This is a genomic window from Sinorhizobium sp. CB7 (assembly GCF_041357635.1).
Lineage (GTDB): Bacteria > Pseudomonadota > Alphaproteobacteria > Rhizobiales > Rhizobiaceae > Rhizobium.
Window position 1 is genome coordinate 1 of sequence record NZ_JAULLL010000032.1, and the last position, 42,421, is coordinate 42,421.

Annotated in this window: 39 protein-coding genes and 1 pseudogene; 31 read left to right on the forward strand and 9 right to left on the reverse strand. The window is 59.5% G+C overall.

What is annotated here, in order from left to right:
• Positions 1-457: 457 nt before the first annotated feature.
• From AAE029_RS34385 to AAE029_RS34400, 4 genes are all read right to left on the reverse strand, one after another.
• Positions 458-1,531 (reverse strand): HlyD family secretion protein, encoded by a 1,074-nt coding sequence (locus AAE029_RS34385; protein WP_371077423.1) that lies wholly within the window; start codon positions 1,529-1,531, stop codon positions 458-460.
• Positions 1,532-1,567: 36 nt separating this feature from the next.
• On the reverse strand, positions 1,568-3,274 hold the full coding sequence (locus tag AAE029_RS34390) for an MFS transporter (protein WP_371077424.1): 1,707 nt from the start codon (positions 3,272-3,274) through the stop codon (positions 1,568-1,570).
• Complete coding sequence (locus tag AAE029_RS34395) at positions 3,261-3,710, reverse strand: MarR family winged helix-turn-helix transcriptional regulator (protein WP_371077425.1); 450 nt, start codon at positions 3,708-3,710, stop codon at positions 3,261-3,263. Before AAE029_RS34395 ends, AAE029_RS34390 begins: the two co-directional genes overlap by 14 nt.
• Before the next feature lie 242 nt (positions 3,711-3,952).
• Positions 3,953-4,504 (reverse strand): MFS transporter, encoded by a 552-nt coding sequence (locus tag AAE029_RS34400; protein WP_371077426.1) that lies wholly within the window; start codon positions 4,502-4,504, stop codon positions 3,953-3,955.
• Positions 4,505-4,681: 177 nt separating this feature from the next.
• Here AAE029_RS34400 and AAE029_RS34405 point away from each other — a divergent pair, with 177 nt between their 5' ends.
• A complete protein-coding gene (locus AAE029_RS34405) occupies positions 4,682-5,134 on the forward strand; it encodes a MarR family winged helix-turn-helix transcriptional regulator (protein WP_371077427.1) in 453 nt (150 codons plus the stop codon).
• A 1,138-nt stretch (positions 5,135-6,272) separates the two neighbouring features.
• Here AAE029_RS34405 and AAE029_RS34410 read toward each other — a convergent pair.
• The gene (locus tag AAE029_RS34410; protein ID WP_371077428.1) at positions 6,273-7,832 is read right to left on the reverse strand and encodes a DUF4070 domain-containing protein; all 1,560 of its coding nucleotides are present in this window, start codon (positions 7,830-7,832) and stop codon (positions 6,273-6,275) included.
• Between the two features lie 217 nt (positions 7,833-8,049).
• On the opposite strand from AAE029_RS34410, the pseudogene AAE029_RS34415 reads away from it, so the two are divergent.
• The 6 genes and pseudogenes from AAE029_RS34415 to AAE029_RS34440 all read left to right on the forward strand — a co-directional run.
• A pseudogene (locus AAE029_RS34415) lies at positions 8,050-8,317 on the forward strand (gfo/Idh/MocA family oxidoreductase); the annotation flags it as partial.
• Between the two features lie 126 nt (positions 8,318-8,443).
• Entirely contained in the window at positions 8,444-9,076 is a 633-nt protein-coding gene (locus AAE029_RS34420; RefSeq protein WP_371077429.1) for a DUF2239 family protein, read from the forward strand.
• A 9-nt stretch (positions 9,077-9,085) separates the two neighbouring features.
• Positions 9,086-10,000 (forward strand): alpha/beta fold hydrolase, encoded by a 915-nt coding sequence (locus tag AAE029_RS34425; RefSeq protein ID WP_371077430.1) that lies wholly within the window; start codon positions 9,086-9,088, stop codon positions 9,998-10,000.
• 166 nt (positions 10,001-10,166) lie between these two features.
• Complete coding sequence (locus AAE029_RS34430; RefSeq protein WP_371077431.1) at positions 10,167-10,823, forward strand: response regulator; 657 nt, start codon at positions 10,167-10,169, stop codon at positions 10,821-10,823.
• A complete protein-coding gene (locus AAE029_RS34435; protein ID WP_371077432.1) occupies positions 10,820-12,196 on the forward strand; it encodes a sensor histidine kinase in 1,377 nt (458 codons plus the stop codon). Before AAE029_RS34430 ends, AAE029_RS34435 begins: the two co-directional genes overlap by 4 nt.
• Positions 12,197-12,413: 217 nt before the next feature.
• Positions 12,414-13,109 carry a GntR family transcriptional regulator gene (locus AAE029_RS34440; protein ID WP_371077461.1) on the forward strand — a complete coding sequence of 232 codons (696 nt, stop codon included), beginning with the start codon at positions 12,414-12,416 and terminating at the stop codon, positions 13,107-13,109.
• 73 nt (positions 13,110-13,182) lie between these two features.
• Here AAE029_RS34440 and AAE029_RS34445 read toward each other — a convergent pair whose 3' ends face one another.
• Positions 13,183-13,629 (reverse strand): hypothetical protein, encoded by a 447-nt coding sequence (locus AAE029_RS34445; RefSeq protein WP_371077433.1) that lies wholly within the window; start codon positions 13,627-13,629, stop codon positions 13,183-13,185.
• A gap of 193 nt (positions 13,630-13,822) precedes the next feature.
• Between AAE029_RS34445 and AAE029_RS34450 the strand changes: the two genes are divergently transcribed.
• From AAE029_RS34450 to AAE029_RS34545, 20 genes are all read left to right on the forward strand, one after another.
• Positions 13,823-14,425, forward strand: coding sequence for an amino acid synthesis family protein (locus tag AAE029_RS34450; protein ID WP_371077434.1), 603 nt, complete (start codon positions 13,823-13,825; stop codon positions 14,423-14,425).
• Positions 14,426-14,443: 18 nt separating this feature from the next.
• On the forward strand, positions 14,444-15,277 hold the full coding sequence (locus AAE029_RS34455) for an alpha/beta fold hydrolase (protein ID WP_371077435.1): 834 nt from the start codon (positions 14,444-14,446) through the stop codon (positions 15,275-15,277).
• Positions 15,274-16,209, forward strand: coding sequence for a flavin reductase family protein (locus AAE029_RS34460; protein WP_371077436.1), 936 nt, complete (start codon positions 15,274-15,276; stop codon positions 16,207-16,209). The genes AAE029_RS34455 and AAE029_RS34460 overlap by 4 nt, the downstream gene beginning before the upstream one ends.
• A complete protein-coding gene (locus AAE029_RS34465; RefSeq protein WP_371077437.1) occupies positions 16,206-17,246 on the forward strand; it encodes an LLM class flavin-dependent oxidoreductase in 1,041 nt (346 codons plus the stop codon). The genes AAE029_RS34460 and AAE029_RS34465 overlap by 4 nt, the downstream gene beginning before the upstream one ends.
• A gap of 5 nt (positions 17,247-17,251) precedes the next feature.
• Positions 17,252-18,715 carry an aldehyde dehydrogenase gene (locus AAE029_RS34470; protein ID WP_371077438.1) on the forward strand — a complete coding sequence of 488 codons (1,464 nt, stop codon included), beginning with the start codon at positions 17,252-17,254 and terminating at the stop codon, positions 18,713-18,715.
• Positions 18,716-18,720: 5 nt separating this feature from the next.
• Positions 18,721-19,047: an NIPSNAP family protein gene (locus tag AAE029_RS34475; RefSeq protein WP_371077439.1), complete on the forward strand. Its 327-nt coding sequence runs from the start codon at positions 18,721-18,723 to the stop codon at positions 19,045-19,047.
• Between the two features lie 42 nt (positions 19,048-19,089).
• A complete protein-coding gene (locus AAE029_RS34480) occupies positions 19,090-20,100 on the forward strand; it encodes a polyamine ABC transporter substrate-binding protein (RefSeq protein WP_371077440.1) in 1,011 nt (336 codons plus the stop codon).
• Between the two features lie 114 nt (positions 20,101-20,214).
• The gene (locus tag AAE029_RS34485) at positions 20,215-21,084 is read left to right on the forward strand and encodes an ABC transporter permease (RefSeq protein WP_371077441.1); all 870 of its coding nucleotides are present in this window, start codon (positions 20,215-20,217) and stop codon (positions 21,082-21,084) included.
• Position 21,085: 1 nt separating this feature from the next.
• Positions 21,086-21,886 (forward strand): ABC transporter permease, encoded by an 801-nt coding sequence (locus tag AAE029_RS34490; RefSeq protein WP_371077442.1) that lies wholly within the window; start codon positions 21,086-21,088, stop codon positions 21,884-21,886.
• The gene (locus AAE029_RS34495) at positions 21,883-22,962 is read left to right on the forward strand and encodes an ABC transporter ATP-binding protein (RefSeq protein WP_371077443.1); all 1,080 of its coding nucleotides are present in this window, start codon (positions 21,883-21,885) and stop codon (positions 22,960-22,962) included. Before AAE029_RS34490 ends, AAE029_RS34495 begins: the two co-directional genes overlap by 4 nt.
• Positions 22,963-23,014: 52 nt before the next feature.
• Complete coding sequence (locus AAE029_RS34500; protein ID WP_371077444.1) at positions 23,015-24,487, forward strand: NAD-dependent succinate-semialdehyde dehydrogenase; 1,473 nt, start codon at positions 23,015-23,017, stop codon at positions 24,485-24,487.
• Between the two features lie 280 nt (positions 24,488-24,767).
• Positions 24,768-25,451, forward strand: a complete 684-nt coding sequence (locus tag AAE029_RS34505) for an MtnX-like HAD-IB family phosphatase (protein ID WP_371077445.1) — start codon at positions 24,768-24,770, stop codon at positions 25,449-25,451.
• A gap of 19 nt (positions 25,452-25,470) precedes the next feature.
• Positions 25,471-26,892, forward strand: coding sequence for an aspartate aminotransferase family protein (locus AAE029_RS34510; protein ID WP_371077446.1), 1,422 nt, complete (start codon positions 25,471-25,473; stop codon positions 26,890-26,892).
• 4 nt (positions 26,893-26,896) lie between these two features.
• Entirely contained in the window at positions 26,897-27,850 is a 954-nt protein-coding gene (locus tag AAE029_RS34515; protein ID WP_371077447.1) for an arginase, read from the forward strand.
• Positions 27,847-28,200 (forward strand): EamA family transporter, encoded by a 354-nt coding sequence (locus AAE029_RS34520; RefSeq protein ID WP_371077448.1) that lies wholly within the window; start codon positions 27,847-27,849, stop codon positions 28,198-28,200. Before AAE029_RS34515 ends, AAE029_RS34520 begins: the two co-directional genes overlap by 4 nt.
• Positions 28,197-29,075, forward strand: coding sequence for a fatty acid desaturase (locus AAE029_RS34525; protein WP_371077449.1), 879 nt, complete (start codon positions 28,197-28,199; stop codon positions 29,073-29,075). Before AAE029_RS34520 ends, AAE029_RS34525 begins: the two co-directional genes overlap by 4 nt.
• Positions 29,065-29,880 (forward strand): alpha/beta hydrolase, encoded by an 816-nt coding sequence (locus AAE029_RS34530; RefSeq protein ID WP_371077450.1) that lies wholly within the window; start codon positions 29,065-29,067, stop codon positions 29,878-29,880. The genes AAE029_RS34525 and AAE029_RS34530 overlap by 11 nt, the downstream gene beginning before the upstream one ends.
• Positions 29,861-31,009 (forward strand): peptidogalycan biosysnthesis protein, encoded by a 1,149-nt coding sequence (locus tag AAE029_RS34535; protein ID WP_371077451.1) that lies wholly within the window; start codon positions 29,861-29,863, stop codon positions 31,007-31,009. Before AAE029_RS34530 ends, AAE029_RS34535 begins: the two co-directional genes overlap by 20 nt.
• Positions 31,006-31,365 (forward strand): EamA family transporter, encoded by a 360-nt coding sequence (locus tag AAE029_RS34540; RefSeq protein WP_371077452.1) that lies wholly within the window; start codon positions 31,006-31,008, stop codon positions 31,363-31,365. The genes AAE029_RS34535 and AAE029_RS34540 overlap by 4 nt, the downstream gene beginning before the upstream one ends.
• Positions 31,366-31,451: 86 nt before the next feature.
• The gene (locus AAE029_RS34545) at positions 31,452-32,774 is read left to right on the forward strand and encodes a class I SAM-dependent methyltransferase (protein ID WP_371077453.1); all 1,323 of its coding nucleotides are present in this window, start codon (positions 31,452-31,454) and stop codon (positions 32,772-32,774) included.
• A 44-nt stretch (positions 32,775-32,818) separates the two neighbouring features.
• Here AAE029_RS34545 and AAE029_RS34550 read toward each other — a convergent pair whose 3' ends face one another.
• Positions 32,819-33,652 (reverse strand): MipA/OmpV family protein, encoded by an 834-nt coding sequence (locus tag AAE029_RS34550; RefSeq protein ID WP_371077454.1) that lies wholly within the window; start codon positions 33,650-33,652, stop codon positions 32,819-32,821.
• Between the two features lie 428 nt (positions 33,653-34,080).
• Here AAE029_RS34550 and AAE029_RS34555 point away from each other — a divergent pair, with 428 nt between their 5' ends.
• Entirely contained in the window at positions 34,081-35,088 is a 1,008-nt protein-coding gene (locus tag AAE029_RS34555) for a Gfo/Idh/MocA family protein (RefSeq protein ID WP_371077455.1), read from the forward strand.
• Between the two features lie 18 nt (positions 35,089-35,106).
• Positions 35,107-36,096, forward strand: coding sequence for a LacI family DNA-binding transcriptional regulator (locus AAE029_RS34560; RefSeq protein ID WP_371077456.1), 990 nt, complete (start codon positions 35,107-35,109; stop codon positions 36,094-36,096).
• 32 nt (positions 36,097-36,128) lie between these two features.
• Here AAE029_RS34560 and AAE029_RS34565 read toward each other — a convergent pair whose 3' ends face one another.
• Together AAE029_RS34565 and AAE029_RS34570 are read right to left on the reverse strand one after the other, a co-directional pair.
• Positions 36,129-39,239 (reverse strand): multidrug efflux RND transporter permease subunit, encoded by a 3,111-nt coding sequence (locus AAE029_RS34565; protein WP_371077457.1) that lies wholly within the window; start codon positions 39,237-39,239, stop codon positions 36,129-36,131.
• 6 nt (positions 39,240-39,245) lie between these two features.
• Positions 39,246-40,430: an efflux RND transporter periplasmic adaptor subunit gene (locus AAE029_RS34570; RefSeq protein ID WP_371077458.1), complete on the reverse strand. Its 1,185-nt coding sequence runs from the start codon at positions 40,428-40,430 to the stop codon at positions 39,246-39,248.
• 960 nt (positions 40,431-41,390) lie between these two features.
• Here AAE029_RS34570 and AAE029_RS34575 point away from each other — a divergent pair.
• Entirely contained in the window at positions 41,391-41,747 is a 357-nt protein-coding gene (locus AAE029_RS34575; protein ID WP_371077459.1) for an ArsR/SmtB family transcription factor, read from the forward strand.
• On the forward strand, positions 41,731-42,234 hold the full coding sequence (locus AAE029_RS34580) for an SRPBCC family protein (protein WP_371077460.1): 504 nt from the start codon (positions 41,731-41,733) through the stop codon (positions 42,232-42,234). Before AAE029_RS34575 ends, AAE029_RS34580 begins: the two co-directional genes overlap by 17 nt.
• The last annotated feature ends 187 nt before the right edge of the window (positions 42,235-42,421 follow it).

Consider the following 42,421-nt stretch of genomic DNA (forward strand, 5'->3'; position numbering starts at 1 on the left):
TCGTCAGGCTCATAACCTGAAGGCCGCAGGTTCAAATCCTGCCCCCGCAACCAAACTCACAAACAATATGGCCCGCCACCAGGCGGGCTTTTTGCGTCTCTGGAAACAGCTATCGCTGGCGCGAAGACTTCATCTTCGCTGGCGATGGTAGCTCATCGTCCTGCGGACCATAACCTGAAGGCCGCAGGTTCAAATCCTGCCCCCGCAACCAGTTCCTGCATAATTCGCTCACAGCAGCGATATAAGCCCACACAAGCCCCGCCGAAAAGCAGCGGGGCTTTTTGTTTCATCGGACAGGGGTGCCCGCCTTCGCCAGCAGCAAGATTGGTGGGTTTCGCGTGCGGGAGCGGCCGGCCTAAATTAGTCCGCCGCCTGGATGAGGTCTCCCAATCAGTGGTCAATTCTCCCACTGCTGGTTAGAGATTGGTCGCAAAGCAGTGATCCAGCAGTCTCGCGATCAGTCGAGCTCGGCCGCCTGGGCCGTTGCGACGCCGACTTGCGCGAGGTCGACCCGGGCGACGACCGACATGCCGGGGACGAGCCTATCGGCGAGCGGCTGCTGCGGCTCGATAGCGATCCGCACCGGAATGCGCTGGGCGATCTTGGTGAAGTTGCCGGTCGCGTTGTCGGCCTTGACGACGGAGAATTCGGAGCCTGTGGCCGGGGCAAAACGCTCGATCCGGCCGACAAACTTCCGATGTCCGAGGGCATCCACCGTGAACGTCACCTCCTGCCCCGGCTGCATGCGTTCGAGCTGTGCTTCCTTGAAATTGGCGACGACCCAGACGCGGTTCGGAACGATCGATCCGATCTGGGTGCCGACGGAGACATACTGGCCGAGCCGGCCGCTGACCTCGCCGAGTGTGCCGTCCTGCGGCGCTACGATGCGGGTGTTGCCAAGGTCGATCTCGGCAAGCTTGACGGAGGCCTTTGCGCTCTCGACGCTGGCCTCGAGCGAGCGGCGCCCGACAACAATCGTATTCAGGTCCTGCTCCGCCACGCGTTCGGCGGCTTCGGCCTGATGGACAGCCGCCTGGGCCTGGTTGAAGGCGGCGCGATTCTTCTCCGCCTCGCTTTGAGTAGCGATGTTCTTTCCAAGCAGGTTCTCGGTCCGCTCGAAGGTGGTGCGGGCCACCTCCAGGGCTGCCATGGCACTCTCGACTGCCGCCTTCGCCGAGGCTATCTTGGCCTCTGCCGATTTACGGCTCTGTTCAGAATTGGAGAGTGACGCCTCGGCGGTTGCGAGCGCCGCCTTCGCCTGCTCCAGCTTTTGAGCGTAGATACGATCGTCGATCCTGGCGATGAGCTCGCCCTTTCTGACCTCCTGATAGTCCTGGACTGGCACCTCCACGAGGTAACCGGCAAGCTGTGGGCTCAGCAATGTCACCTGGCCGCGCACATAGGCATCGTTCGTGGTCTCGACCGAGCCGTGAAAGGGCGGGAGGTTCCAGACATAGAGGACGACAAGCACGCCGGCGATACCGACGGCGAGCGCGATGTAGGTGGCAATGGAGCGAAATATCCTGGTCATGGTCTTTCGTATTTGTTCATGCGCGTCCCCGGACTATCACGCGGCCGCGGCGGGTATCTGGTTCTTGTTTGGAAACAAACGGTCTAGATTGCGCCATGCAACATGGATGACGAGGCATGCGAGCGCGGCCAGCGCGAGGTAGCTGGTCAGCAGGAAAGAGTCGTTATAGGCGAGCGCATAGGCTTGCTGCTGCACCTGCTTCGAAAAGAGAGCGGTTCCCTGCACCGTCTGTTGATTGGTGTCGGCCAGCACCTTCCCATAGGCGCTGCCGAGCTGCTTCAGCCTAGCTGCGACAAGCGGATCGGTGGACGCCAGACGCTCGACGAGCCGAAGCGAGTGGGACTGCTCCCGCCACTGGATGAATGTGCCATGCAGCGCGCTGCCGAGATAGCCGCCGACCTTCTGCGTGGCGAGGAAAACGACGAGAAAAGAGAGGATATAGTTCGGCCCGCGTTTCAGCGCGGCGCCCATGCCGACAGCAAGCGCCGGCGGCAGGAAGAGACCGCTCGCCATGCCCATCAGCATCTGGCTCAGGTACATTTGCTCCGGCCGGGTCAGGATGGTGGAGCGGCTGTCCATCTGGCCGGCTATCGCGATAAGCGCCAATGCGAGCGCATGGATCCAAGGCTCGCGGCCCGGCTTCATGATCACCGCACAGAGCGTGCCTCCGAGAATCGCGCCGAGCAGCATCATGCCGTAGAGGCCGGCCATCTGCTCGTTCAGCATGCCGATGTTGCGCAGGAAGTTGACGGCCCCACTCGACTGTTCCGCCAATGCGATGCGGAATACCAGTAGTGCTGCGGTGAAATGCAGGATTTCGCGCGATGTCAGCCAGCGGATATCGACCAGATGGTTCTTGCGGTTCAGCTCGATCATCGTGAAGATCGCCAGCGCGACGATGCCGGCTACGATCATCCATCCGAGCCAGTCGACCTCGGTCCACCAGTAGAGCCGCCCGACGGTCAGCACCATGGCGAAGCAGCCGAGCCCGATCGCCAGGAAAATGTAGCTGATGACATCCAGCAGACTGAGGACCTTGGCGCGGGGTGGCGAGTTGAGCGGCAGAAGGTAGACGAGGCCGAGTGAGATCATCGCAACGCCCAGCTCGGCGATGTAGAGCGCGTGATAGTCGCCGAGGTCGAGCAGGCGGGGCGAAATCAGGCCGGTGACCGGTGTTGCAAGGGACGATGCCGTCAATGCGATGCAAAGTCCCACATTCATCTTCCTTGCGGGCGCCAGCGGCTCGAGAATGTAGAGGAAGCCGAGGGAGCTCATCGGCGCGGCCGCGACGCCGGCAAAGAAACGCAGGACGAGTGCGCTGCTATAGTCATCCACCCAGAAATGCGCGAGGCAGACCAGGACGTAAACGACGATCGCGACTTCGGCGAAGTTGCGCAGCCCGAACTGGGCACGCATCTTGAAGAGAATGAGCGTTAGGCTCGCATTGGGAAACAGAAACGCCGCAGTGAGCCACGTGGCTTCAACTTGCGTCAGTCCCATCGGGCCTGCGATCTGCTGCAGATTCGTCGATATGAAACTGGTGCCGAGACCTTGGGTCAACGTGATAAGTATGCCCGCCAGCACGTAAGCAGCGGCAAGAGGGAAGGGCTTCGGCATGAATGCAGGCGGAGCCACAGGCTTGGGCGGCCCAGGGATAGCCCCGGCCGCTCGGCTTTCGTCGGACTGTTCCTCGCCGTCAAGCGGCTCTTCCGGTAGCCGGGCAGTGGCCTCACGCGACGACATCAAGGTCCTCCAGTTTCGCGAGATTGGCGGAGAGGCGCTTGAAAAGCGCCAGTGCGACGTGGACCTCCTTCTGCGGGATTTTCTGGAAGACCTGCGCGCGCATCCGATCGGCGATCGATCGAACGAGTGCCGCCTGTTCCTCGCCACGGGGTGTGAGGACCAGGAGCTTGACGCGCCGATCCTGCGGATCCGAACGCCGTTCGACGAGGTGGTTCTCCTCCATCCGATCGAGTAGGCGTCCCATCGTCGCCTGTTCAACGTTCAATTCGTTCGCAAGCTCGGTCTGGGTGATGTTCTGCTTCTGGGCCAGGCGGAGGAGGGCGCGGGCACGGGGATAGGTCAGCCCATGTGCCGTGACCTGTTGATCGAAGACGGTGCGCAGCCGCCGGCTGAGGCGGGTGACCGCGTCCATGAGGTCCGATGTGAGAGGGTCCATATCAATCGTGAGCTTATTATTAGTATGCTAACGTTCTGTATAATACTTAGCATGCTAACCAGTTCGTTTCAAGGGGACTCATCTGTGCGGTTCTTGCCGATTTGCTTGCACGTTCATCGTCAGTGATTATTTCCCCGCGACATCCCTCTCCAATTTTTGACTTAGAGATAGGAATGCATCGGATAGCTAAATCGGCATCCTGTTGCTTTTCGGCGAATGTGCATGTTTTTTCGTCACAAGCGTCAACTGACATTCTCCTCCACGACATGGCCAATTGGCTGGCTCATGCGCTCGTTGAGCAAAATAAAAGGTCTATCCTTTCGATCAGGCCCCTCGATCTGGAGAACTCGCCAGATGGCTGCGGCGGCAAACAGGCCTGCCACCGTCGCCATATAGATGAAGATACCCTCTATGCCCGTCGCTCCCATGACCGAGGTGCCGATGATGGGACCCAGGAAGGAGGCGATGCCGTTGATTAGGATAAGCTGACCGCTGACAGCAACGGCCATGTCGGGTTCGATACGATCGTTGGCGTGAGCGACGCAGACGGGATAGATCGTGGTCATAAAGCCCCCCAGAACGAAAGTTAGCAGAAGCATCCAAGCCCGCGCGAGAGGGAGAAGAGCGAGACAAAACGCGACGACGCAGAGGCCGATGGCAACGCCTGCCGCCACGATACGGCGGTCCAGGCGGTCCGACAGTCTTCCCACTGGCACTTGGAACGCCAGCCCGTCCGAAGACGGCGGTCGCGATGTAAGACGATACCGCGCCGCCTTGCCGGCACGTTTGCGCACGGGCGGATGATGCCTTGTCAAGTGACTGTAAGCCTGCCTATATCCGTTACGCCTAAGGCGTGCGGTGTTCCGCGGTCCTGCTGCGGTGTCCTGCAGACTCAATGGACAATCGCCCGAAAAAGACGTCCCATGCGGGAACAAGCCGGTTGCCCAAAATCAGTGCGGAGAGGTTCAACGATGCCCGGCGACTTTGATAACGACCTTCTGGTCCTGCTCGCCGACGTCGCGCGCCATATACGCACTTACGCGGACTGCGAGGCGCAAAGTCTCGGCCTTACGCGGGCGCAATTGATCATACTCGCGCGACTGGAGGCACAGCCCGACATTTCGCAAAACGAGCTCGCGGCTGCCGCCGAGGTGACGGCTACGACGATCGCGCGCCTGATTGACCGTCTCGAGGAACTCGGCCTGGTCGAGCGGTCGCACGATCCAGCGGACCGGCGCATCTGGAGACTGCGCGTGACGCCGGCTGGCACATCGTTGATGCATGAGATCGGTGATTTGCGCGCGAGGCTGAACAGTGCCCTGACCGCAGGGATTTCCCCCACGGTATTGAAGGCAACGGTTAGCGGTCTGCGCCAGATGAAGGAAAATGTAAGCAAGTGCCTCACACGGGAAACATCGGCGTAACTAGCAGCAAGCGAATGTTCGATGCTATCGCAATCAAGCCCGTTGGAAGTTTGGATGATTTGCGGCTTTATCGCCCTCTATCGTAGCGTATTCCAAACGTTTCGGGTCGAACCTGGTTTTCTGGTCGGTTGTTCGCTGGTTTCTCGCCGAGAACAATAAGGTAAGGTGAGACCCGACGCCGCCGCGCTGCCAAGGCATCCCAGCGTTAGTTTGCAATTGCCTATGCGGCAAAGTTCTCGCGGATCAAGCCGATTCATTGGCCGATCCGATACTTCTGAACGATGAGGAATCGAGGGCACTGTGTAAATGCGCTTCATCGGCGGGCGCAATACGCTACCCATTTGCCAACCACCGAGGTGCGCTGACGACGGGCCGGATTGCTCGAAAACGTGCAACCAGCTTTCGGCGCAATCGTCCTCCTCTGAACCTCCACGCGGGTCGATCAAAGCCGCTACTATTCGGGCGAAGTGGTTTGGACAACCGGCTTTGCCCATACCCTACGGCTTCATGTCAAGCAGCCTCACGACATGCTGCCAAGGATCCACCGGACAATGAAGCCGCTAAAAGATCAATGAGTTGAGGCCACGGCTGGAGTGGCAGAGACGGGCGATCGAAAGTGAAAAAGCGTCTCGGAGTTAATTAATAAGCATACTACCATTTTGCTTGGTTAACATCGTCCTGCTTGATATCTCGATAGGGCGATTGTCGCACAACCGGAGAGCATCGCCGGCCTCACCCCAAGATCTGGCAATTTAGGTGAGGGGGTCTGCGGTCTGATCCACATTTCGAAAGGACAAATTTATGCGTATTTTGATCATTGCGGTTTCGCTGGCCGCAGTAGCCGCACCAGCCAGCGCCCTCTCACGTTATCAATCTCCCAGGATGACCTGCGCTCATATCCAGGAGCGCATCCAAACTGAAGGCGCCATTATCCTCCGCTATCCCTCGCCATCTGACCCGTCGCAAACCCGTTATGACCGTTACGTCCGCAACTCTCAGTTCTGTGGCCCTGACGAAGAGCTGTCATCGACGTTTATTCCTGCCTCTGACACGAAGTCGTGCAAGGTCCAAGTGTGCGAGCCCCCCCGATACTGATGCCCTGGCGCGAGGAGGCGCGGGGCTTTTGCCATTCGTGCCGTCAGAACGAGTTGACGATCTTCCCGCCCTGCCGCATCTGCTGCACCATGATGTGCGCATGGTAATGCATGGCGCATTTGATGGCGTAGATCTGCAGGATGATCGGTGAGCGGCGGCGCCAGAGCGAGTTCCATAGGCGCTTGCGATAGACGTTTCGCAGATCGGTCTCCTTCACGCGCCCCATCAGCCTTGTAAAGATGCCGAAGGCCTCGATCGTCCAGGCGAGATTCAGGGCCAGCAGGCGCAGCGGATGGCGGCGCAGATATCGGAGCCGTGTCCGCTCCGGCTGTATGCCGGCATCGAGGTAGAGCGCGTCCAGCCGGTCGAAATAGGCGTCCGGCTGGTGAAGATCGCTGAGCACGGAGAGATAGCCGTCACGCAGGGTTTCGCGGCTGAAATTTAGCGGGATGACGTTGGTGCCGTAAGCTGGTGGATCGTCGCGGTCGAGCCGCCCCTCATTCTCCAGCCGTGCATAGAGCGGCGTCTTGGGAATGGCGGCGAGCATGCCGATCATGGCACTGACGATGCGCGCATCCTTGATGAAGACGCGCTGAGCGTCGAAGATCGTCTCATCGTCGCTGTCAAAGCCGAGGATCATGCCGCACCACACCTCCATGCCGGTCTGCTGGATGGCATGGATCTTCTCCAGCATCGTCCCGCCCTTGCGCAGGTTCTGCAGCTTCTTGGTTTCGCGCAGAGCCGCCTCGTTCGGCGTCTCGACGCCGATGAAAACGATGCGGACATTCGCGTCGACCATCATCTGCATCAATTCGGCATCGTCGGCGAGATCGATCGACGCCTCCGTCAGGAAGGTCATCGGATAGTGCTGCCGCTCCTGCCAGGCGATCACATCGCGCAGCACCTGCTTGATCGCCTTCTTGTTACCGATGAGGTTGTCGTCGACGATGAAGGCCGTGTCCATGCCAACAGCGAGCAGAGCCTCCATTTCTGCGGTGATCTGCGCGCTGGTCTTGATGCGCGGCTTTCGCCCGAAGACGACGATGATGTCGCAGAATTCGCAGGTGAACGGACAGCCGCGCGAGAATTGGATACTGCCGACGGCGTAATCATCCATCTTCAGGAGATCGAAACGCGGCACCGGCACCGTGCTCATGTCAGTCTTGTCTTTCTGCTCGTAGCGGCTGCCATGCCGGCCCTGCCTCCATTCGAGCAGGAATTGCGGCCAGGTCTCCTCTGCCTCGCCGATGAAGGTGACGTCGGCCAGCCCTTCGAAATAGCCCTCGTTGACGGTCACCCACGGCCCCCCGACAACGATGAAGCAATTGCGCTGACGAAGCTCGGCGATGATCTCCTTCATCCGGAAGCGCTGCACGATCATGCCGGTGATCCCGACAATGTCGGCCTGTGCGCAGAGATCGTAGTCGATCGGCTCGACGTTTTCGTCGATCAGTGTGACCTTGTGCTCGGCTGGGGTCAGCGCCGCCAGCAGCGGCAGGCAGGCGACCGGCAGGTTCGCCTTCACGTCGAACAGCGGCAAGGCGTGTTCCATGCCCCAGTAGGAGGTTTCGAACCGCGGATTGATGATGATGATATGGGCCATTATGATCGCAACTCCTGGACTTCGACAGATGGACTTCGAAGATTGAGGCCGATGCGGCGTCGAAAAATCCTTGGCGTCAGGAGTGGCTCGGTATCGGGTCCCGCGACGTCACGCGGAACGGAAGCCACATCATCCGCAGCACCGCCCCGGCGCAATGTTAGCAGCTGTAAATGAGCCGAGGATGAAATTTGGTTCTGTCGCAAACTTTGCGTCAAGAGCCGAGCCGGCGCGCGTTCTCGAAAGGGGAATGGACGACTACCTTTATCCGGAAGCCAGGATCGACGATCGCATCGGCGGCGGGCACCCGGAGGGTCTCTTCGAGGCATTGGCAAACCTCTATCGCCGCTTCGGATTTGTCATCAACGGACGGCGAGGCCTGTCCCTGGCCGCTATCGGAGATCTCGTCTTCCCCGGAGTCGATGCCGGACTGGAAGGCGTGTGCTGGGTCGGCGGACGCCGGCGGCGTATGGGTCGACTACAGCTAAGCCAGCCTTCGGGCCGCCGTTTCTCGCCGGAGAGGCGGCTAGGCGACATGAATATTATACGGGTGATATTGACGGCATAATTTCACCCGGGTATTAAGTCCCCTCAAACCGTATGGGGCCGATATCATGTCCGACTATCTCTCTAAGCCTTGCACCGCCTTTGAAGGCCACCGGCTCCTGTTGTCCGGTCCTTTGGTCGAAGTGGCGCTCGCCGTCAAAACGGCGAGCGAACAGGGCTCGACAAGCACGTTTCTTGTCTTCGACGATGCGACGGGCCGGGTGATCGACCTGGATCTGCGCGGCTCGAAGGCTGACATCGTCGAGAGGCTATCGCAGCCTCCTCAGAGATTTGCCGGACGTTACGCACCTCGTCAGAGCTCTCCGCTGCCTGTGGAAGAAGAGGCGTCACAGCCGAGAGGAAGAGGGCGGCCGAAATTGGGTGTGGTTGCCCGTGAAGTGACTTTGCTTCCGAGGCAATGGGAGTGGCTTGCTGCCCAGCCGGGCGGTGCATCCGCCGTTCTGAGAAGGTTGGTGGATGAAGCCAGACGAAACGGAGGGCCGTTGCAGAAGCGGCGGGCGGCGCAAGAGGCGGCCTATCGCTTCATGCTCACAATGGCGGGAGATCTGGCTGGCTATGAAGAGGCGACGCGTGCCTTGTTCGCCGATGATCGTCCCAGGCTGGAGCAGCAGATTTCGGGGTGGCCCGAGGACATCCGGGCTCATGTCATTCGACTTGCCTTCGATCGGACCGAGACCTGAAGTAGACCCATGTTCATTACGCTGGAAGCGAACGGTATTACTCTGAGCTGCGAAAGCTTTGGTGATGGCGACGCCGAGACGATCCTTCTGATCGCCGGGCTCGGGACGCAAATGATCCGCTGGCCGGTTCCATTTTGCGAAAATCTGGCGGCGAGGGGGTATCGTGTGATCCGCTTCGATAATCGCGATGCGGGTTGTTCGACGCATTTCACGGACCATCCCGTACCGGATTTCCGCGCATTGGCTGCCGCGCTCGCAGCCGGAAAGCGGCCGGACGTGCCGTACACGCTCCACGATATGGCAGCTGATGCTGTCGGTTTGCTCGATGCCCTTTCGATTGAGAAGGCGCATTTCGTCGGAAGGTCAATGGGCGGCATGATCGCGCAATTGGCCGCGAGCGAGTATCCGGGACGCGTTCTGTCGCTGACATCGATCATGTCCAGCACGGGCAACCCGGATCTCCCCTCTGCCGCGCCGGATGTGATGGCCATGCTGACCAGACGCGGCCCAGATCCTTTCGAGGATGAAGCTGGATTTCTCGAACACAGCCTTGCTTTTGCGCGACGGATCGCAAGTCCTGGCTATCCGTTTGACGAGGAAGTTCATCGCGCTCTGATTTTGGAAGAAACCAAGCGTGCCTATGATCCAACCGGCTTCGGGCGGCAGATCGCTGCGATTGCGGCCACGGGCGATCTTCGGTCCCGGCTGACTGGAATCGCAGTTCCAACGCTGGTCGTGCACGGGGCAGACGATCCGCTGATTCCCCCTGCCTGTGGTAAGGATACGGCCTCTTCGATCCCGGGTGCAGACTTCATGCTCATTGATGGAATGGGCCATGATCTGCCATCTGCGTTGTATCACACGGTGGTCGGCGGAATTATAAGGACAGCGCATCGAGCCTCCGCAATGAGTATCCTGCAGTAGGTTCCGAGGCAGGCGCGATCTCGATCCGACTGCTTTTCTCGGCTGTTGCTCGACGGGGGTTCCATGACCGTGGTGCGACCATTCGTTGCGGGCGGCTTGCCACAAGGCCGCTCCAATTACACTTCACTTCGGTTGCGCAATACCCGTTGGCGAAACGAGATCGGCCATGCGCATACTGCTTGTCGAAGACGATAATATCCTCGGATCCTCCCTCAAGAGAGCTTTGGAGAAGCATGCCTATGGCGTCGATTGGATGCGCGACGGCGAGTCCGGCCTTGCTGCCGCTCAATATTCGCAATTCGCAGGCATCATTCTCGATATCAACCTGCCTCAGCTCAATGGCATGGAGGTATTGAGAGGCATCCGGCAGAGGGGCAATTCCGTGCCCATCCTCTTGCTGACTGCGCTCGATGCCGTACGGCGGAAGGTCGAGGGGCTTGATGAGGGCGCCGACGACTACATGGTCAAGCCCTTCGATCTCGACGAATTGCTTGCCCGTTTGCGGGCGCTGATCCGCCGCCGGGATGGGCGGACCGAGAGCCTCATTCGATGCGGCGACATCGAAATCGATCCGTCGGCCATGGTCGTGCGCAAGGGGAGTGCGCAGGTTCATACCACGGCTAAGGAGTTCCATATGCTCAAGCTGTTGATGGAGCGCAGTGGCCGATATGTGACCAAGAACGATATCGAATATGCGCTTTACGACGCCAATAGCACCGTCGAGAGCAATGCGATCGAGGTGACGATCTATAATCTGCGCAAGAAATTCGGTTCGGAGTTCATCAAGTCGATCCGCGGCGTTGGTTACATGATCGAGCGATGAATAATTCCACGCTCACCCGCAAGCTCTTTTTCAGGATCGCACCGGTGGTGGTGGTGACGATCGTGGTGATCGCCGCCTTCGCGTTCCACAGCGCAACGCGCGAGATCAACAACATCTATGATGCCTCGCTTATCGACGACGCGAATGTTTTATGGCGATTGCTGGGCCATACGCTGGAGAAGTCACCCGATCGCGCCCCAAAGCAGATCGATGACATCGACTTCGCCATGGATAATCAACTGATCTTCAATCAAGACGCCGACGACTATGCGGATGCCCACATGTTCCGTGCCTGGATGGACGGCAAGATCGCCGTTTATAGCAGCACGGCATTTCCGGCAACGGTGCCGCAGCAGAAGGTGGGGCTGACCACCATCTCCTATCTTGGTGAGGACTGGCGTGTCTATTCGCTCCCGATTCCGAACACGACAATCGTCATGGAGGTCGGAGAGAAGATCGCTCTTCGGGAAACGCTGGTTTCCAACATCCTGCTCAACCTTTTCTTTCCGCTGCTCGTGCTTGTGCCGGTCATCGGTTTTCTGATCTGGATCGGGATCGGCAGCGGCTTGAGAACGATCCACGGGCTAGTAAGCCAGATCCGCACCCGGTCGCCCGACGATCTCTCCGCCATTCCGGTCAAAGACTTGCCACGGGATCTTTTGCCGCTCGGGCGCTCGATCAATCAGCTTCTCGATAAACTCAGTCGCTCGCTGACCCTTGAGCGGCGTTTTTCCGATCTGGCGGCGCATCAGTTGCGCACCCCGCAAGCCAGCGTGAAGCTCTTGCTGCAGATGCTCTGCAACAGCGACAACGAGCAGGAACGGCGAACGATAATTGCCGACCTCGTGGCTAGCAACGACCGCGCCACGCATCTTATAGAGCAACTGCTGCGTCTCGCCAGGGTCAGTCACCAACCCCTCAACCCGGCGCCCGTGTCGCTCTACCACATGGCGGCATCGGTGCTGGCTGAGTTCGGCAACATTATCAACAGTCGCAAGCTGGATGTTTCGCTGGAAGGCGATGAAACGGCGCAAGTCAAGACGGATGAATCGCTGCTGCATATGATGATCAGCAACGTGTTGGACAATGCCATCAAATACACGCCTGCTGACGGCAGGATCGAGGTCGCCATTAAGCCTGAAACCGGATTCTGGCGGATATCGATCAGCGATAGCGGACCTGGCATTCCAATTGACGAGCGAGAGGCGGTTTTCCAGCGGTTTTACCGGCTCGATACGCTGCACACTGAAGGTGCGGGGCTTGGCCTTGCGATTGTCGCCGATACCGCGGACCGGCTTGCAGTGAAGGTCAAGCTTTCGACGCCGCGTTGGGGCAATGGCCTTCGGGTCGACCTGCGATTGCCCAAAGCCTGAAGCAATTCCGGCAAAGGTGCCAAGCGGTTTTGCGTTCGGAGGTGAAGCCGAATTGGGAAACTCCCCTATCTAACCTTACCCACCGGAGCGAACGGTCTGCGGCCTACAGGTCTCCACAGTTGCGTTGGAGGCGGTGTGCAGCTATTATGGTACACCATAATATACATACCAGAGTCCAAGGTCGACATCCGTTGGCGGATCAAAATGAGGTGAGATGATGAGCGCTGTCTTGCGGGAGACCGCCATACGAGTGGAGCGTCCAGCCAAGACGTTGAGGGAGTTGGCGCTCGAAAAAGTCCGGGATGCAATTGTAGACGGCTATTTCAAGCCGGGGGAACGTCTCGTCGAGCGTGATCTCTGCACGCAATTGGGCGTGAGCCGCACGATCGTGCGTGAAGTGCTGCGGCATCTCGAATCCGAGGGGCTGGTCGCGAACTTGCCGAACAAGGGACCGATCGTTGCGCTTCTGGATCTGAATGAGGCAAAGCAGATTTATGAAATCCGTGGCTCCCTGGAAGGAATGGCTGCACGGCTTTGCGCGGAGCGGGGCGATCCGGCCATTGCCGAGGCACTTGAAGTGTCGTTGAGGGGCATTCGCGAAAGTTATGCCGCGAAGGACATGCCGGGTGTTCTCAACCAGACCTCCGCTTTTTACCAGACATTGTTCACCAAGGTCGATCGACACGTCGCCTGGGGTGTCGTGAACCTGCTGACCGTCCGGATTAACCATCTGCGTTCCATGACGATCAAGACCAAGAATCGTGACGTCGAAGGACCCGCGCAGATGGAAAAGATCGTGGAAGCGATAAGAAAGGGCGATGGCGAAGCGGCTTATAGGGCTGCCCTTGACCATGTCGCTCGTGCCGCTGCCATCGCCGAGTCGGTGCTCGCCGCTCAGCGGACGGAGGAATGACGAATTTGCGGTAACGAGGCATTAGAATTACTGCCTCCGCGCGCGACAACGTCGTCAACCTCAGGCTCCTGACTCATTCAGCCGTCTGAGAGGCCCGATGCTGCTTGCGACGAACTCGACCTAGCTCGTCAAGTTCCATGATACGCCTGCTCGTCACGCCGATATATTCATCTGTCGAGCGGCGTCCCTTTTGGTCTTGGACCATGACAGTAAGTCGCCCACCATGCGAATCCGGCGTGTAGCGCGCTTTTAGCTCGCGGAATGCATCAGCTCTAATTCCATGTCGTTGACACAGTTCGTCCAGAGCTCTTGCATAAAGAGAGATCGCTTTGGCTAATGAGTCCGAGGGCTGAGCGCCGGACGAAGTTCCAGCGATGAAATCGACCAGAATGTAACCCTCGGAATTTTTGGCAGCCTCACCAAACACATCCATCCCGTAAATGCCGATCATCAAACCAACCCCGCTCGCGAGCGAGGCCGCGATGTTGTGGCCGATGGATTTCAATTCGCCAAACTTCATTCTAGCAGCTTAGCCGTAACGGGCTCGTTGGCAAGGTAGCTCCCTACCTCCGGGCTGATCCCACGCAGTCAATTCTTTTTATCGAATATAATCCGACACTTGTCCGTGCTTCGGCATCAGCCTCGCAGGTTTGCTTGACATGCCAATATTATGGTATACCATAAGACGTAATAGCACATAGGAAGGATGTCCGATGCCCATTCAGATCCGCAAGACGCTGCTTCAGATCGAAACGACCCTGATCGAGGGAGGCAAAGCCGCCCCGCGGCCGTTGAGGCTGTTTTCGGCGCTGGCGGTGGTGAAAAATCCGTGGGCGGGGCGGGGCTTCGTGGACGATCTCAAGCCGGAGATTTACGCGGCAGCGCCCGTGCTTGGCGAGCTTCTGACCAAGATGATCATCGATGCCGTTGGCTCGGGCGAGGCTGTTGAAGGTTATGGCAAGGCTGCGGTCGTCGGGCTTGACGGCGAGATCGAGCATGCATCGGCGCTCATCCACACGCTGCGCTTCGGCAATCATTATCGCCAGGCAGTCGGCGCCAAATCATACCTTGCCTTCTGCAACACGCGCGGCCCGGCCAACGCCCCCGTCATGATCCCGCTGATGGACAAGAACGACGAAGGGCGCCGTTCGCATTACCTGACAATCCAGACCGCGATCCCTGACGCGCCGGCAGCCGATGAGATCGTCGTGGCGCTTGGCGCGTCGATTGGCGGACGCCCCCATCACCGTATCGGCGACCGTTATCAGGACCTGAAGGACCTCGGCCAGGACGTCGCCAATCCGGCCGGCGTCTAAGCGGCGGCGGAGACTTAGATGCAGGCGACCGTATCAAGCACGTCCAAGGAAGGCATTGCTCAGTTCCCGCGCAGGACAACTGCGCACGGAGCAGCCTACTTCGAAGCCGGTGAGGGCGAGACCTTGATCCTCATTCACGGCGTCGGCATGCGCCTCGAGGCTTGGGCGCCGCAGATCGAGCACTTCGCAAAAACCAACCGGGTTGTCGCGGTGGATATGCCCGGTCATGGCGGGAGCGAAAAAATTGCGGCAGGTAGCACGGTGCAGGATTTCGTTGCGTGGTTCGGCCGCTTTCTGGACGACATGGGCGTCGCATCTGCGAATGTCGCCGGGCATTCGATGGGCGCACTCATTTCCGGTGGCGCGGCAGCAAGCTTTGCCGAACGAGTCAGGCGTGTCGCTTATCTCAACGGCGTCTATCGCCGCGATGCCGCGGCCAAGGCAGCAGTATTGGCGCGCGCGGCCGCCATCCGGACAAGCGGCATAGATACGACCGGACCGTTGCAGCGATGGTTCGGCGACGATCCGCAGAGCCAGCGGGCACGGGAACTGACCCGCGCATGGCTGCAAGCGGTCGATCCGGAAGGCTACGCAATCGCCTATACGGCCTTCGCGGGCGGCGATGAAGTCTACGCCGATTGCTGGCCCAGCGTCACTTGTCCCGCTCTTTTTCTCACGGGGTCGGGGGACCCAAACTCGACGCCGGAAATGGCCGAGCAGATGGCATCCCTGGCGCCGAACGGATGGGCTCGTATCGTCGATGGTCACAGGCACATGGTCAATCTGACCGCGCCGGAGACCGTCAATGCGCTGATGGCCGAATGGCTGACCTGCAGGGAGGAACCGATATGACCATGGGAGTTTTCGATCCGAGAGCCTTGCGCGACGCTTTTGGCGCATTTGCGACCGGGGTGACCGTGGTAACGGCGAACGATGCGGTAGGCAAGCCGATCGGCTTCACGGCCAATTCTTTCACCTCGGTCTCGTTGGACCCGCCGTTGCTGCTCGTCTGTCTTGCCAAAACCTCGCGCAATTATGCGACGATGACTGGAGCCGAGCGCTTTGCTGTCAACGTATTGTCCGAAACGCAAAAGGACGTCTCCAACACATTCGCCCGGCCCGTGGAGGATCGTTTCGCTGCCGTCGATTGGAGGAAAGGGCCGGGTGGCTGCCCAGTATTTTCGCAGGTGGCGGCCTGGTTCGAGTGCGCGATGCAGGACCTCATCGAGGCTGGCGACCATGTCATTATGGTCGGGCGCGTAACCGCCTTCGAAAACAGCGGCCTGAATGGCCTGGGTTATGCCCGCGGCGGTTATTTCACGCCCAGGCTGGCGGGCAAGGCCGTGTCTGCTGCCGTCGAGGGCGAAATTCGGCTCGGCGCAGTTCTCGAACAGCAGGGCTCGGTGTTCCTGCTGGGCGATGAAACGCTGTCGCTCCCTGGCTGCACCGTGGAAGGCGGCGATCCCGCCAGGACGCTCACGGCGCATCTCGAGCAATTGACCGGGCTCAACGTCACCATCGGCTTTCTCTATTCGGTCTACGAAGACAAGAGCGATGGCCGGCAACACATCGTCTATCACGCGCTCGCCAGCGATGGCGCCCCGCGAGAAGGCCGGTTCCTGAGACCGGCGGACGTTGCCGGGGCCAAGTTCAGCAGTACAGCGACCGCCGATATCATCAATCGTTTTGTGCTCGAAAGTTCCATCGGCAATTTCGGCATGTATTTCGGCGATGAGACCGGCGGCACGGTCCATCCGATCGCGAAAAAGGACGCAAACACATGAAGTTCTCACTCTTCGTTCACATGGAGCGTCTGGATGCCTCGCAGGACCACAAGACGCTTTACGAGGAATTCGTCACGCTCTGCGAAATTGCCGACAAAGGCGGCATGCATGCAATCTGGACCGGCGAACACCATGGAATGGAATTCACCATTGCGCCGAACCCCTTTGTGACGATTGCCGATCTTGCCCGCCGCACCAAGACCGCGCGGCTTGGAACCGGCACGGTGATCGCCCCGTTTTGGCATCCGATCAAGCTCGCGGGCGAAGCCGCCATGACGGATCTCATCTGCGATGGCCGCCTCGATATCGGGATTGCCCGCGGCGCCTATTCCTTCGAATACGAACGGCTGTTGCCGGGCCTTGACGCCTGGGGTGCCGGACAGCGCATGCGCGAGCTCATTCCGGCAGTGAAGGGGATCTGGGCGGGCGACTACGCCCATGATGGCGAGTTCTTCAAATTTCCGGCCACGACCTCGGCGCCGAAGCCGCTCCAGGACCCCCATCCTCCGATATGGGTTGCCGCCCGTGATCCCAACTCGCACGAATTTGCAGTTGCGAACGGCTGCAACGTGCAGGTGACGCCGCTCTGGCAGGACGACGAAGAGGTCCGAACCTTGATGAAGCGGTTCAACGATGCCTGCGCCAAAAATCCGCAGGTCGAGCGACCCAAGATCATGCTGCTGCGCCACACCTATGTCGGCTCGGACGAGGCGGACATCGCGCAGGCAGCCCATGAGATGAGCGTCTACTACAATTACTTCTTCGCCTGGTTCAAGAATGAAAAGCCGATCAGGCAAGGCCTCATCGAGCGGATTCCGGAAGAGGAAATTGCCGCCAACGCGATGCTCTCAGGCGAGGCAATGCGGCGTAACAACGTCGTCGGTGCCGCGGACGAGGTTATCGCTCGCCTCAAGAGCTATGAGGCGATGGGGTATGATGAATATTCCTTCTGGATCGATACGGGCATGACCTTCGAGCGCAAGAAGGCTTCGCTCGAGCGCTTCATTGCCGAGGTCATGCCGGCATTTGCGGAGTAGGGCACATGCAGCGCTTTCAATGCTACATCAACGGTGAATTTATAGATGGCGAAGCCCGGTTCGAAAGCATCGATCCTGCCACCGGGCTTGCCTGGGCGGAGATGCCGGAGGCACGGGAAGCGGACGTCGACCGCGCCGTCAAGGCTGCGCGCAATGCCCTTCATGACGGACCGTGGCCCAAGCTTTCCGCCACGCAGAAAGGCAAGCTTCTCTACAGGCTTGCCGATCTCGTTGCCGAGAATGCCGGCAAACTTGCCGAACTGGAGACCCGGGACACGGGCAAGATCATCCGCGAAACCTCGGCGCAGATCGCCTATGTTGCCGATTACTACCGTTATTACGCCGGGATCGCCGACAAGATCGAGGGTTCGTATCTCCCGATCGACAAGCCGGACATGGACGTCTGGCTACGCCGCGAACCGATCGGCGTCGTGGCCATGGTCGTGCCCTGGAACAGCCAGCTTTTCCTGTCGGCCGTGAAGATCGGGCCGGCGCTTGCGGCCGGCTGCAGCATGGTGGTGAAGGCCTCGGAAGACGGGCCGGCGCCACTTCTCGAATTCGCTCGGCTCGTACATGAAGCAGGCTTTCCCGCCGGTGTCGTCAATATCATCACGGGCTTCGGCCCGTCCTGCGGGGCGGCCCTCAGCCGTCATCCGCAGGTGGACCATATCGCCTTTACCGGCGGGCCGGAGACCGCGCGCCACATCGTGCGCAATTCGGCGGAGAACCTCGCCTCGACCTCGCTGGAACTCGGCGGCAAGTCGCCTTTCATCGTCTTTGCCGACGCCGACCTTGAAAGCGCCGCCAATGCACAAGTTGCCGGGATCTTTGCCGCGACCGGCCAGAGCTGTGTCGCAGGCTCGCGACTGATCATCGAAAAAAGCGTCAAGGACCGCTTCCTGCAAATCCTTAAGGCAAAGGCGGAGGCGATCCGGATCGGAAGCCCTCTCGAGATGTCGACGGAGGTCGGCCCGCTCGCAACACTGCGCCAGCGCGACCATGTCGAAGCCCTGGTCGCGGGCTCACTGGCCGCTGGCGCGAAACTGGTGACCGGCGGCACTGCGCCTGAAGGAACCGGCTTCTATTATCGGCCGACCATTCTCGATTGCGACGCCAGCGCATCGCCGTCCCTCGAGAACGAATTCTTCGGTCCGGTCCTTTCGGTCCTGTCTTTCGAGACGGAGGCCGAAGCCCTTCGTCTCGCCAATGACACGCGCTATGGCCTCGCGGCCGGGGTCTTCACCCAGAACCTCACCCGGGCACACCGCCTGATGAAGGGGATCCGCGCCGGGATCGTCTGGGTCAATACCTACCGGGCGGTTTCCCCGATCGCGCCATTCGGCGGTTTCGGGCTTTCGGGCCACGGACGCGAGGGCGGTATGGAGGCCGCACTCGACTACACACGGACCAAGACCGTCTGGCTCAGGACCTCGGATGATCCCATCCCCGATCCATTCATCATGCGGTGACGGCGATGTTCTACGAGATCCGCACCTATCGACTGAAGAACGGCGCGATCCCCGCCTACCTGGAGGTGGTGGAGGAAGAGGGGATCGCCATCCAGAAGAAGCATCTGGGCGAACTTGTCGCCTACTTCTACTCCGAGATCGGGCCGATCAACGAGATCGTCCACATCTGGGGCTATAGGAGCCTCGACGATCGCGAGGAGCGGCGGGCAGCCCTGATGGACGACCCTGACTGGCGAGCGTTCCTCCCCAAGATACGCGATCTCATCGAAGTCGCCGAAAACAAGATCATGAAAGCTGCCCGCTTTTCGCCGACCGGCGGCGGTGCGCCATAGGACAATCAACCAAGCAGAACTCCATCAAGGGAGAAAGGGAACATGAAGAAGATATTCGCATTGGCGGCCGCCGTCGCGGCCATGGCAACATCCCTGCCGGCATCGGCAGCGGATCTTGTTTTCACGAGCTGGGGAGGCACGACGCAGGACGCTCAGAAGGCTGCCTGGGCCGACAAATTTACCGCGAAAACCGGCACCAATGTCCTCCAGGACGGGCCGACCGACTACGGCAAGCTCAAGGCCATGGTCGAGGCGGCGGGTGTCTCCTGGGATGTCGTCGACGTCGAGGGTGACTATGCCGCGCAGGCCGGCAAGAAAGGGCTGCTCGAAAAGCTCGATTTCTCCGTCATCGACAAATCCAAGCTCGATCCGCGCTTCGTCACCGATTATTCGGTCGGCAGCTTCTATTATTCGTTCGTGATCGGCTGCAACAAGGACGCGGTCGACGCCTGCCCGAAAACATGGGCAGATCTGTTTGATACGGAGAAGTTCCCCGGTAAGCGCACCTTCTATAAGTGGTCGGCGCCGGGAGTGATCGAGGCAGCGTTGCTCGCCGATGGCGTTCCCGCCGATAAGCTCTATCCGCTCGATCTCGACCGTGCCTTCAAGAAGCTCGATACGATCAAGAGCGACATCATCTGGTGGTCTGGCGGCGCACAATCTCAGCAGCTCCTTGCCTCCGCCGAGGCGCCCTTCGGCAGTCTGTGGAATGGCCGCATGACGGCGCTCGCGCAAACCGGCGTCAATGTCGAAACATCCTGGGAGCAGAACATCACGGCCGCCGACTCGCTCGTCGTACCCAAGGGCGCGAAGAACAAGGATGCCGCGATGCAATTCATCGCGCTGGCCACTTCCGCCGAGGGGCAAGCCGAACTCGCCAAGGCGACTGGTTACGCGCCGACCAATATCGAGTCACCGAAGCTGATGGACGCGGAGTTGGCCAAGACGTTGCCGGACGCGCAGACGGCGAGCCAGGTCAATGCCGACATGAATTACTGGGCCGAAAACCGCGATGCGATTGGTGAGCGCTGGTACGCCTGGCAGGCGAAGTAACCACCGGGAACGGCCGGGAGGACGTTGCGGCGTTCTCCCGTTTGCTCCGGTGGCCTGAAGGCGGCGCGCCGTCCGTTTCAGACGGCGCCTTGCCTCGATAAGGAGGAGAGAACGATGGTATCGCACACCGAGATCGAAAGACCGTATGCACCTGTGCGTGTCCGGCGGCCGACCAACTTTGATTTGACATTGCCGGCGCTTGGCCTGCTGATCCTGTTTTTCGTGCTGCCGGTTGCCATCCTGTTGACGCGCAGCGTCACGGAGCCGGTGCCGGGTCTTGGCAATTATGTCGAACTTCTGGGCTCTTCGACCTATCTGCGGATATTCGCAAACACATTCATCGTTGCCGGCCTGGTCACGTTCGTTTCCTTGCTGATCGGCTTTCCCGTCGCGTGGGCGCTGGCGATCATGCCCAGCCGTGTCGCTTCGGTCGTCTTCGCCATTCTGCTTCTATCCATGTGGACGAACCTTCTTGCGCGCACCTATGCCTGGATGGTGCTGCTGCAACGAACCGGGGTCATCAACAAGATGCTGATCGGAATGGGCCTCATCGACAAGCCGCTTCCGCTCGTCAACAACCTCACGGGCGTGACGATCGGCATGACCTATATCATGCTGCCCTTCATCATCCTGCCGCTCTATGGCGTCATTCGCAAGATCGACCCGGCTATCCTGCAGGCGGCCGCGCTCTGTGGCGCCAATCGCTGGCAGTCGCTCGTGCACGTCTTGCTGCCGCTTGCCATGCCGGGCATGGCGGCTGGCGCGCTCATGGTCTTTGTCATGTCGCTCGGCTACTTCGTCACCCCGGCGCTGCTCGGCGGCACCGCGAATATGATGCTCGCCGAACTCATCGCCCAGTTCGTGCAGTCTCTCGTCAATTGGGGCATGGGCGGTGCTGCGGCGCTGGTGCTGCTGGTGGTCACACTGGTGCTGTACGCCGTACAGCTCCGCTTCTTCGGTACAGATCGGATGGGAGGGCGCTGAGATGCTTCTGAATTTCGATCGCCTCGGCTGGTGGAAGCACGTTCTCCTCGGCATCACGCTGTTGACGGCCGCATTTCTGCTTCTGCCGATCCTCTTCATTGCGGCACTGTCCTTCGGATCGTCGCAATGGCTGATTTTTCCGCCGCCCGGCTGGACCCTCAAATGGTATCAGGAGCTTCTCGCCGATCCGCGCTGGATCGAGTCCGCCTGGACGAGCTTCCGCATCGCGATCATCGTCACCGTCCTCTCGGTTCTCCTGGGACTGGTGACGTCGTTCGGCCTGACGCGCGGGCGCTTCATCTTCCGGGAGGCGTTGAAGGCGCTTTTCTTCACGCCGATGATCTTGCCGGTCGTCGTGCTTGCGGTCGCGCTCTACGCCTTCTTTCTGAAGATCGGTCTTAACGGAACCCTGACCGGCTTCGTCATTTCCCATCTGGTACTGGCGCTTCCCTTCTCGATCCTGTCGATCACCAGTGCGCTCGAAGGATTCGACAAGTCGATCGAGGACGCTGCCGTACTTTGCGGCGCGTCTCCGCTTGAAGCCAGGATCCGGGTGACTCTGCCGGCGATCAGCCATGGCATTTTCTCCGCGGCGATCTTCTCGTTCCTTACCTCCTGGGACGAGGTGGTCGTCGCGATCTTCATGTCGAGCCCGACGCTTCAGACACTTCCTGTCAAGATCTGGGCGACGTTACGGCAGGATCTAACGCCGGTCGTAGCCGCGGCCTCCACGCTTCTCATCCTCCTGACCGTGTTTTTGATGGTGCTCGCCGCCCTCGTTCGCAAAGGATTTAAGTCATGAGCAAACCATTCCTGCAAATCCGGGGTATCCGCAAGGAATACGGTCCTGTGACTGCCGTGCAAGAGGTCAACCTCGATGTGGCGCAGGGGGAGTTCCTGACCTTTCTCGGACCTTCGGGATCGGGAAAAAGCACGACGCTCTACATCCTGGCCGGCTTTGAGAACCCGACGCGCGGCGACATCCTGCTCAAGGGCGAGTCCCTGCTGGCGACGCCTTCGCACAAGCGCAACATCGGCATGGTGTTCCAGCGCTACACGCTGTTCCCGCATCTTTCCGTCGGCGAGAACATCGCGTTTCCTCTGACGGTCCGCCGACGGCCGAAGGCGGAAATTGACGCCAAGGTGCGCGAGATGCTGAAGCTCGTCCGCCTTGAGGGCTTCGAGGACCGCAAGCCCGTGCAGATGTCCGGCGGCCAGCAGCAGCGCGTCGCGCTGGCGCGCGCACTCGCCTATGACCCGCCCGTATTGTTGATGGACGAGCCGCTCTCTGCCCTCGACAAGAAGCTGCGCGAGGAGATCCAGCACGAAATCCGCCGGATTCACCAGCAGACGGAAGTGACGATCCTCTATGTCACGCATGACCAGGAGGAAGCACTTCGCCTGTCCGATCGCATTGCCGTTTTCTCGAAGGGCGTGATCGACCAGATCGGCACGGGGCCGGAGCTCTATGCCAATCCCGCCACCCGTTTCGTGGCCGAATTTATCGGCGACAGCGATTTTCTGCCCTGCAATGTCGTCTCTGCTGCCAATGGTCGGGCCGAGGTTGCGATCTGCGATACCATGACCGTTTCCAACATCCCCCTGCATGGGACCGCATCCTCCGGCAGCAAAGCCGCGCTCATGCTGAGGCCCGAGCGTCTGCTCCTGTCCAAGACCAAGTCAGATGCGGGGTTGCCTGTCACGATCAGCGACATAACCTTCCTCGGCAACAACGTGCATGTGTCCACGAAGACCAGCAAAGGCAACGACCTGTCGGTCCGCCTGCCATTCGGCCACGAGGCGATCTCTGGGCTCAATCGCGGCGATGCCGTCTGGCTGAGGTTCGATGCCGGATCAGCGCACATCTTTGGTCAATGATTATAGACACCGTGCCGAAGAGACGCCGGTTATCGCGTGAGGAGGCCTGTGAATGACGATTTCGGAAACACTTCTCGTCAAGCTGAAGGATTCCAGCCTCGCGGTCGACAGGGGACTGGTCGGAGCCGAATGGCTCGAGAGGAGCGACAGCGGCAAGACGTTCGACGTTACCAATCCGTCAACCGGCGAGGTTATTGCCACCTTGCCCGACATGAGCCGGGCCGAAACTGCGCGTGCCATCGATAGAGCTCACGCGGCACAAAAGGCGTGGGCAAAGAAGACCGGCAAGGAACGCGCCGCGGTGCTTCGCAAACTCTACGACCTCATGGTTGCCAACGCGGACGACCTCGCCACCATCTTGACCATGGAAATGGGCAAGCCTCTGGCGGAGGCGAGGGGCGAGATCCTCTACGGCGCGTCTTACGTCGAATGGTTCAGCGAGGAGGCGAAGCGCGTCTACGGCGACACCATTCCCGGTCACCAGCCGGACAAGCGCATCATCGTCCTCAAGCAGCCGGTCGGTGTCGTCGCGGCGATAACGCCATGGAATTTCCCGAACGCGATGCTTGCGCGCAAGATGGCGCCTGCCATTGCCGCAGGCTGCGCAATCGTTTCGAAGCCTGCTGCGGAGACGCCTCTGTCGGCGCTGGCGCTTGCACTGCTCGCCGAGCGCGCCGGCCTGCCTGCCGGGATCTTCAACACGATTCTGTCGACCGATTCCGCCGCAGTCGGTATGGAAATGTGCGCTAGTGACAAGGTCCGCAAGCTCACCTTCACGGGCTCCACCAATGTCGGGAAAATATTGATGCGCCAGGGCGCCGACCAGATCATGAAGCTGGGTCTGGAACTCGGAGGCAATGCGCCCTTTATCGTCTTCGATGACGCGGATCTCGATGCCGCGGTCGAAGGCGCCATGGTCGCCAAGTACCGCAACAATGGACAGACCTGTGTCTGCGCCAACAGGCTCTTCGTGCAGGCCGGAATCTATGACGTCTTTGCCGAGAAACTCGCCGCCAGGGTTCGGGAGATGAGGGTCGGCGACGGGTTCGAGCCTGGCATCGATACCGGTCCGCTGATCTCGAAGAAGGCGCTCGCCAAGGTCGAAGAACATATCAGCGACGCTGTGGCGAAGGGGGCGGAAGTGGCTCTCGGCGGCAATAGCCAAGGCGGTCTGTTTTTCGAGCCGACCGTCGTGACGAGGGTCACCATGGACATGAAGATCGCCCGAGAGGAAACCTTCGGGCCCGTTGCGCCACTCTTCAGGTTTGAGACGGAGGAAGAGGTCGTTGAAATGGCCAACAATACCGAGTTCGGACTGGCGTCCTACTTCTACGCGAAGGATGTCAGCAAGATCTTCCGGGTGGCGGAAGCACTGGAATACGGCATGGTCGGCATCAACACGGGCCTGATCTCGACGGAGGTGGCGCCCTTCGGCGGTATCAAGCAGTCCGGGCAGGGGCGCGAAGGCTCCAAATACGGCATCGATGACTATGTGGAAATCAAGTATCTCTGCCTCAGCATCTGAGCATGCGTGACGCGTGTGCGCGCAGACGCATGGCTCCCATGGGCTAGCTTGTGCCCTACGGCGTCTTTCTGAATGTGATCTTAGCCGATCGCAGGACGTTCTTCCGTAACACTTAAATCGGGATCGATTTGATCGTTACGCGATCTTGCGCGCCCGCGCGGATGCATCGCGCAGCAAATCAAACTCGCCCGCATTTTTCATTTTCGCATCATTTCCCGCTCATGTCTGCCTCATCCGCGGTTGCTAAACGCAACTTCAGGATAAGGCGAAAGGACGTTTCATGCAGGTATTCTGCGATTTTGATGGAACCATATCGATCGAAGACGCGACGGATGTGGTGCTAGCGTGCTTCGCCGACCCCGAATGGGAAGACATAGAGCGGCAATGGAAACAAGGACTGATCGGGTCGAGCGAATGCATGCGCCGTCAGATCGCCCTCATCCAGCCAAGACGGCACGAACTCGATGCTCTCCTGGACACGGTGTCAATCGATCCCGGCTTTGAGACCTTCCTTTCCTACTGCCGCCGCAACGACATTCCGTTGGCCATCGTCAGCGACGGCGTCGATTATTTCATTCGCCGTATCCTGGCCAGTCACGGTATCGGCGATCTGCCGATCGTCGCGAATGTTCTGACCCATCGCTTCGCCCATGGCCGAGAGGTCTACTCTCTTTCTGCGTCGCTGACGGCAGCCGGCTGCACATCGGGTTCGGGCGTCTGCAAATGCCGGGTCGTCGATGGCGCTGAACTGCGGATCTATATCGGCGATGGGCGAAGCGACTTCTGTGTCGCCGACAAGATCGATCTTGTCTTCGCAAAGGACAAGCTCGCCGACTACTGCGACAACAGGGGCATCCCGTATGTCCCTTTCGAGAATTTCTTCGATCTCCTCCCCAAGATGAAAACAGCTCTCCCCGATCTCGCGGGGGGACGCCGCACGCTGATGCATTCCAAGATCGCATGAACCAGACCGAGAGGCATAAATGAATATCAATGTTGCTGAAGCCTTCCGCGACGAGAGGCAATTTCCCGTCAGATCAGAGGCTGAATTGCGTATCCTCGAAGAAGCCTATTGCTCCCATGGCGATACCGTCCACTACACCGAGAAGCCGAAATTCTTCGAGGAATGCGACGGTTCCTATCTCTACGATGCCAATGGCACGCCGTTTCTCGATCTGCAGATGTGGTATTCCGCAGTCAATTTCGGCTATCGCAACAAGCGCCTGAACGCGGCTGCGCAACGGCAGCTTGACCGGCTGCCGCAAGTCGCCTCCCAATACCTGCATCGCGAGAAAGTGGAACTTGCGGCCATGATCGCGCAAGACGCCGAACGCAAGTTCGGGCGCAAGGGGCGTGTCCATTTCAACGTCGGCGGCTCTCAGGCCGTCGAGGATTCGCTGAAACTGGTGCGCAACTACACCGGGGGCAAGAGCCTGATGTTCGCCTTCGAAGGCGGCTACCACGGCCGCACCCTCGGCGCTTCGGCGATCACCTCGAGCTATCGCTACCGTCGCCGCTTCGGCCACTTCGGAGAGAGAGCGCAATTCGTTGAATTTCCTTATCATTTCCGTGGTCCGAAAGGCATGTCGAAAGAGGAATACGGCGAGGACTGTGTCCGCAAGTTCGCCCGTCTCTTCGAAAGCGAATATAACGGCGTGTGGGATCCGAAAGCAGGCACTGCCGAATACGCAGCCTTCTATATAGAGCCGATCCAGGGCACCGGCGGCTACGTCATTCCGCCCATGAATTTCTTCACAGGATTGAAGAAGGTTCTGGATGAGCACGGCATCCTGCTTGTCGTCGACGAGATCCAGATGGGCGTCTATCGCACCGGCAAACTCTGGTCGATCGAACACTTCGGCGTGGCACCGGACATTCTCGTCTTCGGCAAGGCGCTCACCAACGGACTCAATCCGCTGTCGGGCGTCTGGGCGAGGGAAGAGATGATCAACCCGACGATCTTCCCGCCGGGCTCGACGCATTCCACCTTCGCAAGCAATCCGATGGGGACTGCCGTGGCTCTCGAAACCATGAAAATGCTGGAAGAGGAAGACTTCAGTGCGTCGATCATGGCCAAAGGCGCCTACTTCCTCGATGGCTTGAAACAGCTCCAGAAGCGCCATGCCATCGTCGGCGATGTCGATGGGCTGGGGTTGGCTCTCCGCGTGGAGATCTGCAAGGAGGATGGCTACACCCCCGACAAGGCCACGATGGATTGGCTCTGCGACGAAGGCATGAAGGGCGACCTGCAGGTCGGCACGAATATGTACGGCCTGGTGCTCGATGTCGGCGGCTACCACAAGAATGTCATTACGCTTGCGCCGAACCTGCTCATCACCCGGGAAGAGATTGATCTGGCCCTTGCCCTGCTTGATCAGCTTCTGACCCGCGCAGCCAGGAGATAGGACGGTGCAGCTCCTTCTTCTTCATCTCGATGATGCGTTGGAGTTGCAGCCTGATTTCGTGCGCGCCTGCCGGCTTGCGGGCGCGCGCCAGCATAGCGATAAGAAAAATGGCGAGGCGGTCAGGCTCTGGAGCAAACAGCAGGCGCTCGATGATCTTGGCCGCGATATCGCAAAGAGCGTGCCGTTCCCAGGCAAGCATCCTCAGCTCTGCTTCCTGGGTTCGGGAGACTTTCACCATGTGACGGCGCTGCTTCTCGATACCGCTCTGGAGCGTCAGCCGGTTTCGACCACTCTCATTCATTTCGATAATCATCCGGACTGGGTCACCTTCGACGGCGGGATGCATTGTGGATCATGGGTCAACAGCGCGCTTGCGCACCGCAACATCCAGAAGGTCATCACTATCGGCGTCTGCAGCCGCGATCTTCGCAACCCGGAGCGCAAGGGGGCCAATCTGCGCTGGCTGAGCGATGGCAGGCTCGAACTCTACCCCTACCGGCATCCGCCGAGCCGCGTGGCTGGCGATTACGGCACCGGCGCCAGCTACCAGCAGGAGAAGGGCGCGCTGCATTGGAAATCCATTTCCGAGATAGGTGAGGAAAACTTCATCGACCACATACTGAGCCGAATTGGCACCCAAGCCGTGTATCTGACGATCGACAAGGACGTATTGGCGGCCGCCGACGCCGTCACGAATTGGGATCAGGGCAGCATGCGGCTGCCCTACCTCCTGACGCTGATCACCGAAATCGGCAGATGCCATCGCATTATCGGCGCGGATGTCACCGGCGACTATTCCGCACCTGTTTATGCCGGTGATCTGAAAACCCTGTTGTTGAAAAGGGCCGAAATCTTCATCGATCAGCCATGGTTCCGGCACGAGGCTGACGAGACGAGAACCATCAACAGCGCCGCAAACCACGCGCTGCTGGAGGTTTTGGCGGAGCACATGCAATGAGCGGCAGCCTGACCCTCCCTATGCTCGGCCTGATCCTCTTCTGTGTGTTGGCGGAAACGGCACGCGAGATCTGCTTCAAGCAGTCGGCAACCGAAGGCCAGCTGCTTTCGACGTTGGCCAGACCGATCACATGGCTGGGCATCGTCTTCTGGGCAGTTGAACTATTGGCATGGACCGCCGTGCTGGAGCGCGTACCGCTCTCCATCGCCTTTCCGCTGATGGCGCTCAGCTACGTGGTCATCGTGTTCGCCGGGGCCGTGATCTTCAAAGAAAACATCAACTTCCGCCACGCGACGGGCGTTCTTCTCGTGACCGCCGGCGTGGCCTGCGTGGGAGTAACCGGACTATGAAAATCTTTGCTCATACCAGATGGGATGCGGCTCCGGTTCTGGCCGCCGTGGCGCATCTTGCGTTTGACATCTATCTGATCGTCGGCTTCCAAAGCCGGCCACTATGGCTCTCCGCGGTTCTCGGCTGCCTCTATGCCGTGTCGATCTCGTGGAATATCAACAGCATATCCCATAATTTCATTCACACGCCCTATTTCAAACCGCGATGGATGAACTATGGCTTCAGCCTGCTGGAATCGGTCGCGATTGGCTTCTCCCAGACCTATTATCATTGGGTGCATATGCGCCACCATTCCGGCAACAGCGACCGGCCGAACGAAAAAGGTAATACGATCGACCTGCTGTCGATCTATCGTCACGGCCGCAACGGCGAGCCGGAGAACGTGTGGTCCTACACTCTGCTGAGCTTTTTCCGCGACAGCCTCGGCGACATCCACAAGGCCATTGCCAGCAAGCGTCCGTTCGATGCCAAGTGGGGTCGGTTCGAGCTCTACTTCTTCCTAGGTCTCGTCGCAGTGGCGCTGATATACGACTGGAAGGCAGTGCTGTTTTTCGTTCCCTTCTATTATTTCGGCAACTGCCTGTCATCGTTGAACGGCTATTACGAACACCTGCACGGCGACCCGGATGAGCCGATCGCCTGGGGTGTGAGCAGCCATAAGCCTTTCTATAACTGGCTCTGGTTCGGCAACGGCTATCACGCCGAACATCACTATCGGCCGCGCACGCACTGGACGAAACTGCAGGCGCTTCACGAACAGATCAAGGACGAGCAGGAGAGGGCCGGCACACATGTGATCAGCACCTGCCACGCGCTCGGCTTCATGGCCAAGGAAAACCGCCAGGCTGATACGGAGCTTTCGCATGAGCTCTGAAGGTCTTTCTTTCTTTCTCGAGGGAGACAACGGCAAAGGTGTGCTTCTCGTCCATGGGCTGACGGGCGCACCGGCGGAAATGAAACTCGTTGCCCGCCAGCTTCATCGCAGGGGCTATAGCGTCTACGCACCGCTGCTGGCAGGGCATGGCGAAGACATCAGGACATTGCGGCGGTCACATTGGCAGGATTGGCTGGAAAGTGTGCTGCTGGCGTCCGAACTTCTGGCCGGGCGAACAGAGCATGTTTTCGCCGCCGGTATCTGCGTTGGCGGCAAGTTGTCGATGCTGGCCGCCAACTGCCGTCCGGAGTTGATCACAGCGGTCGCGATCTATTCGCCGTGCTTCCACTATGATGGTTGGGATGTTCCCTTCCACTATACGCTGCTTGCGTCGCAGATCGGCTGGCTGTCCCGCGTTCCCTTTCTCGACCGGCTCAATTTCAGCGAGACACCGTCACTCGGCATCAAGGACGAGCGCATGCGGCGGATGATCGAGGGGATGGCCGGCAACGGCATTCTTGAGAAATTTCCGGGCAAGGGCCTGGTCGAGATGCATCGGCTGGGCAAGACACTTCGCGACAGGCTGCCGCAGATCCGCACGCCGACGCTGATCCTGCATGCGGAGGACGACGATCTCAGCAGCCCGAAGCATGCGCGCTACATTTCCGACCATATCGGCGGCCCGCACGAGCTCATATGGATCAAGGACAGCTACCACATGATCCATGTCGACCGGCAGCATCGGCAGGTGGCGGATTTCACGGCGGATTTCTTCGAGGCGAGCCATGCAACAGCTCTTGCTTAGACCCGCCCCGGCACCGGCAGGCGATCGCGCCGCAGAGGTGCATTTCAGCATCCGCTCCGTCGGCCGTGACGCCTGGAACGCCTGCTTTCACGATCAGGTCGAGGATTATGATTGCCTGCTGGCCATAGAGGAAGCGGGCATCGAAGGCTTCGAATGGCGTTACATCACCGTCGTCGAAGATGGGAGGGTCAGTGCGGCCATGCCGGCTTTCCTCTGCCCATATGCACTGGACACGACGCTGGAGGACGGCATGCTTCGCCGTCTGGTTCGCCATGTGCGGCAGCATTTCCCACGCTTCCTGACGCTGCGCCTTGCCTGCCTCGGTTCGCCTTGCACCGAAACTGGCGTCGTCGGCTTCCATCCAGAAGTTCCCTCCGATCATCGCGAGTCGCTGTTTGCGGAGCTTCTCTCATCTTTCGAACAGCATGCGGCAAAGGAAGATTGTGCGCTGATGGGCCTCAAGGACATCCCGCGGCCGATTGCCCCGGAGTTGGATGGGTTGCTTCAGGTCCGTGGCTACACCGCGATCGGTGGCCTGCCGACCGCCTGGCTCGATATCGATTTCAAGACAATCGACGATTATCTCGCGCGGCTTTCGAGCGGCACGCGCAAAGATATGCGGCGTAAGCTCAAATCCTTCGATCAGGTCAGGGTGGAGATAAGAACGGACTTCGGAAACCTGCTGCCGCAGGTCATGGCGCTCTACCACGATACCCGCAATCGCAGCGAATGGCAGTTCGAGGAACTCACTGCCGCCTATTTCGAGGGCATTCTCTCCCGCATGCGGGGGCGTTCCTTCTGCGTCTTCTACTTCATCGAGGATGAGCTGCTTGCCGCCAACCTGATCGTCCATGACAAACGCATCGCCATCGACAAATTCTTCTGTATGGATGGCGAGCGGGGACGACCTCACAATCTCTATTTCCTAAGCTGGTTCACCAACCTGCGCTATTGTCTCGATCACGGCTTGAGCCGCTATCAAAGCGGTCAGGCCTATTATGAAAACAAGCTGCGGCTTGGCAGCAAGCTGACCGCCAACGCCATGTTCTTCCGCCATCGCAATCCGGCTCTGCAGGCAATATTGCGGTTGGTCTCCCCGCTGTTTTCAGCAGACGAGGCCGGCCAATGAGCTCGATGCGCCTGTCCTGGCTTGCGGTGCCGGTGTTGAACACGCTGTTCCAATTCTTCATCAAGCACGGAGCCGAGCAATTGGACGGGGCGAGGGCGGACTGGCTGGGGCATGCGCTCGCTTCACATTGGATCCTGGCGGCGATCGCCGTCGAGATCGCCTGCTTTTTCATATGGATGAACGTGCTGGCTGAACTCGATCTGAGCAGGGCCTTTCCCCTTTCCGGTATCAGCTATGTCCTGATCATCGCCACGGGGTGGTTCATCTTCGGCGAACCCATCGTCGGTATCCAGGTCGTCGGCAGCGGGCTGATCCTGATGGGCGTCTGGCTGATCGCCAGGGCATCCCGGGTTTAGAGCGGGATGGGAAAAGTGTGAGCGGCTTTCCGCCCGCATTCCGCTCTAATCTATTGGAATCTAAGCGATACGGGTGAGGAATGGTAATGTCCGAATTGCAAGTCGAGAACCGTCGCCAAACCATCAGCGCGCCAGCAACTGCTTTTACAGACTGGATCCTGAAGCGTGCTTTGTCGTGTATCGTGACGCGGGGCTCGCTGTGCGTGACGACCGCCAGCGGCCACATCCTGACGTTCGGGGACGGCTTCGGCGAACCTGTCCACGTCCGCTTTACCGACAATCGCGCGCAATGGGCCTTTCTGATGGACGCCGACCTGCGGCTCGGCGAACTCTACATGGATGGTCGCTTTCTCGTCGAGCGGGGCTCGCTCTACGATTTCGTGGCAATGATGCTGCGCGAGGCGCAGAACCAGAAGCATCCGCTCATCGCCCGCGTGATCGACCAAATTCGAACCAGATTGCGGATTTTCCGCCATCGCAATCTGCCGGGACGCTCGAAGACGAATGTCGCGCATCACTACGATCTCGATGGCCGGCTCTACGAGCTTTTCCTGGATGCCGACCGCCAATATTCCTGCGCCTATTTCGAACATCCCGATCAGTCCCTCGATGAGGCGCAACTGGCGAAGAAACGGCACCTTGCTGCCAAACTGCTGATAGGGCCGCACAACAGGATCCTCGACATCGGCTGCGGCTGGGGCGGCCTTGCTCTGCACCTGGCCGAGCAGGCGCCGGGCGGCCATGTTCTGGGGATCACTTTGTCCGAGGAACAGCACGATTATGCATTGAAGCGCGTGCCGAGCACCAACGACGTGGCGTCCGCGAAGATTGAATTTGCCCTTAAGGACTACCGCAGCCTGACAGGCCGCTTCGATAGGATCGTTTCCGTTGGCATGTTCGAGCATGTCGGCTTGTCTTCCTACAGAACATTCTTCCGCAAATGCGCTGACTTGCTGCAGGATGACGGGGTCATGGTCCTTCACACGATCGGCTGCTCTGCAACGCCTGGCTTCACCACGCCCTGGCTCGACAAATATATCTTCCCGGGCGGCTATATTCCCGCTTTGTCGGAGATCGTGCCGGAAATCGAAGCGGCGGGATTGACGATCACCGATGTGGAAGTGCTGCGCCTGCACTATGCCTGGACGCTCTCCAACTGGCGCAAACGATTCATGAAGCACCGGGCCGACGTGGCAGAGCTTTATGACGAGCGCTTCTGCCGCATGTGGGAATATTACCTTTCAACCGCGGAAGCCGCGTTTCGTTTTGAGGATCTCGTCGTCTTTCAAATCCAGATGGGCAAGCGCAACGATGTCATCCCAGTGACGCGCGACTATATTGGCCCGCGGGCTATTCCTGGACCAAATCCAGGGAAAATGCCAAGTGAGCTTCCGTTCAAAATTGTGTAGTAACAAAATTCTACAGAGGTTTTCTCTTCTATAAGATGAACTCTCTAGAAGCCGATCTGGAATGATCTGTTGAGCGTAATGCCGATGATGTTCTGATTAGCCGAACCGATATCCGACGTGATCGGACTGTCGGCGGCATCGCCCACGAGACGCCTGTATTGGTTATAGACCTGCACGCTCCAGGCCGGCGTTATCGAATAGGTCGCGGCCACCGTGAAACCGACGGACTTGATGCCGCCGTCGGCATCGAAGGCACCGAGACGGCCGTTCTTTGCCGCTTCTTTCTCGGAAACGCCAAAGTTGTTGTTCATGTAGGTAGAGTTCGCCAGCGTCATGCGCGGGCCTATGGACAGAACCAGCTTGTCGTTGATCGGCTGGAACCAGTCGAGCGACAGATCGGCGACGAAACCGTCGCCGCCCCAGAGTGCCTGACGCATTTCGGCGCGCATGCGCAACTGGTTTTCCATCGGCCAGTATTGCACGAACGCGCCAGCATCGAGATTCCATTGAACCCGATGCAGTCCATGCAGACGAGAATCGTCAAAGACAGAACGGCCACCCCTCAAGCCCACGACCGGACCGATCTCGACGCCACCGAAGTCGAACAGCGTGAAGTCGAAATTGTCGTCCGGGACGTCATATCCCGCAGGTTCGCCGAGGCGGCGGATGTCGAAGGAGGGCAGGCCACTGAACGAGAAGTGTTTCGATCCCTCATAGGATGGCCCGTATTCGGCCGTGCCTCCCAGTGTCACGATCCACTGATTGGTCGAGGGCTTTGCGGCTTCCTGAGCTGACGCCGGCTGAAAACCCACGAGCGACAACGCGAATAAAGCGATTGCGATCCTGGACGAGGTGACAACGTATGAGGATACTTTCATGCCGAAAACCCGATTCAGTTGCGCGTCCGGCCGCCCATATCGAGATATGGGTGCGATCGATCACCTAGAATGTAGCGGGCCCCCAAAGGCCATCCCGATCCCTATCGAGATGGCTGTACTTTTAGGGTAATTCAGGAAAGGTTGAAAGAGGGCAGATGCTTACTGACATATGATCTGTCCGTGGTAGTGGTTATTTCTCCACACTCGTTGCCCGAGAGCCGGATGTCTGCGCTTCTCTCCTTCCTCGTCCCTGTGCTTGTCACAGGGATCCAGCAGCGCCGTGTCCACATTCGCAACTGAGACAAGGTGGATTTTCAAAGGACTCAAGTCGAAGATATATCTCATTGATTATAAATAATAAATAATATGTTGCCTTGATTAAGTCGTTTGTGTAAACGTATACACAATGATATTTGGGAGGAGATTTCATGCCACGGAAATTGCGGCTTGGCGTCATCGGCGCCGGCCTGAAGGCGGCTGAATATGCTGAAAGCTGGGCGAGGATGGCCGAGCTCGAATTCGTCGCGCTCGCCGACACGATCTCCTCCTCCCGCCGGCGCCTGATCGATGTCTGCGTTGCGTCCGGTGCACCGGAGCCGAAGAGCTTCGAGGACTATCGGGAAATGCTTGTTCAGTGCCGCGACGAGCTCGATATCGTCTATGTCTCGACCCCGCACGCCTTCCACGGGGAACAGGCGATCGCGGTTGCTGAGGCCGGTCTCGACCTCTTCCTCGAAAAGCCGATGGTTACCACCGTCGCCGAAGCGGAGGGGCTGATCGCTGCGCAGAAGAAGAGCGGCGTGGCGATCGTCACCGCCTTCCAGGGCGGTCTTTCCCCATTGGTCATCGATACCCGCAGGCGAGCCACGGCCGGCGAATTCGGCGAACTGATCGCGATTTCCGGGATGATCTGGGAAAGCTGGTCGAGCAACTATGACGGCCACTGGAAGCAGCAGCCCGAAATTTCAGGCGGCGGCTTCATGTTCGATACCGGTGCGCACATGATGAACACCGTTTGCCTGCTCGCCAACTCCGATTTTGAAAGCGTTTCGGCCTACATGAACAGTCGCGGCAAGAAGGTCGATATAGCCACCGCTGTCTCGGCGCGCCTCAAGAACGGTGCACTTGCGACACTGACGGCGGCCGGCGAGGGGCCTCCCGGCTGCGCCTCCTACATTACCTTCTTCTATTCCAAGGCGATCGTTCGCATAGACGCCTGGGGCGGCTGGCGCGAATTGAGCACGGGCCGCACCAGCGCGCACCGCGAAGAGGCCGAGATTCTCGGCAACCCGATGAAAAGCTTCCTCACCATTCGTGCCGGAGCTATGGAGAACACCGGCTCTGTTGAAATGGGCCTGCGATTCGCCAGGCTGTGGGACGCAATCAAGGAATCGGCAGCAGCGGACGGCGCGCCCGTCAAAATCGCTGCGTCGTAAGCGCATGGAACGTCTGGGATGAACAAGCGACGGATCACCTCGAAAGAACTGGCAAAGCTTGCCGGGGTGTCCTCCGCTACCATTTCCCGCGCCTTCTCGCCGGATTCCAGGATCGGCAGCGCCACACGCGATCGCATCCTGGCAGTGGCGCGCGAACACGGCTATCAGCCGAATGCGATCGCCCGCTCGCTGAACAGCCAGCGTTCGCGGCTCGTCGCACTTGTCGTCAACGCGATCGGCAACCCCTGTGAAGCCGAGGAGCAGCAGCTTCTCGTCCATCGCTTGCAGGCGCGCCAGCTTCTGCCCATCATCCTCTGCTGCGCCGATCATTCCGACCGGCTGCAGCTCATGCGCCTTGCCTCGACCTATCAGGTCGATCACGTCGTCATCTTCTCCGACATGGTATCGATGAAGGACGCCGTCGATATCTTCCATACGACGAAACCGATCATCGTCTCCTTTGAGCCGCTCGAGAACGAAAGCGTTTCCAATATCCGCATTGACGGCTCGGCTGCCGCCGACGAGATCATCGACAAGATCGTCCGCGACGGCAAAAGGCGTTTCGCCTATCTCGCCGGTACAAAGTCGAGCTGGATCGACAAGCTGCGCCGCAAGTGGTTCGCCGATGCGCTCGCCAAACGCGGCCTCTCGCTGCAGGCGGAAGCCTTCGGCGACTATGGCTATGACTCCGGCTTCAAGGAAGCCGTCCTCCTGCTGCATCGCTCCAAGGTCGACGCCATTATCTGCGGCAATGACGTCATGGCGATCGGTGCCCGCGACGCGGCCCGCCGTGTCCTCGGCAAGAACACGCCCGACGATATCGCCATCGTCGGCCAGGACGGCATCGCCATGGCGGCCTGGGACTGCAACGATCTGACCACGCTGAGCCTCGACCATGTCGCTTTCATCGACGCCGTGATCGAGTTGATCGAGCGTCACGATGCGGGTCTCGAAGGCCCGCACAGCATATTGCTCAGTTGCACGGTCCGTTGGGGCTCGACCGCATAAAAGACTAAGATATTCTCGAGCGACAGCTGCTCCTATTCGCCTGGAACTGCCTCTGCAGAGGATTCCGTGCGCCGCCTGGACAACCAGGCGTTCACCCCGTCGAGATAGAGGTAGACGACCGGCGTCGTGTAGAGAGTCATCGCCTGGCTGAGGATGAGGCCGCCGACGATCGCATAACCCAACGGCTGGCGAAGCTCGGAACCCGTTCCATGTCCGAGCATCAGCGGCACGCCGCCGAGAAGAGCGGACATCGTCGTCATCATGATCGGTCTGAAGCGAAGAAGACAGGCGTGGCGAATAGCCTCCTCGGGACTCATACCGTGATCGCGTTCGGCCACGATCGCGAAATCCACGATCATGATGCCGTTCTTCTTGACGATGCCGATCAGGAGGATCACCCCGATCAGAGCAATGACGGTGAATTCGAAGCCGAAGCTTTCCAGCATCACGAGGGCGCCAAGGCCGGCCGAGGGCAGCGTCGACAGGATGGTCAGCGGATGGATATAGCTCTCATAAAGCATGCCGAGGATGAGGTAGATCACCACGATCGCGGCGAGTACGAGGAGCGGCTCGCTGGCCAATGAATCCTGGAATGCCTGGGCGTTGCCCTGGAACGTGCCGGTCAGCGTCGGGGGTGCACCGATGGCGATCTGGGCCTGCTGTATCGCCGAGACGGCCTGGCTGAGGGCCGCTCCCTTTGCGAGGTTGAACGACAGCGTCACTGACGGGAACTGGCCCTGGTGGTTGATCGCGAGCACCGTGGTCGGTTGCGTTGTCTGCTTGACGAGCAGGCTCAGAGGGACCTGCTCGTTGGTAAGCGGCGATCGGATATAGAGCTGATTGAGCGCAAGCGGCGAATTCTGCGCGTCGGGCGCGACCTCTAGGACAACGTGATAGCTGTTGAGATCGGTGAAATACTGCGTCACCTGACGCTGGCCAAAGGCGTCATCGAGGGTGTCGTCTATAAGCTGGGGCGAGATACCGAAACGCGAGGCCTGGTCGCGGTCGATGGTCAGTGTCAGCGTCGCGCCATTATTCTCCTGGTCGGTAGCCACATCGGTCAACTGAGGCAAAGTCTTCATTTTGGCGAAAAGCTTCGGTGCCCATTCATTGAGTTCTTCGACATTGCCGTCCTGCAGCGTGTATTGAAATTGTGTGCGCGCGAGGCGTCCACCGACCGTGACGTCCTGCGATGGCTGAAGAAAGAGCGCGGCTCCTTCCACCTGCGCGAGCTTCGGACGCAGCCGATCGATGACCTCGCTCGCGGAGGCGTCCCGCTGGTCTCTGGGCTTGAGCGTAATGAACATGCGTCCGTTGTTGAGAGGCTGTCCGCCCGTTGCCCCGACGGCCATGCCAACGGTGTCGACGGCGGGATCGCTCGCGACAATGCGGCCAAGCGCCTTCTGATACTTCACCATCTCTGCAAAAGACGTGTCCTGCGCCGCTTCCGACAAACCAAGGATAAGGCCGTTGTCCTGGATCGGGAAAAACCCTTTCGGGATCGTAACGAACAGATAGCCGGTGGCGGCGAGGGATGCGATGAAGATTGCGAATGTCACCCGATGGTGATGCAGCGCCAGATCGAGCGACCGCCGATAGCCGTTCAGCATGGCGTCGAAAAACCGCTCCGAGGCCATATAAAGCCGACCGTGGCGCATGCGGCTTTCCTCCTTCAGAAAGCGGGCGCACATCATCGGCGTGAGCGTCAGGGAAACGAATGCGGAGACGGCAATCGTCATCGTTATCGTGATTGCCAGCTCGCGAAACAACCTGCCAATGATGCCGCCCATCAGCAGCAGCGGAATGAAAACGGCGATCAGCGACAGACTGATGGATACGATCGTGAACCCGATTTCGCTGGAGCCGTCGATGGCTGCCCGTATCGGCGATTTACCCTCTTCCATGTGCCGGTGGATGTTCTCGAGCATGACGATGGCGTCATCGACGACGAAGCCGACGGAGATGGCAAGCCCCATCAGGGAGAGATTGTCGAGGCTGAAATTCAGCACGTACATGAGCCCGAACGTACCGACGAGAGCGAGTGGCACAGTAATGCTCGGGATCGCCGTCGACCAGAAGTTACGCAGGAACAGGAAGATCACCATCACCACCAGCACGATGGTGATGAGCAGCGTTTCTTCGACGTCCCGAACCGAGGCGCGGATCGTCGTCGTGCGGTCGCTGAGGATCGAGATATGCAGTGCGCGAGGTGCTGTCGCCTGCAAGGCCGGCAGCATGGCCTTGATCTTGTCCACGGTGTCGATGACGTTTGCGCCCGGCAGCTTGAAGATCGGCAGCAGGATCGCCGGCTTGCCGTTTGCCCAGGCCTGCAGTTGCGTGTTTTCCGGGCCGTCGATCGCCTTGCCGATATCGCTCACCCTGACTGGAGCGCCATTGCGGTAGGCGACGATCGCATCATTCCACGGTGCCGCCTCCAGGATCTGGTCGTTGTCATAGACGGTATAGGTATGCGTCGGCGCCTGTATCTCCCCTTTCGGTCCATTCGTCGTGTTTGCGACGATGGCGCTACGAATATCCTCAAGTGAAAGGCCGAGCGCTGCGATCTTGCTCGGATCGATCTGGATGCGCACGGCCGGCTTCTGCTGGCCGAAAATGGTAACCTGCGAGACACCGGAGACTTGGCTGATCTTTTGAGCCAGAACGTTTTCGGCATAATCGTCGACCTGCGTCAGCGGCAGTGTGTCCGATGTCAATGCCAGAGCCAGAATCGGAGAGTCGGCAGGGTTCACCTTGCGATAGGTTGGAGGCGACGGAAGGTCCGTCGGCAATTGGCCGGAGGCAGCGTTGATGGCAGTCTGCACGTCCTGGGCGGCGCCGTCTATGTTGCGGTTGAGATCGAACTGAAGCGTGATGGCGCTGGTGCCCTGCGTGCTGACGGATGTCATCTGGGTCACACCGGGAATCTGGCCGAACTGGTGTTCGAGCGGCTGGGTAACCGAGGAAGCCATCGTCTGCGGACTTGCGCCCGGCAGTTGGGTCGAGACTGAGATCGTGGGAAAGTCCACCTCCGGCAGCGGCGCGACCGGCAGAAGTGGGTAGGCAGCCAAGCCGACGGCAAATATGCCGACCATGAGGAGCGACGTTGCGATTGGACGCTGGATGAATCCGGAGGAGATCGACATCTGTTTTCAACCTTTCGGGCCGCCGGCTGCGAGCTGTTGGGTGTTAGTCTGGGCAGCAATCTTTGTGCCGGGTTCGAGGCGGTATTGGCCGGATGTCACCACGTGTTCTCCGGCCGAAAGTCCGGTTGCCACGCTTGTGCGGTCGTCCGCGACCTGGTCCGTCGTGATAGGCCGCGCCTCCACCGTATCGTCGGCCTTGACGACATAGACGAAGAAGCCGTCCGGTCCTCTCTGCACGGCGGCGGAGGATACGGTGACGGCACCATGCTGCAGTTGCACCCGCACGCGCAGGACGACGAATTCCCCTGGCCATAGCTTTTCGCTCTTGTTGGGAAAGGTCGATTTCAGGCGGATCGTGCCGGTGGTCTGATCGATTTCGTTATCGATCAGCGTCAATGTTCCCTCGCCGAGGACGTCACCGTCCTTTGTCAGGGCCGTAACGTCGACCGGGCCGTTTTTCAATGCGGTCTGCAGTTGCGGGAGATCGTCCTCGGGGAGGGTGGATATCACCGAAATCGGCTGAGTCTGCGTGATGACGACCAATCCCGTCGTATCGGCGGCATGAACGATGTTACCCTGGTCGACCAGCCGTATACCGGTGCGCCCATCGAGGGGAGATGTGATCTGCGTGTAGGAAAGCTGCGTGGCCGCATCGTTCTTGGCGGCCTGGTCCTGCACTATCTGCGCCATCAACTGGTTATAGGTGGCGCGCTGGTTATCCAGCGTCTGCTGCGTCATGCTTTGACCGACGAGCTTCGCGTCCCGATCGAGGGTGACTTTGGCATTTGCAAGATTGACCTGGTCCTGGTTGAGCTTGGCGACAGCCTCGTCATAGGCGTCCTGGAAGGGGCGGGGGTCGACGACCGCCAGAACATCGCCTTTCTTGACCGCCTGGCCTTCCTTGAAGCGCACCTCCTGCAATACGCCATCCACCTGGGTCTTCACGGTGACGGTATTGAATGCCTGGACCGTCCCGAGCCCCGAAAGATAAACCGGAACGTCCGTCTTCGTCGCTGTTTCGATATGCACCGGGACCGCCGGGTCCGCAGGCGGCACGGCAGCGACCGTCTGGTCGTCATGTCTCAGCCACAGGGTAGCGCCACCCGCAACGGCCAAGAGAAGGGCAATAAGCCCGAGACCGGCGCGGCTCATGCGGCGGCGAGGTCTTTTGGGGAGTTCGGTCTCGCTCATGGAAAATAAATCTCCAGGCTGTTGAACAATGTTTCGTAGGAGCGCCAGGCACTTTGGATTTGCGCACAAAGCGTCCTTCCGAGCGGCTCCGCTCGGGGTAAATCTGCCGAATTGCACGGTGGACTTATGAGGGTAAAAGGCTGTTCTGCTATGTCGAGCAGATTGCCCGCGCGCCGAATAAATCCGCGAAACTCATATTCCTACGCATCGAAGTGCCTTGATCTTGAAAAACGACTCGTCCTTCGGTTTACGCAGCAGAAGCAACACGTCCGGCTTTTACTATCGACAGCAAGGTGGTTCGGACGAGCCAGACGCTGACAAGAGCAGACGACTTATGCCGCAAGTGCGTCGATCGGTCCGTCCCGGAAAAAGCCCTTTTCATTGGCGGCCCGATTACCGTTAAAAGGTGGCGTTCCATTTCGACAAGATTGTGTTTTTCAGCAGGTTACACAGAAAAGTGACGCTCGCGCGATCAGCCTCGATTGCGAAGATCCGGGGCTGCACTCAAGCTGCATCTTCTGTGTGTCGCGTAGAGTGTGCAGCGGTTTTGCGGCAGTGCACCATAACAAAATTCTCAAAGTCTGACGCGTGCGCTTTCTCACGCGACAGGCTTCGCTGAGCCAATAATGATCCGACATGGGCAGGTCCTTCTGCCAATCGTCAATGACGATCTGCGCCGGCACGGAATCGTCAATCGAGGTAGGGCCGCAATGCGCCCAGCAGCGGACGTTAGCTCGCCTCGAGTGGGCGACCGATTTGGGGCCGTTAGCCGGCGGGCTGCTTTCGGGGAGCAGGCGCTGAAAGCTGACATTCGTTCCTCAGCGGCTCGAAGGTCCGCTTGACCCGCAGCAGACGATTTTTGCTGCCCGCCGGGGTGCATGACCTCGAATGTCCGGTCTACGGCAGGGAAAGTTCGGGACGCTTGCGTTTCCTGCGCGAGCAGGTTAAATACTGAACTAGATGGTTCAGTATTTAAGTCCTCCCCTCGATCTCTCGTTTGCGGCGCTGTCCGATGCGACCCGCCGCGGGATCATCGATCAGCTTGGGCGAGGGGACGCGTCGATCACCAGTCTCGCGGACAAGTTCCAGATGACGCTGACGGGCATGAAGAAGCACGTCCAGGTTCTCGAGCGGGCGGGGCTCGTCGTCACGCAGAAGGTCGGACGGGTGAGAACCTGCAAGCTTGGGAAACGCGGCCTCAAGGCGGAGGCCGAGTGGATCGAGGCACATCGCAAGCTCTTCGAGGCCCGCTTCGAAGCATTGGACGAAATCATCAGCGAAATGAAACAGGAGGAAAGCGATGACTCAGCAAGTTAACAGTGCAGGTGGTGCGCAGAACCGCACGTCAGTCGAGCGCAGAGGGGATCGCGAACTCGTCGTAACGCGGACATTCAATGCGCCGCCGAGCACGGTTTACAGGGCCTGGAGCCAGCCCGAGCTGTTCCAGCGCTGGTGGGTGCCAAAATCGGTATCCGGCGTTTCGCTCGTATCGTGCGATATGGACGTCCGTACCGGCGGCAAATATCGGCTGGAATTCGGCGCCGGCGGTTCGGACACCATGGCCTTCTATGGCAAGTATCTCGAGGTGGTGCCGAACGAGCGCATCGTCTGGACCAACGACGAGGGCGAAGAGGGCGCGATCACGACGGTGACCTTCGAGGACCAAGGCGGGAGGACACTACTGAATTTCCACGAAGTCTATCCGTCCAAGGAGGCGCTTGAGGAAGCACTACGGGGCTCGGCGGCCGCATTGCCGGAACAGTTGGAGCAGCTCGACGAATTGCTTTCCAGCATAGGCGAATAGCGCGGGTCGGAAAACTCGCCTCGGGGGAACGTCTGCTCTTGGGAAGTGTCTCCACCGGCCTTTCCGGCCGGAGCGGGGCGCAGTATGCGCTCCTCACGACGTGCGGGCTGGAACCAGCAATCTGAGCCGTCGCACGGCGGCTTTTTAGCTGGATGCCGGCCTAACTGTCTAACTGCCGTCGATCGCC

Bases quoted from the DNA above. Each gene is read 5' to 3' on its own strand.
- AAE029_RS34385 (WP_371077423.1), bottom strand. From the start codon at position 1,531: ATGACCAGGATATTTCGCTCCATTGCCACCTACATCGCGCTCGCCGTC.
- AAE029_RS34390 (WP_371077424.1), bottom strand. From the start codon at position 3,274: ATGTCGTCGCGTGAGGCCACTGCCCGGCTACCGGAAGAGCCGCTTGAC.
- AAE029_RS34395 (WP_371077425.1), bottom strand. From the start codon at position 3,710: ATGGACCCTCTCACATCGGACCTCATGGACGCGGTCACCCGCCTCAGC.
- AAE029_RS34405 (WP_371077427.1), top strand. From the start codon at position 4,682: ATGCCCGGCGACTTTGATAACGACCTTCTGGTCCTGCTCGCCGACGTC.
- AAE029_RS34410 (WP_371077428.1), bottom strand. From the start codon at position 7,832: ATGGCCCATATCATCATCATCAATCCGCGGTTCGAAACCTCCTACTGG.
- AAE029_RS34420 (WP_371077429.1), top strand. From the start codon at position 8,444: ATGTCCGACTATCTCTCTAAGCCTTGCACCGCCTTTGAAGGCCACCGG.
- AAE029_RS34425 (WP_371077430.1), top strand. From the start codon at position 9,086: ATGTTCATTACGCTGGAAGCGAACGGTATTACTCTGAGCTGCGAAAGC.
- AAE029_RS34430 (WP_371077431.1), top strand. From the start codon at position 10,167: ATGCGCATACTGCTTGTCGAAGACGATAATATCCTCGGATCCTCCCTC.
- AAE029_RS34435 (WP_371077432.1), top strand. From the start codon at position 10,820: ATGAATAATTCCACGCTCACCCGCAAGCTCTTTTTCAGGATCGCACCG.
- AAE029_RS34440 (WP_371077461.1), top strand. From the start codon at position 12,414: ATGAGCGCTGTCTTGCGGGAGACCGCCATACGAGTGGAGCGTCCAGCC.
- AAE029_RS34445 (WP_371077433.1), bottom strand. From the start codon at position 13,629: ATGAAGTTTGGCGAATTGAAATCCATCGGCCACAACATCGCGGCCTCG.
- AAE029_RS34450 (WP_371077434.1), top strand. From the start codon at position 13,823: ATGCCCATTCAGATCCGCAAGACGCTGCTTCAGATCGAAACGACCCTG.
- AAE029_RS34455 (WP_371077435.1), top strand. From the start codon at position 14,444: ATGCAGGCGACCGTATCAAGCACGTCCAAGGAAGGCATTGCTCAGTTC.
- AAE029_RS34460 (WP_371077436.1), top strand. From the start codon at position 15,274: ATGACCATGGGAGTTTTCGATCCGAGAGCCTTGCGCGACGCTTTTGGC.
- AAE029_RS34465 (WP_371077437.1), top strand. From the start codon at position 16,206: ATGAAGTTCTCACTCTTCGTTCACATGGAGCGTCTGGATGCCTCGCAG.
- AAE029_RS34470 (WP_371077438.1), top strand. From the start codon at position 17,252: ATGCAGCGCTTTCAATGCTACATCAACGGTGAATTTATAGATGGCGAA.
- AAE029_RS34475 (WP_371077439.1), top strand. From the start codon at position 18,721: ATGTTCTACGAGATCCGCACCTATCGACTGAAGAACGGCGCGATCCCC.
- AAE029_RS34480 (WP_371077440.1), top strand. From the start codon at position 19,090: ATGAAGAAGATATTCGCATTGGCGGCCGCCGTCGCGGCCATGGCAACA.
- AAE029_RS34485 (WP_371077441.1), top strand. From the start codon at position 20,215: ATGGTATCGCACACCGAGATCGAAAGACCGTATGCACCTGTGCGTGTC.
- AAE029_RS34490 (WP_371077442.1), top strand. From the start codon at position 21,086: ATGCTTCTGAATTTCGATCGCCTCGGCTGGTGGAAGCACGTTCTCCTC.
- AAE029_RS34495 (WP_371077443.1), top strand. From the start codon at position 21,883: ATGAGCAAACCATTCCTGCAAATCCGGGGTATCCGCAAGGAATACGGT.
- AAE029_RS34500 (WP_371077444.1), top strand. From the start codon at position 23,015: ATGACGATTTCGGAAACACTTCTCGTCAAGCTGAAGGATTCCAGCCTC.
- AAE029_RS34505 (WP_371077445.1), top strand. From the start codon at position 24,768: ATGCAGGTATTCTGCGATTTTGATGGAACCATATCGATCGAAGACGCG.
- AAE029_RS34510 (WP_371077446.1), top strand. From the start codon at position 25,471: ATGAATATCAATGTTGCTGAAGCCTTCCGCGACGAGAGGCAATTTCCC.
- AAE029_RS34520 (WP_371077448.1), top strand. From the start codon at position 27,847: ATGAGCGGCAGCCTGACCCTCCCTATGCTCGGCCTGATCCTCTTCTGT.
- AAE029_RS34525 (WP_371077449.1), top strand. From the start codon at position 28,197: ATGAAAATCTTTGCTCATACCAGATGGGATGCGGCTCCGGTTCTGGCC.
- AAE029_RS34530 (WP_371077450.1), top strand. From the start codon at position 29,065: ATGAGCTCTGAAGGTCTTTCTTTCTTTCTCGAGGGAGACAACGGCAAA.
- AAE029_RS34535 (WP_371077451.1), top strand. From the start codon at position 29,861: ATGCAACAGCTCTTGCTTAGACCCGCCCCGGCACCGGCAGGCGATCGC.
- AAE029_RS34540 (WP_371077452.1), top strand. From the start codon at position 31,006: ATGAGCTCGATGCGCCTGTCCTGGCTTGCGGTGCCGGTGTTGAACACG.
- AAE029_RS34545 (WP_371077453.1), top strand. From the start codon at position 31,452: ATGTCCGAATTGCAAGTCGAGAACCGTCGCCAAACCATCAGCGCGCCA.
- AAE029_RS34550 (WP_371077454.1), bottom strand. From the start codon at position 33,652: ATGAAAGTATCCTCATACGTTGTCACCTCGTCCAGGATCGCAATCGCT.
- AAE029_RS34555 (WP_371077455.1), top strand. From the start codon at position 34,081: ATGCCACGGAAATTGCGGCTTGGCGTCATCGGCGCCGGCCTGAAGGCG.
- AAE029_RS34560 (WP_371077456.1), top strand. From the start codon at position 35,107: ATGAACAAGCGACGGATCACCTCGAAAGAACTGGCAAAGCTTGCCGGG.
- AAE029_RS34565 (WP_371077457.1), bottom strand. From the start codon at position 39,239: ATGTCGATCTCCTCCGGATTCATCCAGCGTCCAATCGCAACGTCGCTC.
- AAE029_RS34570 (WP_371077458.1), bottom strand. From the start codon at position 40,430: ATGAGCGAGACCGAACTCCCCAAAAGACCTCGCCGCCGCATGAGCCGC.
- AAE029_RS34575 (WP_371077459.1), top strand. From the start codon at position 41,391: ATGGTTCAGTATTTAAGTCCTCCCCTCGATCTCTCGTTTGCGGCGCTG.
- AAE029_RS34580 (WP_371077460.1), top strand. From the start codon at position 41,731: ATGACTCAGCAAGTTAACAGTGCAGGTGGTGCGCAGAACCGCACGTCA.